The following is a 49,625-nucleotide window of genomic DNA, read 5'->3' on the forward strand; positions in this document are numbered from 1 at the left end:
TATTGTAGTCACTAATGTTAAAAAAAAAGCCATTGGCATCGTAGTTCATTAGCATCGTAGTTCATCGGCATCATAGTTAATGTGCAGGGGGTAACCGCCCCTGCACGGGAAAATGGGTCTAAATATTAGAAGGCGTTGGTTTTTCTAATTACCTTATCGCCATCAATCGTAACCTATCCACATTGTTTTCCGCAAGGCATGAGCAGCAAGCGATTTTATGCATTTATCTGTCGCCACTTATCGCCACCAAACCGCATTTTATGGTATTACGTGTATCACTGTGTGTATCACGGCGGATGAGTATGGCAGAGATCAACAAACTGAGTGATAAAAAACTCAAATCCCTTCAGGGTGTTTTACGTGATAAAGAAATGCTTATGGCTGACGGTAAAGGGTTATCAATCCGAGTTAGCAAAGCAGGTCATATTAGTTGGGTTTATGCCTATCGTCTCGGTGGGCGGGATAGCCGCTTGGATAGAGTGTCGCTAGGATCATATCCTGATGTTGGTTTAAAGCTAGCTAGAGAGAAAAGGGATGAATGCCGCACTTGGCTAGCGGAGGGTTGCAATCCGAAGACTAGAATTAAAGAGGAACTTGATGAGCGCCTATCTCCAGTGACCGTGAGGGATGCCCTTGAGTACTGGATCACCGAGTATGCTGATTACAACCGCAGTGACAGCAAAGCTAAGCGAAACCAATTTGAAAAACACATTTATCCATTCATCGGTGATATGGCACTAAAGGACATTGAAACCAGGCATTGGCTTAAGTGTTTCGACAGAACAAGAAAACAGTATCCAGTCGCCGCAGGAAATATAATGGTTGCTGCAAAGCAGGCCATGAAGTTTTGCGGCGTCCGGAGGTATGGTGAAACAACATCACTAGACATGCTTACCGTTGCCGACGTCGGAAAAAAGGCAAACAAAAAGGATCGAGTTCTGGATGATAAAGAAATCGGAACTTTATGGAAGATGATCCATGCTGGCAACGTCAATAACTATCATGCAAGGCTTCTTAAACTTCTTCTTGTATTTGGCTGCCGAACTCATGAGGTGAGATTGTCGAAGTGGAAAGAATGGGATTTTGACGAACTGATTTGGACAGTGCCAAAGGAAAATAGTAAAGGTAGCAATAAAATTGTAAGACCAATACCCCCTAGAATGGCGGATTTTTTGAAAGAGTTTAAGAGGGATTCGAAGGCAGAAGAATACATTCTAGGTGAACTCAAGAGCGGCGAGTCTGTTAGTCAAATGTGCAGGTTCATGTGGAGGCGATTGAAGCACGGAGAAAGCTGGACGCCACATGATTTGAGGCGCACGTTTTCCACCAAACTTAATGATCTCGGTATAGCGCCTCACGTAGTGGAGCAGCTTCTCGGGCATGTGATGGGGGGCGTAATGGCTGTATATAACCGGAGTCAGTATCTGCCAGAAAAACGCGCGGCGCTGGATGTGTGGATGGATAGGCTTGTTCTTCTTGGTGATAAGGCCGATAACGTTTCAATACTAAGCAGTTACGCTGCTTTATCTGCTTGAGGTTGATCATGTATCCAGTGGAGTAATTCTGATAACAGCCACCCGCATTTTTTACTGCCAACGCCCATTTTTCGCCTTGTTGGATATCGGCCTACCTGCGCAAGTTCGTAGGCCGTAGTTCTACTTATGGATGTGATCTTGCGTCGCTCTTTATCATCAACCATCCTATCGTATGGTTGACCATAATAATCAAGCATCTGCCGTGCAACTTCCGGAGTAATTCTGTATTTATCCAATTTTGCCTCTTATCTCTTTATCAATCCCATCACCGGTTCCACTTAAACTGACCATTCAGAACGCCGATGGCGAAAAGAAGCCAAGCCAGCTTGTAGCCAAGTGGCTTTATCTTCTCGTAATGGCGCAGGATGATAGGGCGGGTGATGGAGTCTTTGTTTGTGTTGGCCGGCAGAGCGGCGAGGGTGGTTTTAATTTCGTTGTTACAGTTTCTTGCAGCCGATTGGAGCGCGTTCTGTCTCTCTTCAGGAGTCACAGTTACCCCGCATTACTAACGATGTAGAGCGCTGCTGCTATCGAGTACCCAATGAGGAATATCCAGAACCAGGTACCGTCTGATATTTTTCTCTTCATGCTGCTTTACTCCCGCTGATGATATTAGGACTCAGCCACAGACACTCAAGTCGCTTAACCGAGCCTTTCCGTCCGGCTGCCGAGGATTGCTTTTCCTGCTTTTGCCAGCCGGTGAGAATGTCGTTGTACATATCAGTGTTGTAGCCGCTAAGCACGACCATCCCCTCAAGTTTATTGACGGTATCGAGTAGGTTTAAATGAGCGTTATTGTCCATTTCATGGCGGTAATATCGCGATGAGATAACGCGGGTGTCATGGACGTATGGCGGGTCAACAAAATGAAGCGTTGAAACTGTGTCATGGTCTAACATGCATTGGACAGCATCGCGATTCTCTACCAGGACACCTTCGAACCTCTGGCCAACTGCTGCTAAGTTTTCAGGCATCCTTGCCCACAAGTGCTGAGCGGTTGCAGAACTGCGTTTGGTATCCAGACGAAAACCAGTTGTTCCTTTTGTCGCGCCGGCAGAACCAAATCCCATTGTTGCCCTGATGACTAATTTCCGCGCCTTCTCGACCATCGTTTCCGCTTCCCCGTATGCATAGGTAAATTCATCACGAGAGTAGGGGGTCAGAATCAATGAGTCGATGAGGCATTCACGCAGTGTCATATCGCGCAGAACGAAAAAGAGATTAACCACGTCGCCATCTAAATCGTTATAGACCTCTGCATAGCTTCGTTCTTTTCTCAGCAATACAGATGCCGCGCCGCCGAAAGGTTCTACATAATGCGTGTGGTCGGGGAAGTGGCTGATAACCCAGGGTGCCAATCTGAATTTTCCACCGTGGTAACGGATTGCCGGGTGTTTGATTTCACTCATGCCGCCTCCATTATCTTTCTCACTTTTGCCTTCACTGACTTCACCGTTTTCACTGGCGTTGGCGGGACAGCTTGCTTCGGTACCGGTCTCTTTGATTTATCGCCGGTTCGTAGTCGCTGCTTTATTTTCATATCCCACAGGTAGGCTTCTTTGTGGTCACGGCCGTCATCCGGCGCCCGGGCAATAGTAAGAATTAGTTCGCTGATATCGTCCATTACGCGGCCTCCGCAATATTTGTAGGTTCGCGCCAGCACTTAACTGAATAATTACCGTTTGGTTTCTCAGTACAAACAGCGGCGAAACATGAGTTACTTACCATTCCTGACGGGCCCGTAAATTCACCGCTGGCCCGGCCTTTAACAAAGTGCGTTAATGCTCGATTGGCAAAATCAGAGCAGCCGATATCCGGCGCTGTGATGGTTATACGCATAGGGAATCTCCAGATAGTGAAATCCGTTTCTGTGAGTCGGTGGTGGGGTTAGCGCTCTATAAATTTCTTCTCGCCATTTACCCAACCTTCCTGATAATCCGCTTCAGGCGGGGTGGTCATTACGGCGAACTTTTCAACATCAGACCAATCCATATTATTTTCTGCCCAATCTTCTATATCCTCTTCGTGAGAGATTTCGACATCATTATTTGAAGCGTGGGTTTGAATTACATGAGTTGGTACGGCCCACTTGCTGCCGTCTGGCATGGTGATTTCTAAGTGTTGCATGGGTAACCTCTGAATTTAGGGCAATAAAAAACCCGCCGTAGCGAGCCATTGGGATGCGAGAATCTCTTACCGATACACTTCGCTGCACATGAGCACAGCGTCGGGCCTGCGCTCTTTAATCAGCGTGGATATTTGCTGGCATTCGGACTGAGTAGGGTAGATATCTTCGGTAACAGGTAGAGCATCACAGGCATCAAAGCCGCATGAGCTTATGAGAAGAACAAAGCCGATTAGCATTAGCCCTCCGTTGGCTTGGCTGCTGTGAATATTGACACTATAATCCCACCAAAATCATCTTTGGCCTTGCTGGCATCAGTTTCATCCTCATAACACCGTAAGTCACACACATCACCCCAAGCATCATAATGCGGAGTTTTTAGCAGGTAGAAACTTGGTTCCATCTTCTTCAACTCTGCAAGTTGCTCACGCAGTGATAGCAGTTCGGTGGCCAGAGTGATTGTTAAATCACTAGCTGAACTGTTGATAATCTCTTTCAAATCTTCTTTACTCAGCATCTGCATTCCCCTCAATCTCATCAAGCGCGGAGCGAACATCAGAACCACGAATGAACTCAAACGCATCGCAAGCCATTTCCCACATTAGCCGTTCTTGTGGGTGAGGTGATTCCCAATATTTGAACCCCTCACGATGCGAGTATCCGTGAGCTGCGTAGAATCGCCCAGCAAGCTCTGTTGCTTTATTAACTAGCTCTTCATCTGTCATTGTTGCCATCTGCATCCCCCTCCATGCCTATTCCGCTGGCAATTCTTGCTAAAGAATCCTTGGTTTCTGCAAGTGGTTTAGCCATCCAGTCGAATGATGTAAGAACGCCATTGGTGAGTACGCCGATATTAAAATCGTCGCTATCCTGAAGTTCAAAACCGTACTTTATTGCCTTATCTCGCTTATCAAACTCAATAAGGTCAGAGTGATAATTGATTCCTGAGCCACTATCATTGCACCAAGCCCTTTGCAAAATGACGATGTATTTAACTGGTACTGGCTCCCTCTCTACCGTGAAACCGGCCACACGAATTGCATGTGCAACATCGAAGCGGGAAAGCCATCTTCCTCCCTCTTTGGGTATCAGGACATGACGCTCACCTTCGTTAATCGGATGACCGGCACGAACTGAGTAACCTTTCGGCAGCACAACCGGCTTACTCAGCTTCTCGTTTGCCGCTAATAACGCCGCTTCTGCTTTCTCAATTCTCTCTATTAGAGTGATAATTGATGAAGCAGGGATATAGGCATATCGCATGGGCGAGATAGCCATCGTTTCTTCACAGTGCTCTCTCAGTTCTTTGAGGTTATTCATCAGCACACCCCATTGCGGAAGTGAGACTATCAATTTCGATGTCATGCATATTGTGATAGTCAGATAACGACAACCCGCGCCCACCAAAATCCTTTTTGAAGTCTTTTATAGATATTCCGAAAGACTCAAGTACAACTGACATGCTCGGGACAAACTTCAGTAAATCTGTCTGCGGCTCATCGATATCAAAGCAATGAACTAACTTTTCATCTTCTGCGATAGTGAAAATCAGATTGGTTTCCGCGTAGCGATATACTTTTTCGCCGTCTTTGTTAGTGCTAGTTTGTGCAATCATTGTGCGCTCCTCAGGCTGGCGGCGAATCGACGAGCCATTTCTGAAATTTGACTGTGTGATTCTTTCCCCTGCCAATTATCAGCAAACTCTTCAATACCCTGAGCCTTTATCTTATTAAACGCCGCCTTGGTGGCATTCATTTCAGCTTTGATTATTTCTACAGCCTTGGCGTGGGTAATGAGTCCGGTCATGTTTTCATCAAACCAACGTTGCAAGCCATTCACCTCCATTCTGTCTGGAATTTCCAACTGAGCCTCGTCAGTAGTACCCTCAAGCCATTCCCTTGCTTGACCTAACTTGCCTTGAGTAATGCAGAAAAGAGCCGCTTGTGCACCCATCATGGTGCGATGCAGCAACCACGCATTTGATAACTCACTGGCAGCCTTGTCGGTAAGCTCCGCATTCTCGAAAACTAGTCGAGATATCAGAGCCATTGCCGCATCGCGCTCAGCTTTTAACGTTTCATAATCAGTATTTTCAGACATAACTATTCCTCAGCAGATTGCTGTAATGGGGTGGGGGATTAGGCTGCCGAAAGCAGTCGTAGGCATTCTTGACGCCGCGCTAACAACTCTTCCTGAGTCGAGCAGAACGGGCTAGGGTTGACGGGCATAAACTCTTGCTTGAGCCGGTATATCGTTCCCTGAGCTGATATCCCTTTAATCTCCCAGCGCTCTTCCGTGAGCAAATGACGCATGTTTCTCACATACGTCAGGCCGATGTGTATCGATACCGCCTCAAATCCCTCGCCTAACCCTTTGTAGAATGAGTCTTTATAATTCAACGTACACCCGCCAGTTGCGCCACCAGACAAACGACCATGCCCCACGCTGCCAATTGACCGGTGGAATGAGGTTATATATGCATCTGGGTGGGAGCGGAGGCAGGCCAGTATTTGTTCTGGCTGCATGGTGGTTACCTAATTATCGGCTAGAAGCGCGGGTCTTCCGCAAAGAACTGCTCATCACCCTGGTAGTTTCCTGAGTGGGTCGGCGCCGCATGACCTTGCTTGCGCTCATCCCTGTCTTTCAGGGTGGTTAGCATTTTCGCTATTGTTTCTGCCGGGGCATTGGCTACATGTTCTTGTAGCGTTCTCTGGCTTTGTGCAAAGTACGGAATGCGAATATCAAAGCTGTAAGTCTCACGACCATCATCTTTTGTTTTGAGCGTTTTTTGCAGCACCAGACCTAACTTGCGGCCTACAAACTCAGGGGCCACATCAACGCCAGCTTCATTCTTAACCATGGTGAGCTGCTTAACGCCAGCGCAGCCCATCATCGCATTTATCATATTTACGCCATGCGTATTAGAACTTCCGTCTTTCTTGACGGTGTAAACATTAAGGTAATTTGCCTTGCGCCCATCATCAGTTTCAACAGAGAACTCAACTGATTTAGCACCACCAGAGCTGATCACATATTTAGCTTCTGAAATGGTGAAGACGTAGGCGCCAGACTCACTAATGAAGCCACTTAACCCTGCTGATAAACCCGAATCCTGGTCATAGACGAAAGTTACATTGCTCATGCTGCGTTTCCTTTAATTTGGTGAACATTATTGATGCCGTAGTAATCGCAAATATCCCGATCTACAGTCAGAAGATCATTTTCAATTTCTTCAGTTTCGAAGAGGCCCATGGGGGATTTAACGGTGTCATTGCCATTATTTTGGGTTGTGAAAAAGTATTTTTTGTCATGGACAGATGTTTTTAAAACAATGGTAAACATTCCCTCAACCGTTACTTTTTCATCCAGCATCTTGCCGATAGTTTTCATTTTGACGCGCCCAAGGTTGGTTTCCTCGGTATGGGCCATAAAGTAAATTCGTAAGTCATCTGGCGCGTCCTGCGCTGCTTTAATGATGTCCCACATGTGACGACCCATTTGTGCGAACTTATCAAATCCTTTTTCGTTTACTGAATCCATGAATTCGGTACACATCACATATTGGAAGTCATCAATGATGACTATTTTCTTCCCGTATTTTGTCGCCCTATTAATGACCTCCCTGATTAGTGACCAGTCATGCGTTGCAATAATGCTTCCTGTCTTCTTGGTGGCATCCCATGGCTGCCAGTTTGTTGATTTAAACGGTAGCCGCTTCCTTACGACCTGAATAAGCAAGCAATCATCGGGGTTGAGATTGCGCAAGCTGGTAGACTTCCCTGTACCAGATTCACCAAGGATTAATGTTGCGGTACCCACAAATCACCTCCATAAATGATTTACGCTTTTTGGCTGCTGATTCCCTTACTTGCTCAACCAATTCGCCTTTAATCCCCATCGCGTCCAGTGCCATGATTGCTAGTTGTTCAGCCGACACACGACCGCACTCCAATTCATTTTTAACAAAGGCCAGAGTGTCCATACTCTTTAATGATTCGCGCCTTGTGATAATCAGCTCTTTGAATTGTTCTTCCGTCATGCCGCATACTCCATGTCTTGCGAATCATCCCAGCCAAGCCAAACAATCTGGCACCACCGGTATGCTTCGTGAATTCCCTGCGCCGTATCTGGGAAAGACTTCGTGTAACGCTTTTTGAAGCCGTTATGCACTTGAGATGCGGTCACAGTGCCGTCACCATTCGGTTTTATTCTCATGGCTCACCTCGCTGATTTAATATCTCAATAAGCCGCTTAGCTGCGTTCTTAGCGTTGCGGAATATACGGTCGAGCAAAGTCTCAGAGCAGCCCACGCAAGGCCACCCTGCTATACAAAAGGTATGCATGGGATACTCCGGTTTAATGTTTAAAGGTTTGCTTCGTAAAATGCCTTAATAGCGGCTTCGAACTTTTTGAAATCAAATGACCCAGCATCACCAGCCGAATCGGATTCAATCCAAATTGTTCCGTCTGCATAGTTTGATATTGTGAAGTCGCCGATTTTCACTGCTTTGGACTTCCCGCTATCAACAGATGGGTTTGTATCTGTGTTGGTAAATAAAATGCCCATGCTCATTTCCTTGTATTTAGCCCACAGCAAAACACCGACAGTTGTCAGTTATTTACTCTGGGGATTGGTGGGGGTGGGGAGTTACTCGACTTCTGTTACGGTGTAGCCTTGATTTTCAAGCCAAGAAATAACCTCTGTTTCGTTGATTTCATCAAGTAAATTGGTAGCGCCATACTCTTTGACTATCGTTTCAATATCCACGGCATCAACTAAATCAGCCACAGCCTGTTGATTGATAGTGCGCTTGTGTTCGACGTTGGCTGCTCGCGCCGCTGCTTCATCAGCAATGCGCTTCTCTTCAGCTAGCCGGGCATCTTCTTTCTGCTGAGCTTCACGTTTAATGCGATCTGCTTCTTCCTGCGCTTTACGTTGTTCGGCTGCGATAGCTTCCTGCTTCTCGCGCTCGGCCTTGGCGATTGCATCTTTCTTGTCTTGCTCAGCCTTAAGAGCCAATGCAACACGGTCACGCTCTGCTTGTTCTGCCTGAAGCTTCAACTCAGCCTCACGGCGCGCTGATGCTTCACGCTCTTGTTGTGCCGCTAGGTCAGCATCCCGCTTAACCTTGGCGGCAGCCTCTGCTGCAATCCGGTCGTCACGCTCTTTTTGTAAGCGTTCATCTTCAGCCTTCTTATCGGCCTGAGCGCGGTCGAAAGCGTCATTCATCAGCAGGCCCATCTCATGGGCCACTTCAATTTCAGCCGCCAACTGTTCAGCTTTCGCCTTGGCTTCTGCTTCCTGCTTTAGCCGTTCCTGTTCGGCTTCCCACTCGATGCGTGGTTTAAGAAATGCGTCACGGATATCATCACATTCATCAACAAAACGTTTTAGTTCCTTTTCTGCCGGTTTTATTGGGTCTTTTAAGCTGCGCAGGTAATCACGCCCCGGCTCTTCTACAGCTTTCTTACTTGAGCCAATCATTCTGGCTATAGAGCCAATTCTGTCACGACCCTTTTTTGTTGTGACATCTGGCACTTCGCGTGTCATTTCACGGATGTACTCCAGATAGCTATCAAGGCCGCCAGCCACATATAGCTTTGGAGCTTGTTCAGGCTTAATGTCGATTACCACCAAGCCGGTGTTTTCGTCTGCCATGCTCATTTCCTTGTGTTTAGCCCACAGCAAAACACCGACAGTTGTCAGTTATTTACTATGGGGATTGGTGGGGGTGGGGAGGGTTAGTCCTGAAATTGGTTCTGAATGCTTTCGAGAAGATTGGTCACTGCATCGCGATAAAAATCAGCGTAAGGCTCATCTTCCCATTCCGTTTCGCTGCTTTGAGTTAATTCCGTTAACTCATTCCAAAGCTCAACAGCTAAGGCTTCTTGATTGATGTCATCCACATTAAGTATTCCGTCCCTGAATGAGGCCCTAATCAACTTCCCGCCGAGAATCTCAGTGGCTTTACTTATTGCCGGTTCTTTCCCATCCTCGAACTCAACAACAAAAGTCATCTTCCCCATATCTCACCCTCTCGCCTTAATCATTGCGTCTACTCCAGTTGCCTTAGCAATGGCAGCCTTTGCTCCATTAAAAACATCAGTATCGCGGTCATCTATTGCAACAACAGCTTTCAGTGCTTCAAGTAGTTCGGGCGCCGCGCTGAATAAAGTTGCATTGCCAATGGACTCAGCTTTTCCATCTGACCACTCTTTTACAAAAGCAACTACAATCCCTTCCTTGTCGGTGACGGTGTAAAATTTTGCTTCTGATATATCCCACCAATCTGCATAACCGTTAAAGCTGAATGGCCCCGCCGTGTGTTTTACTGTCATACATCACCTCATCTAGTGGTCTTGCCAAAGCTCACTAATAAGTAAGCAGTGGTAAGGTCACTCGTAACGGTCACATGGTTGTATCCTCTAGCGCCCCTGTTAACGTTCGCAGTCAGGTTCTGCTTTGCAAATAACCCCACACCCCGTCATAGCCTAAGCTGATAAGAAGTGAGGTAAGAGTTCTGTTGATAGATATCTTGCAGATGCCCTCACAGGAAGGGCATGGGTAAGGACACTAGCTTAATCGTCGACCCACTCAACACAGTTAAGTAACCGGATAGCTTCTTCATCAGTTGGTTCGCGCTTATCAGCGTTGCATTCAGTGCAGAACTTCGCCTGTACTGGCTGCCCCATGCACCCACACTCATGACCAGAGCAGCAAGAAATGAACTCTATTCCATCAATGCAGTATCTGTTTTTGCAGGTCTTACCCATCATTCATTCCTCATTTACCCGCCAATAAAAAAGGCCGCGTTATGCGACCCTGATAATTTGTGCTGGGATATTTAGCCACGCCCAGCCGTGTTTTCCCTGCTTTCCACAGTCAAAGGAAATTGATATGTTGGTTATTCCACAGTCAAAAAGGATGTTGTTTATGACACAGAAAGTTATTTCTGCAGGAAGAACTATTGAATCAGTTGCCTATGACATGGCTTTGGCGCTTGCATCGAGAGATGATGAGATACTCACAGCAGAACAAATGATACAGAGAATAGAATCTCTAATGCCGGCCTGTTTTGAAGCTGCAAAGAAGCAAGATAAGAAAGAATATCCAATGGTTGATATTGGGATGTTTAGGTAATTAATCGTGACCAATAGCCACTAAAGCAGATTTCAATGCTGCAATGGTGGCTCTCCTGTGATAGTCGGGGTCATCGGTTAACCCTTCATACTCCGTTTTAATTGCCAGCACCGCTGCTTTACCGGCATCCATTACTTGAAAGACTGAAATTCCTTTCTCTTCTTTAATCTCGCTCATACCTACCTCGCTGTTAAACCATAAAAACGTAACTCTTTCATTCTCTTACCCCTTAACTATGTGGTGGGCCTCTTGTTCTGGCTCAGTAATTACAACGCTCAGCGTCATTACTCGACCGTCTGTATATATCCATTTAATCGGCTTGCCATCATGAGCTACTTTGTCTGCGACGATGCCGATTGCTTGGTCGGTAACATCAAATTTTTCTGCTGTGAAAATTCGTACACCCTCAGCCATTCCTTTGGCTGGCTTGCTGCGTCCTGCATAAATCTTTCCAGTAAGTGGCGAGTAACCAAGAGTTATGGGGTTAGCCATTATTTGTACCTCTGAACTTTTTGAGATGTTTATCAATCAGGGTTAGCGCTTCATCGAAGTATGCTTTCTGCTCTTCGCTGTAGCCTTTGATATGTCTTTTCTCTGCATGGCAATATCCACCTGGCGACCATGCATTAATGGCATTAACCACCATTATTCTCTGCTTGCGCAGGCCTTCTTCTGAGTGCAAATTGTTGTTAATTGACGTCATTAATACCGCGTTAGGCTTAACTGCCATATCTCACCCCTTAATAACGTGATAGCAATCTTCACGAACGTTACGAAAGCCTGCTGCAAACTTAGCTACTTTAGGCAAGCAGATATTGTCAGCGCTTGGCTGCTCTGTGCTGCGTGCTGGGACGCTGATACAGGCCTTCGCCACTCGACTTACTGGTAGGGTGACTAACACTTGATTAGCTTCTCTCTGTGCTGCCCTGCGTTCTTTACGGCGATTCCGTGAGTTATCGGAAGCTGCATAGGTGTATACGACTGTCATGATTACCTCCGGTGATTGGCTTTGGTGAAGGTGGCGTGCGACTAACTTCACGCTCGATGCTTTTATCTGAACGGACACTTTTGCTATGAGTCTTTCAGCTTGCTAGAAACGACATCTTTCTCGCCTCTCCGTTTACTATCGGGTGTCACCCGAAATCACCTTCCCAAAGCCAACTAATCTTTGGTTCCCCGCATTTCGGCGGGAACAAACCCCATCAATGTTAAATAAGCAGCCTGTCTTCCTGACTGGCGCGGCGAGTAGTTCCGTCTGCCGCATCGATGTTTCGTTTCGATGGACTTAATTTATGCGCATTACGCAAATGCGTCAAGCGCATAATAACTAATAAATCACGCAAATCACGCAAATTAATGACTTTAAAGGATAATTATTTTTTTTAAAATTTATGCGTGAAGAGGGAATTGATGAGTTTTTGACACAAAAAAACCGACTCAAGGCCGGTTTATGATGGTGGCGTGTTTATTACCAGGTGGAAGATGACCAGAAAACCCTACCTAAAATAGTTAACTGTTGGTTTTTCTCTTCTCTCGTTAGAATCTCATCCTTAAATTCATCTCTATTCATCGATCGAATCACAACGCCGCCATCAGGCTGGTCAATGAGGTATTTGACTCTTAATAGATCCCCATGCCTTATTCCATAAGCCTTCCCATCTCTAATTCTGGTATCGTCAGTATTAATACCAACTACATCCCCATCTGATAATTTAGGCTCCATGCTATTTCCAGAAACCCTTACCAGTCTGGCTGCTGCTGCAGAAATCCCAAGCTTATGCAGGTAATATCTGCGGAACACCAAAGCGAACTCTTCTTTTTCTACTATTTCATAACAGCCATCACCAGCTGAAAAATCAATGTCTAGTAGCGGTATCTCCACGAATTCCTCCGAATCCTGATCGCTATCCTCCCAAACCACCGTTTTTAGTCTGGCAGGTTGAATTTCTGAGTTAACAGAAACATTTTTGAATGGTAAATCAGGATTGAATAGATCAGAAACTGGATGCTTTAGGAAATCGGCGATCTTTCTAATCATCTCGTCGCTATATCCCTGCAAGCCCCTTTCAAGACGAGAGATGTTGCCGACATCACTACCTATTTCGGTAGCCAATTCGGAAAGGTTCATACCTGCCTTCAGCCGCAAGTGTCGAATATTACGACCAACCGTAGGGTCGACTTTGGGTTTTTTATCGTTTTCCATAACCTAATTCTTTCACCAATTAGCGCGTCACGCAAAGCGCATTGCGCAAATCAAATTTGCGTAGTAATATGCGTATAGCGCAATTAAAAGGAGCGTAATATGCATACACCTCTTAGGAAAATGCGTGTAGAGAAAAAACTGACAATCGCAGAAGTAGCCCTGGCTGTTCAGTGCGATGTTGGAAATCTCAGTCGAATTGAGCGCGGTACCCAGGTTACTTCTCTGGAAATGGCTGAAAAATTATCTCGTTTTTACGACGGAATGATTACTGAGATGCAAATTCTTTACCCGCAAAGATACATGGAAGCTGCAACTAAAGCAGCTTAAGCACTACCGCTCTTTAACACCACTGACCTCACCCCGCCGCAATGCGGGTGAACACCAAAGTGACAGGCTCACAGCTTTGTCACGTAACAACATCTAAACCACAAGGGAAGTATTACGCATGGAACGTGCAAGTAACAGCAAACCAACACAGCGACAAATTGACCGAGCAGAAACAGATCTGCTGATTAACCTCAGCATGCTAACTCAGCGTGGTCTAGCGGGCATGGTTGGATGTCATGAATCGAAGATAAGCCGGATTGACTGGCGCTTTATGGCGGCGGTCTTTTGTGCTTTTGGGATGGCATCTGAGATAAGCCCGATAAGTAGAGCATTTCAGGACGCATTTGGAGCGCTCACAAAACAAAAATCCCAACAGAAGGGCAGGGATTTCGAACAAATCACAATAAATTTTTGAGGTTAAAAATGATTTTAACACTGAGTAAAGCCGCACTTCTAAGTGCCATGATTTTTCAGGCTCATAAAGATATTCGCTACTACTTAAATGGGATCTGCTTTGCGCCTGATGGAAAGTTATACGCCACTGATGGGCACCGTGCATTTATTGGTGAGCATGAAAATAAAGAACTTACCGAAACCATCATTGTGGCAATTAAAGGCCCTAAGGTGACTAAGTTTGAAAAGGCTGAGATTGACACTGATAGCGGCCTTGTAGCTTACCTTGACGAGAACGGAACACGCATAGGTGCTGGTATTTGTGAAGTGGTAGATGGTCGATTCCCTGACATTCAGCGGATTATTTCCAACTTCAAAAGCAAACCTACTGATGAGATAGGATTCAACGCTGGATATCTAGCTGATATTGAGAAAGCGGCAAAACTCTATAGCCCTAAATTCTGCGGCATAAAAATCAAACCAAATGGTAACACCGATGCTTCCATCGTAGAGCTTCATAGCGCCTTCGATAAAGGCACCGTCGTCATCATGCCAATGCGCATCTAATCATGAATATCCCAAATGAAAATGCCCCAACAGCGTCAACTGTTAGGGCATCGGTAATCAGGTATGCAAGCCAATTACAGAGGTAATTATACATGCGAAAGAAAACTAACGCAAAACAGCGAGATGTTACTCAGCAGCGTTCTGCAAAGCCAGACGAATTAGTCATGGTCTGCGTGGACAACCCAATATTCGGAAACAAGCTCGTTGAGAAGTTCAAGGAGCTTAAGGCTATGCAGGGGAAAGCCAATGAGTAACACCGCTGAAAATCTCATTCAATTTCCAGCGCAAGTTCAGCGCAGGGGTTCCCACATGGAGAATCAGAAGCAAGGCCATGTCGCTATATTCAGAAGCGCTCTATTTGCGGATTGGGCGCGTGATCCAATAAAACTTGCTACATGGGTTCAGTTAATTGGTAGGGCCAGTCATAAGGCTCGCATACAGCAATTTGCCGACAGAGAATGGCCTTTAGAGCGAGGTCAATTAGTTACTACAGCAAAGGTATTTTCATTGCTCTTGCTCGATAAAAAAGGGGAGCCATTACCGGTTAAAGAAGTTCAGCGGCTTTGGTTATTTTTTGAGAATGAGGGGATGATTTCTAAGAGGGGAACGCCATTCGGAACGGTGTTCACCATCATAAATTATGACAGTTATCAGTCTGGAAAATCTGTCCAAGGTTCCGTCCAACCATTTGTCCAACCCAAACCCGCGCCATTACTGGTCTCTGATGGTGTTGATGTCCAAGGTTCCGTCCAACCATTTGTCCAACATAACAAGAATGTTTTAAACAATTTAAAAGATATACCCCCTATAGTCCCCCAAGGGGATGAGATGGATGAGATTTTAAATCAGGCAAAACAGGCCTTGGAATACTACAACGAGATATCAAAAAGCACCTGTCGTGATGCCAAGCCATATCTCACCCTGCTAACAGCAACAACCAGTCGTTCAGCTTACACCCTGCAAGACCTGAATTTAGTCACTCGCTGGGCCTTAACGGTCTGGAAACGCCGCGGTAACTCATGCCCTAAACCAAAAAGTCTTTGTGCCGTAACCCGGTTCGATGGGTATTTGTCCGATGCTGAGAAATGGCTTCAAAGCAGCATTGATATTGACTGCCAAGCCGTTATTGATGCTTACAACGAGGTTACCGCAGGGAAACTTCCAGAGGCTGATTTGGATAGGGATCGGGAGATAGCCATTCGTGAACTGGCTCAGCACTTGGCAAAGAAAAATGTCGAGGGCTTCAGGGCTTATTTTGCTGGGTTTATCGAAGATGCCCGAGATTTCTATTTCGGCGGTTCTGACGGGATCGGATGGAAGGCAAGCTTTGAATACCTGATGAAACCAGAAACGCTACGGAAAGTGAGAAGGGGTGAGCTGTGATTAACATTGATATCGAAGCCAGTGTTATTGGTGGGCTGCTGATAAGCGGATACACGCCAGATGCAAACGAAGTATTGGCAACCGTAGATCCGGATGCTTTCACGGTTTCTCTGTACCGTGAGACGTTCAAAGAGATTAAGCGGCAAGCCTCCACTCGCGGTCTGATTGATAGCCTGATGATTGCCGAGGCCATGGGTGAGGGTAATTTCTCCAACATCATCATGACAACCAAGAGCTGCCCCAGCGCCGCCAACCTAAAAGGCTATGCGCAGGTAGTGAGCAAATACCACCTGATCCGCCAGTTTTCCAAACTGATGGAAACCAATTACGACAGCATCACTCAATCCAATAACTATGAGCAGGCGCTTGCAGGAATTGAAGCGTTCATGACCAAAGTTAACAGCATGGGCAGGCCTAGCACTGAAGTCATTCCAACCCACATCGATGAGCTTCTAGAGTCTTATGCTGATGTGCTGGAGCGGCGACTCAAGAACGGGGAATCATCCGACACACTGAAAACTGGCATTGACGAGCTGGACGAGATCACTGGCGGCCTAAACCCTGAAGATTTGATGATTGTCGCTGCCAGACCGGGAATGGGTAAGACAGAGCTGGCGCTAAAAATTGCCGAGGGGGTAGCTGATTCATACGTTACTCGTGGTGACATCGTAGAGCGTCGTGGCGTGCTGATCTTCTCAATGGAAATGAGTGCTCATCAGGTTATCGAAAGGTCAATTGCTGGTGCTTCCAACATGCCAGTGTCTAGCCTGAGAAAACCAAGCCGAATGGGTGACGAAGATTGGGCGCGGATCTCCCAAGGCATTGGGATGCTAAAAGGGCTTGATGTTTGGGTTGTTGATGCATCAAAGCTTAACGTTGAACAGATGCGCAGCATTGCTGAAAGGCATAAACAGCGGCACCCAGCGCTATCTCTCATTCTGGCTGATTACCTCGGCCTTATCTCAAAACCAAAAGCAGAGCGAAACGACTTAGCCATAGCGCACATTACCGGCTCACTTAAAGCAATGGCGAAGGATTTGAAAACCCCTGTTATCTGCCTGAGCCAATTATCGCGTGATGTGGAAAAACGACCGGCTGGCCAGCGCCGCCCAACTAATGCCGATCTGCGTGATTCAGGCAGCATTGAGCAAGACGCTGACACTATCGTGATGCTGTATCGCGAGGCTGTTTACAACGAAGACAGCCCAGCCGCACCTTATGGCGAAATCATCGTAACTAAAAACCGATTCGGCACCCTAGGAACTGTTTATCAACTCTTCAAAAATGGTCACTTCCTGCCAACAGATCAGGAGAGTGCTCACGACATTTGCAAGGGTAAAACATCAGCAGCGCCGCAGGGCCGGAAGTATGGGAGAGACATTTGATGGACATAACTAAATCGCAGTCTGACTTTGAAGCTTGGGTGGTTACTTGGTGGCCCCAAAGCAAAACGATGATTGCTGAAAAGTTTGATGATGGCGGTTACTGGAACATGCCATTGCAACAGTATTTTGAAGCATGGAAAGCGTCGCGAGAAAGCATCGAGGTGGAGTTGCCAGCAAAAATAACATTCAAAGATACCTATTGGGCCTCCCCAAATAAGATGCGTGAAGCCTTAGTTTTATCCCTCCGCACTACCGGTATTCTAATCAAGGGAGAGAGTGAATGAGTATTGAACCGGTAAAAACTTACGCCAATTGGGATATCCAATTGCATGTAACGTGCCCTAAGTGTCATGAGCGATTTGACATGATGGATGATGAAGACTTCCGCTGTGATGCTGGTTTCGAGCCACTAGAGCACGACACACATGCAACCCGCGACGTTGACGTTACATGCCCAGATTGTGAAAACGAATTCACTGTTGATTTCTGCTATTGAGGTAACCACATGAAAGAATTAGATAGTTTCACTGTAGAGAGACTGGAACAGTTAGGTGCTAGTGCAATGTTTTTTACAGGTGATGAAGTAGCAGCCCTAGCCCGAATCGCGTTAGCTGCAAAGAGGGCTGAGCCTGTTGCTTGGGAAGTTAAAGGGATTCTGTGCCACTCGAAAGAAGAGGCTGATTCTTATGTCGGTGAACCAGCTCCGCTGTATGACGCACCTCAGTTGAACTCTCCGGAGATACCGGAAGGTTGGATTAAGTGCAGTGACCAGACGCCTAAAGATTCCGGTCGATATTGGTGTTATGTCGAAGAACAGAACTGCTTGGGGAAAAGCCATTATCAATGGAATTGCTCATGGAACGGCGATATGTGGAGTGAGCGGGAATTAACCGGACGAGTCACACACTGGATGCCTCTACCCGCCGCACCGGAGAAGCCAGTATGAGAACCATAGCCGAGCTAGATATCAACCGGACGAACGGTGAAGAGCCGAACATTGAAATATGCCTGACATTCTCGATGGGGAAGTCAATCACCGTATCAATGACGCCTGAGCAGTTCGCAATGGCTCTGACCGGGCGAAGCAAGACACCGGTATTAGTCCGAACCAGAAACGTTGAAATTATACCTACCCCAAAAAAGGTGATAGGAAATGGATAAACAGAAATACTTACTTCTAAACGAAAGCATCAAACAAAACGCAATAGCAGCCATCAGAAATACACCGCTCGATTTCAAATCCCCCAAAGAAGTCATCATCCAGGAACCCAAGCGAAGCCTTCCACAAAATAACAAAATGTGGCCGCTGCTTACTGACATTGCGGAGCAGGTTTTCTGGCATGGCGTGAAGTACAGCAAAGAGGACTGGAAGGACTTAATCACTGACCTTGTAGCAGAAACCAAGAAGCAGGAACGCAGACAGGCACCGGGCATTACAGGTGGCTATGTTCGTTTTGGTCATCGAACAAGCCAGATGAGAAAGAGCGAGATGGTAGAGATTATCGAGGCCGCTTACTGGTTCGGCACTGAGCATAACGTGAAGTTTAGCGATGATGCCGAGCGAGAGGTGGAGTGGGCCAACCGGTTCGGTGACAAGGGGGAGGTGGCAGCATGATTACTCTGATATTAGTCGCAGCTTATTTCTGGATGGCTGGGATGGTGACTGAATACTCACACACGACAATGAAAAATGCAGGCAAACAAGTAAGCATGCTGTCAGTTTCTTTGCTCGGTATAGCGTGGCCCGCTGCACTGTTCTACTGGGGGATAGGAGCGCGAAGATGACGCGACGAAGTAGCACTCAGATAGCCATAGATAACCTGATATTCCGCAAGACCTCTCGAACCAAGCCTAAACCCCAAATCCCCGCCAGCGAAATACCCACATATGACGCCATCTATCCGTTACTAGCTAAGCGCTGGCTAAGACTCAGGAGTAGAAAGAATGCCTGATATTTACCAAAAGATTAACGGGGCCGACTACCGGCGAATATTTGTCGTTGGTGACATTCACGGCTGCCTGGACATGCTTAATGAGAAATTACTCTCAGTAGATTTCGATGAAAGCAAAGATTTGCTGATATCCGTAGGTGACCTGATTGACCGCGGTGAGCAGAGCGTCGAATGCCTCGACCTGATAACGCAGCCTTGGTTTCGTGCCGTTCGTGGCAACCATGAGCAGATGGCGATTGATGCACTGGCCAGCGAAGAATACTCCCACTGGCTGGTTAACGGCGGCATTTGGTACTTCCAGCTCGATACTGACGAAAAACTATTGGCCACCAGTCTGATTAAGCAGGCTGCAAATCTTCCGTTAATTATCGAAGTCAGCACCGACTCCGGCAAATATGTAATAGCCCACGCTGATTACCCATCAGACAGTTATCACTTCGGCAAGCCGGTGAGCGAACAACACGTCATATGGAATCGTGAGCGCGTGAGGTATGCGCTGGGTGGCGAAGGGGAAGAAATAGCAGGGGCCAAACAATTCATATTCGGGCACACACCGATGAGCAAAGCCAGCCAGTTTAAAAATCAACTCTACATCGACACCGGCGCAGTTTTTGGGGCAGGGCGTCAGCTGACGATGATTCAGATCCAGGGGGAATAGCCATGCCTGAACTCCCCCAATCAATATGTATCTTCTGCTTCCTGATGCTTAACAAGGGTGAAACCTACGCTCATCAGAAATGCATTGATAAAGCAGCGAAGGAGGAAGCTGATGATAAACAAGCTACCGAGCCATCGTAACTGCAAAGTATGCAAAGCGAGGTTCAAGCCAGAAAAGATTTATCAGTGGTGGTGCAATGAGGAACACAGAATTGAGTATGCAGTCCTTGTTATGAAAGATAAGCGAAGGCGAGACGAGGCTAGCGAACTAAAGCGAAAACGGGAGAAGGAGAGGGAGGAAAGGAAAGAGTTAAAAGTCAGGAAGATTAACGCCAAGCCAAAAACGTATTGGATTAAGCAAGCACAGCAAGCCGTCAACGCCTTTGTAAGAGCACGAGATTCAAACCTACCCTGCGTATCATGTGGCACCGATTCAGCAGCACAGTGGGACGCTGGGCACTACAGAACAACCGCAGCAGCACCTCAATTCAGATTCGACCCCCGACAAATCCACAAACAATGTTCAGTCTGCAATCAGCACAAGAGCGGGAATATCGTTCCGTACCGTGTCGAGCTGATCAAACGTATTGGCATTGAAACCGTTGAGGCTATCGAAAATAACCATGAACGCCGCAGTTACACCGTTGAAGAGTTAAAAGGCATTCGTGATTACTACCGGCTGGAATTGAAGCGGCTAAAAGAAACTCAGGAGGCAGCGTGAAACCAACCGCATGGCAGGAACTGGCAAAAGCACCAAGAAAGAGTTATCTGGGTAAATACAAAAAACTCACACCAATGCAGGAACGATGGATTAAAGCGATCCTTTGTGTATGGGCTGAAGAGTTTGGCGGTGGTGGTTACGGTGGTGGAGCTGATGGGGTCGGGATATGGAGATTTATATCTGGATGGAGCGTTGAAGATACGGATAGATTTACCAGAGTAATGGAGGATTTGAGAAAGCTTGGGTATCAGGGGGGTGAGCTGCTTACTAAAGCTCAGTCGATTTTATGGCCTAAACGAACTATCAGCGACATGTTACAACGCGCCAACGATGAGGATGAAGCTGATTTCGTCGAGAAGGCCATTCTTAAAGCTTTTAGAACTGACAATCCAATATATGTGATCGCCTGTAAGTACTATGTTGACAGGAACCCTGTGCAAGATCTCGCAAATTATATGCAATACCAAGTTTCACCCTGGTTGACTAACAAACAGTGTGCAGATCGAGTTAGATGGTGCATTAGTTTATTTGATGCGAAGGTGTATATGGTTCTGCAAGATGATTTAAGAGCTGAGTTAGAGCTAATAAAGTCTGCCGCATAAACTTATTTTCATTTTTACTTGAAAATAAGTAATGAAAGTGTATATTTCATGTAGGCTCGGGAGCAAAAAGCGAAAGAGCGGTGAGTTAGGGAATAAGCGGCGGCTCCTAACTCACAGATACCGCCGAGTTGGTCACTTCGACTTAGGTCTGGAACTCCAACCATACTGGCTGAGAGGTCAGTAAAATTAGAAGCCTCGGTTAATCGCCAGGGCTTTTTGAAGAGCATACGATACCACCGCTCGACAAGTAGGTATCCGGCCATGACAACGCGTAGTCCCCATAATGTCATGGCAGTGTTGGGGAGTGAGTCGAGCAACATTAAAGGCCCAGCCATAACCGGTTGGGCTTTTTTGTTAGCTATGGCTAGATAGGCCAATCGAAAAGCGGTATCGTCACCGCCTGCCATAGCGAACCATGACGAACAACTAGGCGAGGTTGTATATGGAAATAATGATTGTAGGCGGTCAGTACGACGGTGAATTGGTCACTGTGGGAAGCCATCCGATGCCATACATAAATATGCATCCTAAGCTTGAACCTTTAACAGCGCCGCTATCAAGAGATGTAAACCCCAAGGCGACATTCGACTTACTTACCTACAAGCTAGAGAAGGTTTGGTTATCGCCTCAAAAGTGGCAGTACGAATATCACTATCAAGGTCGCTAAGGCGGCCTTTTTGCATTCTACATTCGCATGGGTACTGGATTGGTTAATCCGATCGTTGTGAAACAGTACCCAGCCGAATGTGGTGAATGCTCATGCTAAAGAGCCGCAATACTGGAGATGAAGTGACCGTGCAGGCTGGCAAAACTCCAGCAGACGGCCTGCAAGGGAGAGTGTAGAACCACTCCCCGACACACGGAGTAGCGCAGTGAGAGTCTGACATATCCGAGATTAGCGCCGGACACCACATACCAACTTTTAAGGCTGCCAATTTGGTGGCCTTTTTTATTTAGCCCGCCGCCAGCGTCAATCACCCTCAAGCAAACTCTGTGTCTGAATGGATCACGGCGGCGGGCTATTCCCTACACAACAGCACCCGACCAATGCCGGGGATATATCCCCAACTGGGGGGTGGGTCATGAAGATGAACGATACCGGGCAATTACCTTACTGGTGGACAGCCTCACTTGCTTTGTTCTCCGCTCTTAGCTTGCAGGAATACATTTTTATAATCGGCGCGCTGATAAGTGCCTGGTTCACCATAAAGACGTATTACGCGAATCGAAGAGAGAAAGCGGCTCAGATTAAAGAGCAGCAGGACAGGACGCAGATATTAAAAGACTACTTGCAGGGAAAGCCGATTGGCAGTCATCCGGAAGCTATTCAAGTAGTCAATGAAGCCTTACAGCAAATGGAGTCCGAATAATGGCGACATTAAAGCGCGTTGCTACCGGTACCGCTTGTGCTGTATCAGCCATTATTGCAATCGTCGTATCTAACGGAACGGTGAGAACCAGCGAGAAGGGTTTGGAGCTTATTGGCAATGCCGAGTCATGCCGCCGTGACCCATACGTCTGTCCGGCCGGAGTGCTTACTGATGGCATTGGCAATACTCATGGCGTCAAGGCTGGAGTCATTAAGACCGATACTCAGATAGCCGCAGACTGGGAAAAGAACATCCTTGAGGCGGAATCCTGCGTGAACAAATACGGCAATGGCAACAAGCTGAACCAAGGTCAATTCGATGCGGTCACGTCTATCACCTTTAATGCCGGTTGCGCCCAGATGCAGAAATCCACGATGTACCGGATGCTGCGAGAGGGGAAGTTCACTGAAGCCTGCTATCAATTCCCTCGCTGGACGTACGGCGGCGGCAAGCAATTGCCCGGCTTAGTTATCCGGCGCGAGAAGGAGAAGGCGTTATGTCTGGGAAATTAACCGCCGCTCTCGTTGCGATAATCATCGCGTCGCTATTTGGACTGACTTATTACCACTACCGAGTGCAATCACTTAACCGTGATGTAGCCGAATTAAGCAAGGTAGCCAAGCAGCAACAAGCCACTCTCGACCAGATAGAAACCCAGCGCCAAGCCGTAGCCGCTATCGATATCAAATACACCAAGGAGTTGGCAGATGCCAAATCTGAAAATGATCGCCTTCGTGCTGATATCGCTTCTGGCACTAAGCGGTTGCAGCTCAACGCAACGTGTACAAAGCCAGTGTCCAAAACCACCACCGCCGCCAGCGTCCATGATGATGCCAGCGCCAGACTTACTGAGTCCGCTCAACGGGATTATATCGATCTCCGCGAGCGAATCGGAATTGCAACCAGCCAAATAAACGGCTTGCAGGCGTATATCACTAACGTGTGCCTGAAATAAGGATTGGCAATGGCTTGGTACCCAGCATGGCATATCACTTGGCAGAGATTCAGATACTGGCGTGAGCAGATAGGATTTGAGTCAGCTTATTCAAAACTAAAGAAAGAATTCCCCCGACAAGGAATAGATAGCTTCTCTAGATGGAGGTGATCGCCTGTTTCACAGGGCCATTCTTGCTGACGGGTAAGCCGTAAGTGGTGTAGCAACGCCGAGAGGAGTGGCACAGCCGCGAACAAAGAACATGAAGGCTCAGTTTAACGACTGGGCCTTTTTTATTGGCAGTAAATCACCGCGCTATCGCAAGCGCAAATCACTCAGAACCTTTCAGGATGACCCTTGAGGAACCGGCTGGCTGTCGGATGCCTTCTGAGGGCCGTATTCCTGTGCGAACAAGGTTCATCACTAAAAGGTATATCCGATATGAAAAGCATGATCGCAGTGGACCAAGAAGCAACGATGACTAGCTTGGAATTCCTAAAGAACATCATCAACCCGGCACGGCTTGAGTACGGGGAGCCTGAAGTAGAGAATCGCCACTTTCTTTCTCGTATTGAAGATGAAATTGACGATTTAGGGGTCGCGGAAAACTTTTACGTGACCACTGAACAGGGAGCTAGTCGTGCAGTGCGGGGTTACAAGCTCAACATGGAGCAGATGACTCTCATTGGAATGCGGGAATCTAAAGCGGTTCGCCGTTCCATATTAGCAAAGCTCAAGGTAATGCATGGCCCAGTCATCCCCCAAAGCTTACCAGAAGCACTTCGACTTGCTGCTGACTTGGCAGAGCATAATGCCAAATTGAAAAATGAGTTGGCTGTCGCTGCTCCAAAAGCTGATTTCGTTGATAACTACGTCAATGCATCCGGTTCATTTGGCTTCCGTGAGGCTTGCAAGTTACTGAAGGCGAAAGAGCCTGAGTTCAGGGCGTTCCTGATTGCTTCGAATGTTATGTACGTTCTTGGTGGGAAGATGACGCCTCGCGCCCCGCATATTGATGCAGGCCGATTCACTGTCAAAACCGGTGAGAACCTTAATAACGGACATGCATTTACCCAGGCTAAATTCACACCGAAGGGTGTTCAGTGGATAGCGGGACTGTGGGCCTCTTGGCAGTTGAATAATCAGGCGGCATGACCGGCTCAAAAATGAGCCCGTTGATAATAAAGACAAATCGAGGGCCACTTTCACAACGGCTTTTAATTACCAATTACAAAATGAAGCAGGTCCTTGGTATTGTGTAGGAGAACACTAACCGAGGATGTAAATGATGGAATGGATCGACATAGAGGTAGAAGAGCCAGCACTTTATCAACGCATTTGGCTTCAGAGTGATCAGGGCAACATCCTTTGTGATTATGCTGGAGATCGTAAAATTAGAAATGTCGAAGGTTTTGTTGAGATTAACTATAGAAATTTTGTAATCCAGCGCTGGAAGCCATACATACAAGAATAGTTAAGCCGCCTACGGGCGGTTTTTTATTGGATGCTATTTATAAAACTCTGCAAAAGGTACTAACAAGTGCCTTTGACAGAATCTTATATAGATTTTCAATCATGTTTGTCTCGCCATTACAGGGCGGGATACTTTACCAACCAGCGGAATATTCTGTTATGGCTAATTCAGATACACAAATGAAGCGGCCATATCCGCCATTATCATTCGTTAATGAGTTCAGACCTCACATTGAATTGGTTCCCGCCACTGAAGTGCTTGAATGGGTCAACAGTCAAATACTCAGTGACGATGGCGAATTATATAACCCTGACCACAGCCACTTAATTGACGCTGACATAAAAATCATGTGGGCATCATCTGCGTTTGAAAAACAGGGCCGCACCGTCCTTGGTCAAGCCGAACAGGTAGCAATGAGAGCCGGTGGCTGGCAAAAGGCCCGGATGGAACAGCAGATGTACGAATGGTTCGGTGATGTGCCGACATTCATCATCACCCTGGCTGCTGATTACTGCGCTCAATGCCCAGACCTTGATTTCTGCGCACTGATAGAACATGAGCTTTACCATATCGCACAAGCAACTGATGAATTTGGCGCACCCAAGTTCAACAAAGAAGGTCAGCCGGTATTGAAACTGCGCGGCCATGATGTTGAAGAATTTGTTGGCGTGGTTCGACGGTACGGCGCAAGCGTTGAAGTCCAAGAGATGATTGACGCAGCAAACAATAAACCCGATGTAGGCAATCTCAATATCGCAAGAGCGTGTGGGACGTGCCTGCTGAAACTGGCCTAATCAGTTACATTACGTTAGTCATGGAGGATGCCAATGGCTGCACTAAAACCAGAGGTTAAAGCCTTCATAGTTCAAGCCTTGGCCTGCTATGACACGCCATCGCAAGTGGTCGCGCAGGTGAAACAAGAATTTAGCCTCACGTTAACGCTTCAGCAGGTGTCGTCATACGACCCGACAAAGGCCATCGCGAAGAATCTCGGACAGAAATGGATAGACCTATTCAACTCAACTCGCTCCCGCTTTCAAACCGAAATATCCGACATTCCAATCGCCAATCGTGCTTATCGACTTCGGGCGCTTGATCGCATGGCGACGAAGGCCGAAAGCATGAAGAACTTTGCTATGACCGCTCAGCTCATGGAGCAGGCCGCGAAAGAGGTTGGCGACGCTTATAGCAATAAGCAGAAAGTTGAGCACTCAGGTGGGCTGTCTATTAGCTCAGTAGCATCAGTAATGGATGAGATAGGAGATAATGACCTGTAAGGAGTGGCTGTGTTAACTGATAAACAGAAAAAGCTGCTAAAGAACAGGTTCTGGCGTCTTAATCATCTTTACAAAATCAAAGACAAAAACGGGAAGTGTGTCACTTTCAAAATGACTCCAGAGCAATTGGAGTATTTCGACGGCATGCACGACCGAAACGTGATTCTAAAGGCAAGGCAATTAGGTTTCACAACAGAAGTTTGCATTATCCAGCTCGACCTGGCTCTTTTCCATAAAAAGGAGTGTGCACTTATCGCTCACTCTCTTCCCGATGCGGAGCGCTTGTTTCGAAATAAAACACAGTACGCCTACCGACTTTTACCGGATGATATTAAGCGAGCAAATCCTTTAACCAAGGAAACGACGAGCGAATATGTATTTGATAAGGGTGGCAGCGTAACGGTATCCACCTCGTTTCGTGGCGGCACGCTATACAGCTTGCACGTTTCGGAGTTTGGCAAGATATGCGCGAAGTACCCAGAGAAGGCCAAAGAGATAGTAACTGGTGCCTTCGAGGCTGTGCCGTTGGGTGGAAAGATAACCCTTGAGAGCACAGCTGAGGGCCGCGCTGGTTATTTCTATGATTACTGCCAAGATGCAGAGAAGGCGCAACTCAAAGGAAAGGAGCTTTCAAGTCTCGACTGGAAGTTCTTTTTTTTCTCATGGTGGAAGAATCCGCAGTACGCAATTGACCCGGTTGAGGCTTTACCGCAGCGCCTGGTTGATTACTTTGCAGAGATGGAAGCCAAACATGGCGTTCAGCTGAACGAGCGCCAGAAAGCCTGGTACTACGCCAAAGAAAAGACGCTCGGCGATGACATGAAGCGGGAATATCCAACTATTCCGGCCGAAGCATTCCAACAGTCTGTCGAGGGCGCGTATTACGCCAAACAGTTCCGCTGGCTCTATACCAATAAGCGGATCTGCAAATTACCTGATAACTCACACCTGCCGGTTCACACATTCTGGGATATCGGCGTGGGTGACTCAACGGCCATCTGGTTCGTGCGTGAGGTCGGCGAGGAATTCCACATCATCGACTACTACGAAAACTCCGGTGAAGGTCTGCGGCACTATATGAAGGTGCTGAAAGACCGTGGCTATACGTATGGCGACCATTGGGGGCCGCACGACATAGAAAACCGTGAATTCGGCTCTGATGCTAAGTCTCGCAAAGAACTGGCGCGGGAAGGCTATGAAATCGATGGGCAAGTTTACTCCATGACATTCAAAGTGGTGCCGAAAACTGGCGTTGATACCGGTATCGAGTCAGTGCGTGAAATTCTGCCTAAGTGTGTCTTTGATGATGAGAAGTGCGCTGAAGGCATTACTCACCTCGAAGGCTACCGGAAAGAATGGGACGACAAGCGCGGTTGCTGGAAAGATAAGCCACTTCACGACCACACATCTCACGGCTCTGATGGGTTCCGCTACTTTGCTGTAGCGAAGAACAACCACAAACAGATCGGCGCTGTATTCTTCTAAGGAGCACTCAGTGAGTGAAAATAATAACGAGGTTCAATTCCTTGTGAATGCCCTCGCTGATGTGGCGCGGGTAGGTCGGCAAAGGGCTCTATATGCCGGTCAATTTAATGGAAATACTAAGCGAACAAAGCTTTGGGATGAATTCGGCTATCCGGACGCAGTAAATTTCGAGATTCTTTACAGGACATATCGAAGAAATTCAGCCGCCTATGCGGGTGTGCATAAAACTCTGGATTCGTGTTGGGTAGATAAGCCAGTGATTATCGAAGGGCCGTTCGCTGACAAGTCGAAGAAAGAAACTGAGTGGGAGAAGCTGGTAACCAAGCTACTCAAAAAACACTGGGAGAAAATAAAGGACGCCGATCGCCGGAACATGGTTGGTCACTACTCTGCAATCATCTTGCAAATTAAAGATAATCGGCCTTGGTCTGAGCCGGTTGATACAAAACTGGTTAAAGCCTTGGGTGAATCAGCGTTAGTTAAGCTTATCCCCGCATGGGAATCGCAGATTAAGCCCAACAATTATGATGTAGACACTATGTCTCCAACATATGGTCAGCCAGTTGACTACACGTTCAATGAGCAGCCCGTTGGCGACGATGGCACTTACGGCAATGTCCGCAGCGTTATGGTTCATCCGAGCCGAGTCATCATTCTTGCTGAAGGGTCAGAGGACGACAATATGCTCTCTGGCATCCCTCTCAATGAAGCAGGGTTTAATGACCTGTTGGACATAGAGAAAACTAAGGGTGGTAGCGCAGAGGGATTCCTGAAGAACGCTAGCCGTCAATTGGGTGTTGAATTTACTAAAGACACTGACATGGAAAGCCTTAAAAAAGCGGCTATTACGGCGGGGTATAAAGACCTTGGTGATGCTCTTGATGACAAAATTACACGATTGAATAGAGGATCGGACTCTGCTTTGGTAATGCAAGCCGGACAAGCATCGGTACTTTCTGTTGTAGCAGCTGACCCAACGCCATCGTGGACTGTTTCTGCAAACAGTTATGCCTCGACGATTCGCTGCCCATTCAATATCTTGTTTGGAAAGCAGACCGGAAATTTAGCCTCCACGGAAGATAATAAAGCCTGGGCGGCGGCTTGCAACGAGCGGAGAAATAGCTGGATGTCATCGGTGATAACCTCCGTTGTTCAGCGCTGGAGCGATATTGGCATTATTTCTCAACCTAAGACTGATGAAATTACTGTCGATTGGTCTGATTTACTTGCACCTGGCGACAGTGAGAAGCTAGATAACATGGGCAAGCTTGCAGAAATCGCGTACAAGACCCAGCAGGCATATGGAACCCCAGCAGTTGAGGCTAATGAAATACGTGCAGCCGGTGAGCTTGAGCCAATCAAAGAGCCAACCGAACCAGACCCTAACGCACCGCCAACCGGTAAGGATCCGCTGAATGGAGATGACGACAGCGACCCGAATCGGGACGCCAATAATACCCCGTAACAAAGCTGACCCTACGCAGTCATACCGCCAAGTTAACAAGATGTACCGTGATATCGAAGAACGCTACTTGGGCATTAAAACAGCACTGAAGCAGCTATTCGATGAGCGACTTACTGGCATCGTGAGGGAAGGTAATGCGCAGCGCGGGGTAATGGCCTGCAATAACGAATATGATGATCTTCCCAGCCTCTACCAAGTAAACGCAGGCACATTCATCTATGACATGAACGCACAGCAGCTTGCCGCACTTTTGGAGCGTGTACAGACAATCCTTGATGATTATCTTCTTGAAGGTAATGGTCAGAATATCTGGTCGCTTCAGTATATTTCAGATGAGTACCAGCGAGGCACGTTAAACGCATTCACCAATTTATCAGTGCAGTCGCAGGTTTACGCACAACAAACTACGTTGTCCGCGCTGCTATCGACCCCTGCTTACCAGAATCAGATCGCCGCTGCTTTCATATCGACTTACAGCGACTGGAAGGGCGTCTCTGACGCTGCAAGGGCTGATCTAGCCAATATCATATCTGACTCAATCGGTCGTGGCGTAAATCCACGCGAGACTGCGGGGATCATCAGTAAGCGACTTAATGTCTCGATGAGTAGTGCCAAGCGGATAGCCCAGACTGAACAGGTGGGCGCATTGCGTCAGGCTCAATGGGCGGAAACAGAGTGGGCTAAAGAGCGATTAGCTCTGAACACAGCACTTCTGCATCTATCAGCGCTGAAGGCAACCACAAGAACATCTCATGCTTTCTGGCATGGCAAGACGCGCACTGTTGAAGAGGTGCGAGAATGGTATAGCCGCGATGGCAACCGTTATCACTGCTACTGCAGCCAGATTCCGGTGATTCTGGATATTGATGGCATGATCGTTAATTCTGGAATCGTTGAAAGGCTGAGTAAAGAGCGCAAGGAGTGGCAACAGTCCGCTTAAGAGGTAGCCCAATGCAATTTGATTTTCTACCTGTTTTCGCAGTTGGTTTTTCCTTGGGGCAACTATTTTGCCTTATTTGGATGTACCTGTTGATCCTGAGAAAATAATGAACCCGAGGTCGCTAAGGCGGCCTTTTTAAATGCCTGAAATCCACTAATGAGGACACAGTATGTCACGCATCTGCGTAAACGTGCTGTCGGTCATCAACTCCGCTTCAAACATCACTTCTGAAACCATTGATGGCGTTGAGCACATCGTTGTGAAGGACGTCTGTCCGGTCATCGACGATATCGTGCTCAATGGCGGACTGTACCCGGCAGACGAGATTTCCAAAGGCTTCAAAAGCCTTGAAGGTAAGCCCATGCCGTATGGGCATCCGAAGATTGAGGGCCAGTACGTCAGCGCAAGTAACGTGCGGGCCGTGAACGAATATCACATTGGGGCATTCGCCCGTAACGTTCGTAAAGACGGCGATCGCGTACTGATGGATATGTGCGTCAACCGCCGTTATGCCGAAGCGACGGATAAGGGCAAAGAGGTCGTTAATAGACTGGATGATATGAAGGGGGGGAAAGAGGTTGAGCCGATCGGCGTTTCAACTGGCCTCGGGCTAAATCGAGCGGAAGGGAAAGGAGTCTCCAAGGGTAAAAAGTATAACTGGGTTGCCCGTAACCAAGATTACGACCACTGCGCCATCCTGTTGCACGAGACGCCAGCCGGAACGACGCAAGAAGGCGTAGGGATCTTCGTTAATGCCCAGGGCGACCAACTTCGAATAGAAACCGTGAACCTCGCAGATGCGTCCAATTGCACGGAAGAGGGGTTACTGAATAAAGCCAAGTTCTTTTTCACCAATGCTTCTAATTACTCCTTTGATGACATCCAGCGAGCACTCAGCCAAAAGCTGCGTGAGGGTAAGTCTGATGACTTTTACTCATGGCCTGATTCCGTATGGCCGGACAAGTTCATCTACAACGATAAAGGCAAAACATATCAACAGAAGTACCTCATCGACGATGACGGCACAGCTGAATTCGTCGGCGAACCTGTAGAAGTCGTGCGCAAACCCACTGAGTACGAAATTAAAACCAACGGAGCTGAAAACCCGATGAAAGACATGATTGTTAACGCACTGAAAGCAAAAGGTAAGCCGACCGAAGGCAAGACCGAAGCTGAATTGCTTGATGCATACAACCAAATGAATGCAGAAGAAGCAAAGATCAAAATTGAGACGCCGGAAGAGAAGGCCGTTCGCGAAAAGAAAGAGGCTGATGATAAGGCCGCCAAAGATAAAGCCACCAACAGTGAAGAGATGCCGTTATGGGCTAAAGCACTCGCCGATCGCGTTGATTCAGTGGTGAATAGCCTGAGCGTTAACTCCGACAAGGAGAAGACTGAAAAGCGATCAGCAGTTAAAGCCAAGTTTGGCCTTGAAGATATCGCAGTAAACGCTTTAGACGGCGCTGCTCTCGATGGGCTATTCGCCCAATGCACAACCTCAACCGGTCTGAATGGCTCTTTCCGCCAGGCCAATTCCTCTCAATCAGTCAGCGAAATGCCGGAGTAAATAATGGCTAAAGATGGAAAGCACGTAATCCACGCGGGGGGCATCTTCGCAAACCCACAGTTGCACCGAGAAGGTGCGGCGGCGGCGGTGACTCAACCGGGCACGGTTGGTTTCTTCGATAACACCACGAAGAAATTCACGGCCTCCGTTGATGGCAATGAAGATGCAATTCTGTATGTCGCCAACTACGATTACCTGCGTTGCAAAACAGTGGACGAAACCATTGCTGCTGGTGATTGGGTTGTCGCGATGCACCCAACACCAGGCGTTTTCTTCAACGTTCCGGCAGCAACCGGCACATACACCAAAGGCCAGCCTCTCTCTATCGTCAATGGTCGAGTTAAGGCGAAAGCAACCGGCGAATCTACTCGTGCTTATGTAGAAGAAGACCGTTCATACACCATTGCGACGGCAGGACAGCTCCTGCGCGTTGTCATTAAGTAAGGAGCACCGAATGTTTGTATTTTCCACTAAGAAAGCCACTGAGACTGGCAATCTTGAAGTTAACTCATCTCAGTTCAGGAAGTTGACTTCAGCACGTAATGCCAGTGCCCAGGCCGCAGCTGACTTTATTGCTCGCACAAAATGGCGTGGCGATGCCGAAGATGCTCCTGAGCTGACAGCGGTGAACGCCGTTGATGATATTCGCCGACTTTACAAAGCATACGATCAGACTGTTTTGTCTGAGTTTGAGCCAAACACGGAATTCACTTTGTTGAATGACCTGATGCCGTTATCGCGATCAGTTCGTCTGGAAGAGTCAGTGTATGAGTATGCTCGCACTGGCGGCCGTGGTTGGGCACACACGTCGATGTCTGGACAGATTGGTGCTGCGCTAGATGCGAAGTCCTACACCTTTGATGGCACGATGGTTCCTATCCATGACAGCGGTTTTAAGTTCAACTGGCGTGATCCGGTATTCAACAAAGGCTCGGCCCTGGCTTCTTTGTCTGATGCTCAGGCTGGCTCTATCAAAGATGTTCGTCGCCAGTATGTGGATTACATCTGGGAAGGCTTCCGCGACGCGGCGGGCAACTACATCAATTTCGATGGTAAAACTTGGAAAGGCTTACGTCACGATGAACGTGTCGCTCAAGTTACGCTGACCGTTAACTTTGCGACCAGCTCGGATGTTAAAGCCATGCGGGGCGGTGCAATTGCCTTGCGTGATGTACTGAAGCTGCAAAACCTCCAGTACGGACAGCAGACCTGGTATGTATCGAGCGAAATTATCTCTAACTGGGAGCAGTATTTTGATGTGAATTCGACCCGTACAGTGCTGGAAGAAATTATGAAGTTGTCTGGTATCTCAGCCATCAAAGAAGATGTTGAGCTGACTGGCAACGAAATCGTGATTGTTCCTCTGCAAGCCGGTGTCATCGCTCCCATCGTTGGGCAGGCATTCGGTACAGTTGCCGATCCTCGCCAGTTCTACAACTCTGACTACGTGTGGCGCTCATGGGGTGCTGCTGGCCTGATGGTTAAGCAGGACATTAACGGTCACTTCTCTGTCATCCACGCATCCAGCTAAGGAAAAATTATGGCACTTGTAAAAGTTTTAGTAGCAAACCTTTTCGCCGGTGCCAACTTCCAGAAATTGGAGGTTGGGCAGTCTTACGAAGTTGATGATGCGATTGCCGGGAAGTGGATTGAAAGTGGCAAGGCTGAGAAGTCCACGGAGAAGAAAGGCGAGAAGCTGGTATTTGAAGTGGCTACGCCGTCCGTGCCAGTTAGCAATGGAAGCGCGCTGCAAGTCCAGCTTGATGAGGCATTGGGCCGAATCGATGAACTCACCACGGCATCCGAAGACGCAGAAGCAGCACACGCTGAGGCTATCGCTCAGGTAACTAAGCGAGCAGAAGACGCAGAAGCAGCACTGGCGGCCGTAACCAAAAAGGATAAGTAAGTATGGCGCAGATAACAGCCGCGCAGGTTAAACAGCAGTTGTCTGCGCTTGGTTACACCATTCCTGATTTCATGATTGACGCCTACCTTTGCAAACTGGAAAGCATAAGTCAGTGCCTGGAGGCGGCCGGCTATGACGAATGCGATTTAATGCTGATTCAGATGTATGCCGTCACCCTCATGGTGGTTACTGCCTTCAATCAGCGCATAAAGTCTCAGTCAGCGCCTTCAGGGGCGGGGCGGTCATTTGATTATAGCGGTGACATTAAGACGATGCGGAACAGCTTGGTGGCGCTTGATACGGCCGGTTGCACTGGTTCGCTACCGATTGATGTGGGCGTATCGGTTGGCTTTTTTGATGTGGTGGGAGATTGAAATGGTTAGTCGCAGCATGACCATATACTCAAAACTTGAAATTAAGATTACCTATGACTTAGGAAAGGGTAATCAGGTGTATACGGAAACACTAATGCCAGAAGTAAACAGATTTCGATTCTCTGAGTGGCTTTCTTTCAACAACCAATCTCCACCAGAGTTTATCGTGCTTGATGATGGTGACTTCATCCGATCTCTTTACGTCAAGCGAGTGACCATTCGCCGATTCAAGAAGTGCGCAGATGGTGATTGCCCAGACCAGTACGAGGACTATCTATCATGAGCAGCGCCGCAAACTGGAGTTATACGGCTAAAGCCACTGTTTGGCCCATGACCGGGGCGGATAAGTGGAACAAGCCTACCTATGGTGCGCCGGTTGTTATTGATTGTGACTATGGTAGCCGCAGTAAGCGTAAGTCTAACGTGATAGGCAATGAAATCGCGGTCAAGCTGTACTTCTGGACTGAATATGCCGACGCGAAAGAGGGCGACATGATAGCCATCGGTGCTTATGCAGATTTAGCCCCTATCGCTGATGCTGACTCAATTATTGCCGTTGGCAGAGATGCTGACACTTTCGAACGCTTGATCGACGATTACGAATTAGCTACTGGGGTGTGATATGGCAAAGGTCAAGGTTACTGGTATTCGCGAGTCACAGCGACAGCTTGCTGCATTAGTCGGTGATATTAAGGGACGCAAAGCAGCGAGAGCAATCCAGTCAGCAATGATAATAGGCGGCTCCCTGTCCGCACTTTATACACCGATTGACACCTCAACGCTCATCAATAGCCAATTTCGAGAATTAATTGTGAAAGGCACTCGGTTAACTGGACGAGTGGGTTACTCGGCAAATTATGCCATGTATGTGCATGATCCTACTGTAAAGCAAGTTTTCCGTCGCTCTACTGCAAAAAAGGAATTCTTGAAAGATGGATTTCGTGAGTCCAAAGAGCAAATTGATGCCGCAGTCAAAAAGGAAATGTCCCTATGACGATATTTGAAAAGGTATCTGATTGGCTGGAGTCGGCCGGGTTGACTGATGGTTATAAGGTGCAGCTTGCTCACTGGGAAGAGCAGAAAGCTGACACTGGCGCAATGAAATACATCGTTGTGCAGCCTGATGGAGGTACTGCTCGGTATCGGTGCCTAGGCGCTTACGACTATGTGCTGGTTAACATTATCAGCGCTAAGAATGATCCGGCACCGGCAATAGATAAAGCGCAAGAGATCATGGAATTCGTCACTAATAACGCCGATGACGATACTCTTAACTTTATTGCCAACGCTGGCGGATTCCCTACACCAATTCCTACTGAAGAGGGGCGAACTATTATCCGGCTTCGCTTCGAAATCATATCCTGATTTTCCCCTGGCGGCCTCTGGGCCGTTTTTTATTTCAATTCCATAAGAGGCTATACAATGGAAGGATGTAACGATTACGGCTTACTGGTCGGTAAAAACGTCGTTCTCGAAGTTGCGCTAGGGTGTGCTGACACCGTACCGACCGAAATCGACTGGCAGGCTTTGGCGGCAGGTACGTCTAAGACTGCTGACTTATCGCCGAACACGGTAACCTCTGACGCGGACGATAAAGGCGCATGGGTCGAAAGCGCGGTGACCAACGCTGATATCACCATTTCTTTTGAGGGAGAGGTCAGGAAGAAAGACTCTCTCGACCAGTTCGGCTTTGGTAAATTCTTTAAATATTTTGTCGATGAAGTGAATGCTAAGCGCCAGCCTACTTTGTGGGTGCGTGTTGTCATTGGGCCGATTGAATTTGTTGGTTATATGGTTACCACCGCCCTGAGTACCGATGGTGGCACTAACGATATCGTAACGTTCTCAACTGAGTTCAAAGTTTACGATGGTAATACTGTAGCAGTTACGCTTATTGACACTGTTCCGGTTACTGGCGTGACGTTAACCCCAACTACAAGCACTGGTGCAGCAGGTGGTTCTAGCACCTTTACTGTCACAGTATTGCCTTCTGGCGCGACTAACAAAGCATTCAATGTGGCAACAACTGATGCAACCAAGGCAACGGCAGCGGCAGTAGGTAATGTCGTCACAGTGACCCGCGTTGCTACCGGTTCCGCTCAAATCGTCATCTCTACCGAAGACGGCAACTTTGTCGCAACCCATACGGCTACTGTTACCGCGTAGTTATTCCAAAGGGTGGCGAGTGTCGCCCTTGATAATGACTATGGAGAACCCCATGAATCCAATGGTAGAAATAGGAGAAATGTTAATCTCCGACCAGCATGCCGATTACTTTTTCCGTCCATCATTCACGGCTATGAGCAGAATAGGTGAACCTGCTGACATTGTTTCCACATACGCCACACTAAATGGTGCGGAAGCAAGCCAAATGGTAGCCTTGATGAAACTGGCTATTGAACACGTTCAACGAATATCGCTGCTCCAAAAGCTGACTTACAGCAATATCACAGGAAAGGATTCTGGAAATGATTCTTGGCTATTTTCATCTATTCGGCGCATGGCATCAAGAGGGTTACTCTCAAGGGCAATGAGTGTCATTCAAGCTTGCTGTGATAGCGATGTTGCCCCCTTAGTTGGCGAATGGCGCCCAGGGAAAAAAGGCGTGACGTATCGCCGTGGCGGCATGTCAACCGGTGAGATTATTCTGATAGCTCACACGCTGATTGAGCATGGAGTGATGGGTAAGGCCAAAATCAGAAAGCCACAGCGTGCTGAAACCAATAGTTACGTTAACGAGTTCCGGGCCATTGAATACATAAATTCGGCAAGAATTCATTTTGGGATAAGTCGGGCAGAGGCTGAGCAGTTAACAATGACTGAGTTTCAGTTGATGCTTAACGCTAAATACCCAGATCAGAAAGGCTTTACACGAGAAGAATACGACACTGTTCGCGATGATTACTTTAAGCGGCGAGAGGCAAGAATAGCCGCCGAAAAAACCAAGAAAGCAGCATAACCTAGCCCTGTCACTCGACGGGGTTTTTATTGCCCGGAGAATAGAATGGCTAGCGACAATCAGGTCGGTAATATCGTTTATCAGGTTGAGATGGAAGTCGGCAAGCTGATCACTTCCCAACAGCAGGTTAATAGCCGACTTGACCAGATGGAGGGGAAGTTTAATTCAACAACAAAATCTGTAGACCGGGCTGAAAAATCTTTTCTTTCATTAAGTCGTGTTGCTACCGCACTGTCAGCGGCTATTTCTGTCCAGCAAATAGCCGCCTATGGTAATGCGTGGGTTACTGTCAGCAACAAGCTGGTAAACGCAGTAAGGGCTAATGAAGATTTATTCACCGTAACCAATCGTGTATTTGATATTTCTCAGGATACACGCGCCGGTCTTGAGGCGACCGCCACACTATACGGGCGACTGGAAAGGGCCACGAGAAGTGCGGGAACCAGTACGGCAGACCTAGCAAAATTAACAACTACGATTAACAAAGGGCTGGTAGTTTCTGGTGCAACAGCCGAAGAAGCCAGCTCGACCATGATCCAGCTTTCGCAAGCATTAGCCTCTGGCGTGCTGCGCGGGGAAGAGTTTAACTCCATTTCAGAGAACGGCAGCCGGTTGGCCGTGGCTTTGGCTGATTCTCTCGGCGTTACCGTTGGACAGCTTCGAGCCATGGCGGCTGAAGGTAAATTAACAACGGATGTTGTTGTTAATGGGTTGCTGAAACAAAGCGATGCAATCGCCAAGGAGTTCGGAAATACCGTTCTCACTATGGGTCAGGCATTTACAGTTGCTTCTAATAACATTACTAAATTTGTTGGTGAATCATCTTCAGTCAATACAACATTAAATGTATTTAATTCATCAGTTATTTCACTCAGTGAAAACCTTGATTCTATCGCTACTGTTATTGGTGTTGTTGCAGCAATAATCGGTTCTCGCTACGTTGCCGCACTCACATTAGCATCAGCAGCCCAGGTTCAAAAAGCATCTTCAGCGCGTCAAGCTGCTTTGGCTGACAATCTTGCAGCACAGGCCGCAGCTAATCAGTCAGCAGCTAACCTTATTGCGGCTCAGTCAGCGAAAGTCAGGGCAATTGAGGAGATAACACTCGCGCAGATGCAAAAGGCGAGTGCATTCAATGCTGTAAACTCGACAGCAGCAGAAGTAAGGTTATCGGCCGCTCGCCTTGAGGCGGCAACTGCTACTGGTAACTATAATCGGGCGCTTGCTGCTAATGTCTTGGCTCAAAAACAAGCGGCAGCAGCAGCTTCTGCGGCATCTATATCTGGTGGCTTGTTGCGTGGTGCTTTGTCGTTAGTCGGTGGTCCTGTCGGAGCGGCTACATTAGCGGCCGGGGCAATATTCTATTTCTACCAAAAAGCACAGGAAGCCAAGAAAGAGGCTAATGAACTTGCTGACGGAGTATCTGCTTTAGTCGGAAAAATGAAAGAGATGAGTAACGTTCAGCTTGGTGCTGAAATAGCAAAACTCAATTCATCAATGCCAATATTAAATAAATCATTGGCAGAGGCCCAAGAAGCCTATGACAACGCTGCTTATAGCGTCAGTAATTACACTAAAGTAATAAAAGATTACGGGTTAAATACGACAACGGGGCGACAAGCGGCAGAGGCGTTAACTAGTGCTCAAGACAGGCTTGCTATTGCAGCTAATGAACTTTCAATTGCACAAAATAGAGTAGATAAAACACAAAGCGCTGTAAATATTGGGCATGCAACATTAAACGGAACCTTGCTTCAAGGCATTGATCTCTTAAAGAGAGATGGACAGGAAGCGGGTGTTGTCGCTGGAATGATGAATAAGTTAGGCCAAGCAATCAATATCGCAAGCGGGGCCAAAGAGAGGTTTAACTCAACTAGCTTATCTATTCAACGAGACCCAAAAGCTCAGAAGGTTTTAGATGACCTGTATCAGCAAAATGAATTGCTTGCAGAGACAGACCTGCGTAAGCGCGCCCAACTCAAAACAGAGCAAGAACTTCGAGCCATTAATGCTGATGATAATACTATCAGAATTGGCCGCGAACAGGCTGGAGTTGCCTATGATAAACAAGCTGCACAGGCTGCGCTGAAAAAGGAAACGGCTGCTGCCACAAAGGAAGAAACAGCCGCCGAAGCAGCAGAGAAACGCCGGGTTAAGTCATTGCAGGATTTAAGCAATGAAATGGCCGTTGCTGAATTAAAGACAAAAGGACTCAATCGTGAAGCCGCGCAACTTGCTGCTGTTCAGGACTTAGGTTCAGGCGCGTCTCAGCAGCAGATCCAGCAGGCCACACAACAAGCCGGTCAGATATTTGATATTCAACAACGCATGGCCGATAAAAAGGCTGCGATCGATGCTGATAGTGTTGCCAAGGCCGAGCAGCAACGTAAGTTGGATTTATCACAGTTAGACCGACAGCTCGCGGCAGGTGATATATCTTTCGAACAGTCACAGCAACGCAGAATGCAAATCGCCGCCGATTATTCAAAATCGATAGCAGAAGCATCAGCGAATAAAGCCGTAACGCCACAGCAAGAAATGGCAGCACAAGTTGATCCGGTTCAGGCACTGGCAAATGAAAATGCTCGTAAATTGGCCCTCATTCAGCAATTCACCCAGCAAAAGGTGATAACTGAACAGCAAGGATTGGCATTAATGAATGCTGCTAATACTCAATATGAGCAGGCAAGGGTAGCCGCTCAGTGGGAGATATTCCGCAATCAAAGCGTGGGTAATGAATCTCTCGCGGCAGCATTTGATTCGCTGGCCGGCAATGCTTCAAATGCGTTCACTGGCATCATTACCCAAAGCATGACGGCAGAGGAGGCGATGCGTTCTCTTGCCAGCAATGCCCTTAATAGCCTGATTAATGGTTTTGTTCAGATGGGCGTTGAGTGGGTTAAGTCTGCAATTACTGGCTCTACAGCTCAAGTCGCAGCCACAGCCACGACAACCGCAGCAGCCGTAGCGGGAACCGCGACAACCACGGCAGCGAGTGTATCTTCAGCGGCAGCAACAACCACAGCATGGACTCCCGCTGCTATCGTTGCTTCCATAGGATCGTTTGGTGGGGCCGCCGCTATCGGTATCGGTGCCGTTGTAGCAGCAATGGCGTTGAGTGGAAGTTTATCCGGTAAACGTAAGAATGGAGGACCTGTTAGCGCTGGCAGCATGTATCAAGTCGGTGAGGGAGGTATGCCTGAGATTTACCAGGCGGGTACCGGTAAGCAGTACATGATCCCCGGTGATAATGGCAAGGTAATCAGCAATAAGGATATGCAGGGTAGCGGTTCTGCTCCTAACGTTTCCATTCAGTTTATCGACCAATCAACAGGTAGAAAATCATTCGATGCCCAGTCATCAATGAGCGGGAACAATCTCACCGTTACCGCGTTCATTTCTGACCTTGAAGAAGGCGGCCCAATGTCCCAATCAATCACCAGAAACACCACGGCGTCAAGGAGGGCTAACGGATGATTGTAGAATATCCTGACTGGCTTCCTCTGGCGCAAAAATCTGGTAAGAACATAACTAAAGATACAGGGTTTAGGACAGACCAGCCCACGGTTGGCGCGCCAATCTTCCAGAAATTGACCGATGATTTAAAAGCGTCGTTTTCGGTTACGTTTATCTGCACTGCTGCTCAGCATAGGGCTTTTTACCAGTGGCTAAGAAGCCCTAATTACCTTGATAACTGTAATTGCTGGTTTCGGATAAAAGTTTCCACCGGCACTGGTGAGTCAGGGGTTGAAGAGCAAGTATTGCACTTCACTAGCTACCCACAGTTTAACCAGAGCGGAAGTATTTTTACGTGGACCGGGAATGTAGTGGCCAAGCAGATAATCAGTGCTGATGATGACCTTGACGACATAATTATCGAGCTTCCAGCCCCATGGGGGAGCTGGCTGGATGTCATCGTTACAGAAACATTACCCCGGAGCGAATAATGCCAGGACTAAGAGAGTACCTTTCTCATCGACCTAACCGGGTGATGTATATAACGCTTAAGTTTACACATCCGGTATTCGAACAGGTTCGCCTCGTTGCTGATCAGGTGTTTCAAAAAACGCTCGGTGGGGAAGTCTATTCCCCCTGCCGGATGGAAGTATCTGAAAGCGAACAAAGTGACATTCCCATCATCCAGTGTGCAGTAAAGCTGAGTCGTGTGGCTCAAGACATAAAGCAGGGTCTTAAGGGTTGGACGGGGCCGCAACGGATGATCCCTATTACGGCTGTATATCAAAAATGGGATTCTATCGACATGACAGTGGCAGTTAGTACCTGGTCACTGTTTGTTAAAGATATATCCATGGATGAAAATGATGTAACGGCGACCATCGCGCTTAAAAATCCGATGGTTAACAATGTCGGCAAGCTTTACAACACAACTGATTTCCCTGGGCTAATTAACATCTAATCACTCGACCTTTCTTATCGGCTAACGAGAGTAACGTGAATAAATCAGACTTTATTAAACGGATGATTGGCGTTCCGTGGGTTAACCGTGCCTACACGTTTGAGGAATGTGATTGCTGGGGTTTGGTCGTTCTTTATTACAAGCACGTTATGAATATAGATATCCCTATTATTGATGACTATCTAAATAATTCTGAATTTGGTCAGTGCTTCTCAATTGTCATTAAGCGATGGGGGCTTGCAAACTCAGCGGTAGATAGTGGGATGGTTGTTGCCTATTACGGTAACCAGCCGGTTCACGTCGGCATTCTTATCGGTAATAGGGTGCTTCATAGTCGCGGCGAGTTCAGTGCTACACGATTTGATAGGTTGACGGTCTTTGAGCGGGTTTATACTAAATTGGAGTTTTATCAATATGCCGAAAGTTAAAATTACGGCAATACCTGGCGTGCCTAACAAAAATATATCTGCGAATTCTGGTGATAGCATTCAGTCAGTGATTGATAAAGTAAACCTATTCCATGATGCCTCCGTTTTATTGAACGGCGTGATTATCGATGATAATTTTGATATTTCATATCAGCTTGATGAGCACGACGTATTAACCATCATAGACCAACCAAAAGGAGGGCTTTTTAAAACGCTACTAAACCCTCTGGAACACTTTAACCCGATAAAGTTTACCAAGAAAATACTTGGGTTTTTAATTAAAACCCCATCGGCTTCATTTGCTGCTGATGTTAATTCAAAAACCTCAACGAATAACAGCATTAAGGCCCAAACTAATACAGCAAGGAACGGCGAAGCGAGACCGGATAGTTTTGGATTAATCAGATCATTCCCTGACCTTATTCAAACTGGGCTTACTGAATACATTAGTAATGACCAGTATGTGACGCAATGGATGAATTTCGGTCTGGGTAAATACACAGTTTCATCTATCAGGTACTCAGAATCCAATATTGGCTCAATGCCGGGTTCGTCTTACCAAATTTACCAACCAGGTGAAACAATCCCACAAATCATAGAGCCAATACTCTTTGATGATGTTGATGGACAGGAGATACCAGGGGCCAATGAGTCTTCAGACTTCCCAGCCGAGACGGCAACAACCAATACAATCGTTTCAGGGAGTATTGCAGGAAATGAAGCTGTAGTTAAGATCGTCAAGAATAGCGATTTTGATTACTTCTATGACTTAGATAAGCCGCATGCTGTAACCGTGATTTTGAACGTAACTTATCCCACGGCATCAGGAAGCACAACCAGAAACGTGACATTAAGCGCCAACCTTACCGGGGCGCAGACAACTAATAATGGGGCTGTCATATCTCCAATTTACTACTATGTTTTCACATTTTCTGGGTTGGGTGGTTCTGATTATGATCAGTTACCTGCGACAACAGTGGTTAATACAACACTTTTCACAATAAATGATAATGAAGCGCTGATTGTTGGGCCGATGTATTCGCCAATAGCCTCATCACAGCTTTGGGTTAACTTAAAAGCTGACCTTGGTAATGATTCCTCAGCCAACGTAAATATAAATTGGGTTAAGGTCGATGATGATAATGTGCAAATCCCTGGCACTGAAGGTGCCATGCAATCAACACTATCAAATTCAACAGGCAAGAGCGATAGCATATACAAGACGGTTAAAATCACTCCTGCTGCCGGTGTTGGTCGGTACGCAATTAAGTTTCAGAGACCAGATAACAGCTCAGATTCAAATAGATTAATAGTTGAATCAATCCAAGGGATAAACATCAGAAATAACGTTGTCTATCCAGAAGATACCATCATAACAATCAAAATACGGGGTACAAAAAACGCCACCCAATCCAGGCAGCTAAAATTCAATGCGATGATCTATCGTCACGTTATCTCTTATAACCGAACCACAAAAACTATTAATTATGTAGAGTCTGCGAGTCGCAGCTTTGCTGACATAGTTCTTCATAACTGGATAGTCGTAGGCAGTCAGGACCCATCATCAATTGATATTGATGGGCTGTATGAGATATCTGATTCTCTATCAGATCCAAGGTTGGGTTATTTTGACTTCACTTTTGATGATGAGGATGCATCGCTTGGTGAGCGCATAAAAATAATTTGCGATGCAGCTACGGTGACGGCCTATGGAAATAGCGGAGTTCTCTCGTTTACCCGGGATGAGAAAAAGATTTACCCGGCGACAGTGTTCACCACATCGAACATGAAGCCAGATAACTATTCGCTTAGTTATGATATATCCCTACCAGGGACTTATGACGGTGTTGTTGTTAAGTATCGGAACCCGACAACGAATAAACAAGATTTTGTCCGTATGAAGATAGTGAATGGTGTTGTCACGGAAGGAACCCCAGTTAAAGGGAAGCAGATTGATATATTGTATGTCAGGAATAGGTTTCAGGCTTTAGACAGGGCCAATAAGGAGGCGAGGCGGTTAATCTACTCAAGGATGTCGATGACAGCAACTGTGATGTCTGACGGCGAGTGGGTAAATCTTGGGGATATGGTTCAGGTTCCTGATATGTACGATGAGCTTCACCAGCAAGGTTATATCGTACAGCGCGAAGGTAATGATTTTGACACCAATGAAAGAATAGAATTTTCTTCAAGTCCATTATTCGTCGTAATAACAAATAGCATGGGATACCCAACAGGAAAGTATCTTGCGTATAAAAGAGAGGATACCGACTTTGGGTTTACCGCTGAAATTCCAGAAATAAGTTTGAATATATGGGATGGACATGAAACACAATCAGCTTCGAGATTTTTTATTGCTGCTGAGTCTGAAATTGAATTAACAAAATGGACGATAACAGATAAAACTCCAAATACAGACGGAACGACATCTTTAACGCTAGCAGAGTATAGCGACAAGATACATGACTATGTAATCTCATAATTAACATCATTAACCAATAAGACCCAGCCAATGTGCTGGGTTTTTTTATGGAAAAAATATGACTACTACACCTACGCAAAATCCTGTGCCGAGCGAAGCTGCTGTTGATTTAAAGTTTAACGCCGGAAAGATAGACGAATTCGTTACCTCATTTTTACTTAAATACACAGATCGACTTGGACGAGATCATCTAACTATTGAGGGGATGAGGGACATAATTGAAAGGGCCATTAAAGCATTTGGCTTTATTACTATGGATTCGTTTGAGGACGGGGCTACGCTAGATAATTCCAGCCAAGTACTGCGTTGGAAAAGTAATGGTGAATATTATCGCTGGGATGGGTCATTTCCTAAGGTTGTTCCTGTTGGTTCAACGCCTGCAACAACTGGCGGCATTAGTACTGGTGCCTGGGTTGGTGTTGGTGACGCTGCACTTAGAACTCAACTGATGAGCACATCAAGCGGCTTGGGTGATGCTCTTGTTGGTGTGAAATCAACACTCACTTCTTCGGTTGGGCGCACACAGCATGATAAGAACGAGGAAACATTAAGTGTAAAAGATTTTGGGGCGATAGGTGATGGGGTAGCGATTGATACGGCGGCATTTGTCCTTGCATGTACATCAGGCCGAACGGTGCTAGTACCTCCAGGGACATATCTTATTGCGCCTGGGGTCAATCTGAGTGGGCACATGTTGATAGATGGAAATATTGTCATCAATTCAACCTGTACCATTGCTAGTGATGTCACGCTTAGAAGTGGAAGCATTACGGTAAACACCGGTTTTACCGCCACATTCTCGGGAACATTTAAAGCGCCAGTACATAGAATTTTTTATGGTGCTGGGATCGTTCTTGGCATAAAAGAAGTTTATCCGGAGTGGTGGGGTGCCAGCTCTACTGTAGGAAGTTCTGATGCATTAATGAATGCTTATAAATGCGCTACTTCAACTATAGTTCCGGCTGTTATCAACTTAATGGATGTGTACTTAATAGAGAAGACAGTTACATTTGGATTAAGCACTTATACTCCGGTGACATTTAAAACAGGTGGTTTTAATATTACTGGTTCAAGATTTAACTGCAGCAGTTCATTCTCCGGTTCTGTAGCCGTCTACTTCTCTTGTGATGCAGTTAACAATATTCTGTCATTCTCTATTAGTGGGGCTGGGCTAACCGTCACCAATAACGCAACAAATTCTGTTAACTATGGCGTGCAAATCGGCACTAGCAATGTAAATATCAATGGACTGGCAAAAAACCGCATTGAGAACTTAGTGACTGAAGGGTTTACAAATGCAGGAATCTATTTGGTTAACGCTCGGCTATTGTCATTTGTTGGATGCGCAACATGGAAAGGTAGCGCAACTGTAGCCAACGGCTTGGGAATTAGAATAGTGGGCACGTCGGCCACTTTATTCTGTGGTGATATTGATTTTACGAGCTGTCAATTTGTGCCAGAAGGTACAGGTTCAGCTGTGTTTATTGAATCAACTGTTAACTTGGGTGCTGTCGCTGGAATAACATTCGATAAAACAGCGTATTACAAAACACCATCTGGGACACAACTTAGCATTTACTGCTCTAATGGTGGTGCGGTTAGCGATATATGGGTTGCACCAGGGTGCCAATTTGATGGATTTGCGAACAAGTTTGTTAAGATATGGGCCACGGGTACTGGGTCATATATTGATAATATCCATTTTGTTAACACCTATTTCAGAGGGGCTAATGCGGCAAACTCATTTGAGGTTCTGGCTGATAATAGCGCTCAGGTTAGGGGGATAATTATTGATAGCCCTTGGGCTGGTAATGCTACTTCTGTTTTTAGTTTTACAGGAGTAAAGGGATTCAACATATCGAATGCGGTTTTCCATGATTTGTCAGGTGGAGCTTCGATTAGTGCAATTAACATTTCTGCGTGTAATGCATTCAGTGTAACAGGAGCTAAAGCAACCAGGTCTGGTGCATCATCATTTGCACGCTTGGTAAACATTGCTGGGGCTTGTGATAACTACGTAGTTACTGGAAACATTGGTAGCGGGATAACAACTTCGGCATCAGTTTCTGACACTGGAACAGGAGCTACAAAATATGTAGCGAATAACATTTAAATACTTCACGCTAAGCATCCCGTCGCTGCCAGTTTTATACATTTACTGACCAGCGTTAGGGATGCTTATTGTGTCATCTAGTTATATATTCATTCCAATTAGAATTGGAAATATATAAATGGATTAAATCCGTGCTCTACTACGGATATGCAAGATAGGAAGTACACAACCAAGCTGTATGCTCCTATAATGATAGGGTGCTTGAATAATGTATTTCTTAATTTATAAAACACTCTATCTTTCAATAAGCAAATGGAAAGAGCAAGTATCAGTATAAATATTACCTTCGGATCTGCTAAGCCCAGATTAGACTCTGTCCATACCTTAACATTATCGCCAATATTGAACATGGCCATCAAAAATGTTTTGGTTTCTGTCATGTCAACACTGCGGAATGGCACCCAAAGCAATGTTGTTAAAACTAATACAGGAATGCTTCCTAGCTTTAACTTATCGAGCTTCATTATTCCCATTCGCTCAAGAATCATCAATAGTCCGTGGCCTATACCCCATACAAGATATGTATATGCGGCTCCATGCCATAAACCACAAACAAAGAATACAATAAATAAATTGCGATACGTCTTGAACGTAGTGCTTCTATTACCCCCTAGTGGTATGTATATATAATCACGCAACCATCGCGATAGGGTCATATGCCATCGCTTCCAGAACTCAGTTATAGTGTGTGCGACATATGGTCGATTAAAGTTGCGAGGAAATCTAAATCCGATCATTCGGGCCATGCCGATTGCCATATCTGTATACCCTGAAAAATCAAAGTATATTTGGAAAGAGTAACATATCGAACTAAGCCATGCTGAATAGGTTGTGACGATAGAGCCAGGACTGTGCGCGGCATCAACAACGACACCTAGTGGGTCTGCTATTAGTGTTTTTTTCGCGAGACCGATAGAGAAAATCACCATACCCCAAAAAACATCACTTTTAATTAATCTTCGATGTTTTATTCCAAGCTGCTGTTTTATCTCAGAGTATCTTACCAATGGCCCTGCAATTAAATGAGGGAATAAAGCAATGTAAATAGCAAATTTTTTCAAATCTTTTTCTGGAGTTATTTTTTTATGGTAAACATCAGTTATATATGAAATGAAATGGAATACATAGAATGAAATGCCCAATGGCAGCACTAGGTGAAGGTCTTTTATTTGCGTGGTATAGTTCAAACCAAGCAAATCATTTATAATACTTGCCAAAAAAGAAAGATATTTATAAAAAACAAGAGGGGCAATGTTTGCTATTATTGTAAATATCAGCACATGTTTTGCTGACGAGTTGCCTCCATTCCTGTAAATGGCTCCTATTCTCAATGCAGCCAACCAGTTGAGCAAAAGAAGAATTCCCGCAACAGCGACCAAAGAGCCAACGCCAAGCAGATAGAAGAATACACTTGCGATTAAAATGAACCAATTGCGTAGTGCTATTGGCAGTAAAAAATAAAGGGCAAGAAACAATGGAAAGAAAATAAATAAGAATGCCGGTGATGAGAAAACCATTTTTTAAATTTCCTTCCTATATTGGCTCTTAAAATACAACCAATGCATACGCTGTATGTCCAAAATTTGGACAATAAGATATTTGCATTTTCCGTCTATTAACTTTGGAATATCCGACAACGGAAGACTTCTATCTAACTTAGTAAATTTGCTAAAGAAATCTGTCAATCCAACCACCAACATTCCGTCGCTAAAGCTATTCCCAAACATACATGTTTCAGGTAACAGCCCCTTATCCAGCACAGAATCAGTATCAAACTCAAGACCTGTTTTGGAAGCGTCAAATTGATTGATTTTATGGATAGGCTGCCATGTTTGCTTGACGTTTGGTTCCATCACATATTCATTGGCAATGAGTCGAGATGAAAATCGTGAATCAGAACCCAGGAACGGAGCATATTCAACTTCTAACTTATGATCCCAAAGTAATTTGGAACCCTCTTTTTCTGCAATTTGGTTCACTATGTCACGAGATACATAGTAAGCGGATATATTAGTCCAATGGAAATCTTGCGTATAAAACGTCCTGTATTCGTCCGGAACCGACTTAATCAGCTTCTCAACGTCGATAATGTTCAGTCTGGAGTCATCTTTCATTGCACTATAAAAATGCATGAAATTACTATCTTGTGGAATGCGGGGGGCAAAAAATGGGAGTCTATCTTTAATAAAATATTCTTTTTGCATAGGAGTAACAAAGTATGTTGTAACCCCCTGCTTTTTAAGGTCTTCTGAGAATTTCGCCATTCCGTTTATTATGGAATTTCTGCTTTCTGGCGAATCCATTTCCCTTTCGATAGATGGTAATTCATTATCAATGAGAGTTCTTCCATAAATATAGTTATCAGCACCATAATAGACTCTTGTTGATGAGCCAAAAAGCCTATAGTCCAATTCATTTTTGGATCTGATAAATAAATCTCTAAACCCCATGTTATCGTTGAACCACTTGTCAAATTTGCCATAGTTTTTATCAACGGCATACCAGGGGCCATCCCATTGCTCAGGGAATTTTGACAAGACACGCATCTCTCCAACAGGCTCCACTTTGGATAAATACCGGTCGCTAAATGATTTTATTGACGGGAAGGTATTAATTAGAGGGCCAAACAATGCGGGTGATTGAAGTATCACTAAGATAATGGGCAGAAGACTTACCGAAAACATAATCCACACAAAAATCATGTGAGGTCTTGATCTGTGGTTAGAATCAGGCAACGCTCCATGCTTATTTTTGATCATTTACCGTATCGTTCCTTGTTATAAAATAACATAATTATACTTGGTCTGAATTACTGCGGTAATTCTGGACAAAAACCAAACCAGAAATAAAACGATTTACTGGAAATTCAGGTGGATGTCATGAGTCACAAGCATGTGATGCTCATATATTAATCAATATAGTGAGTCAATTTAAGTTCATGGCTGACGTGCGATGGCGGGCAGATGCTTCTGGTGAACACAGTTATTCCTTTAGAACATGATATTCATATCCACTAGAGGCTAGCACTATTTATTATTCAAATTAACGTTTCTTCGCTCATCGAAACAAAATCTTACAGGCATCATAAACTGAATAAGCTACAACATAAATACTGGTGATTTATCAGGGAATATCTGCCAGGCAAAATGGAATGATGGTAGGCACGGATGCTTATTGACGTGTCATGAAAATGCTTATGTATCACGATGTGTATCACGTAAAAACAATAAGGCGATATGAATAATAACATTCGCCTTATTTTACAATGCATTGACTTATTCGCCTTAGAAAGCGTTGGTGTCTTTAAACAGGCCTACTTTTAAGTCGGTGGCGGTATAAATCACTTTGCCATCTACCAGCACTTCACCATCAGCTACACCCATAATCAATTTACGCATAATAATGCGTTTAAAATTAATACGGTATGTCACTTTCTTAGCATC

At 46.2% G+C, this 49,625-nt stretch carries 73 protein-coding genes and 1 pseudogene; 44 read left to right on the plus strand and 30 right to left on the minus strand.

From position 1 onward, the window contains the following. Positions 1-302 precede the first annotated feature (302 nt). Complete coding sequence (locus ACNSO8_RS24550) at positions 303-1,535, plus strand: tyrosine-type recombinase/integrase (protein ID WP_418396178.1); 1,233 nt, start codon at positions 303-305, stop codon at positions 1,533-1,535. Here ACNSO8_RS24550 and ACNSO8_RS24555 read toward each other — a convergent pair. From ACNSO8_RS24555 to ACNSO8_RS24655, 21 genes are all read right to left on the minus strand, one after another. Beyond that, positions 1,514-1,732 carry a helix-turn-helix transcriptional regulator gene (locus ACNSO8_RS24555; RefSeq protein ID WP_418396235.1) on the minus strand — a complete coding sequence of 73 codons (219 nt, stop codon included), beginning with the start codon at positions 1,730-1,732 and terminating at the stop codon, positions 1,514-1,516. The genes ACNSO8_RS24550 and ACNSO8_RS24555 overlap by 22 nt on opposite strands. A gap of 68 nt (positions 1,733-1,800) precedes the next feature. Beyond that, positions 1,801-2,025, minus strand: coding sequence for a hypothetical protein (locus tag ACNSO8_RS24560; RefSeq protein ID WP_050077622.1), 225 nt, complete (start codon positions 2,023-2,025; stop codon positions 1,801-1,803). Between the two features lie 94 nt (positions 2,026-2,119). Then, positions 2,120-2,944: a DNA adenine methylase gene (locus ACNSO8_RS24565; RefSeq protein WP_418396179.1), complete on the minus strand. Its 825-nt coding sequence runs from the start codon at positions 2,942-2,944 to the stop codon at positions 2,120-2,122. Next, positions 2,941-3,159 carry a hypothetical protein gene (locus ACNSO8_RS24570; RefSeq protein WP_418396180.1) on the minus strand — a complete coding sequence of 73 codons (219 nt, stop codon included), beginning with the start codon at positions 3,157-3,159 and terminating at the stop codon, positions 2,941-2,943. The genes ACNSO8_RS24565 and ACNSO8_RS24570 overlap by 4 nt, the downstream gene beginning before the upstream one ends. Further along, a complete protein-coding gene (locus tag ACNSO8_RS24575) occupies positions 3,159-3,374 on the minus strand; it encodes a hypothetical protein (RefSeq protein WP_418396181.1) in 216 nt (71 codons plus the stop codon). Before ACNSO8_RS24575 ends, ACNSO8_RS24570 begins: the two co-directional genes overlap by 1 nt. A gap of 48 nt (positions 3,375-3,422) precedes the next feature. Beyond that, positions 3,423-3,662: a hypothetical protein gene (locus tag ACNSO8_RS24580; RefSeq protein WP_418396182.1), complete on the minus strand. Its 240-nt coding sequence runs from the start codon at positions 3,660-3,662 to the stop codon at positions 3,423-3,425. 236 nt (positions 3,663-3,898) lie between these two features. Then, positions 3,899-4,177 (minus strand): hypothetical protein, encoded by a 279-nt coding sequence (locus ACNSO8_RS24585; RefSeq protein ID WP_418396183.1) that lies wholly within the window; start codon positions 4,175-4,177, stop codon positions 3,899-3,901. Further along, positions 4,167-4,400 (minus strand): hypothetical protein, encoded by a 234-nt coding sequence (locus ACNSO8_RS24590; RefSeq protein ID WP_418396184.1) that lies wholly within the window; start codon positions 4,398-4,400, stop codon positions 4,167-4,169. Before ACNSO8_RS24590 ends, ACNSO8_RS24585 begins: the two co-directional genes overlap by 11 nt. Continuing rightward, entirely contained in the window at positions 4,375-4,980 is a 606-nt protein-coding gene (locus tag ACNSO8_RS24595; protein WP_418396185.1) for a hypothetical protein, read from the minus strand. Before ACNSO8_RS24595 ends, ACNSO8_RS24590 begins: the two co-directional genes overlap by 26 nt. After that, positions 4,973-5,275 carry a hypothetical protein gene (locus ACNSO8_RS24600; RefSeq protein ID WP_418396186.1) on the minus strand — a complete coding sequence of 101 codons (303 nt, stop codon included), beginning with the start codon at positions 5,273-5,275 and terminating at the stop codon, positions 4,973-4,975. Before ACNSO8_RS24600 ends, ACNSO8_RS24595 begins: the two co-directional genes overlap by 8 nt. Beyond that, entirely contained in the window at positions 5,272-5,760 is a 489-nt protein-coding gene (locus ACNSO8_RS24605) for a hypothetical protein (RefSeq protein ID WP_418396187.1), read from the minus strand. Before ACNSO8_RS24605 ends, ACNSO8_RS24600 begins: the two co-directional genes overlap by 4 nt. Before the next feature lie 38 nt (positions 5,761-5,798). After that, positions 5,799-6,185 (minus strand): hypothetical protein, encoded by a 387-nt coding sequence (locus ACNSO8_RS24610; protein WP_418396188.1) that lies wholly within the window; start codon positions 6,183-6,185, stop codon positions 5,799-5,801. A gap of 20 nt (positions 6,186-6,205) precedes the next feature. Beyond that, positions 6,206-6,802, minus strand: coding sequence for a DUF669 domain-containing protein (locus tag ACNSO8_RS24615; protein WP_418396189.1), 597 nt, complete (start codon positions 6,800-6,802; stop codon positions 6,206-6,208). After that, on the minus strand, positions 6,799-7,479 hold the full coding sequence (locus ACNSO8_RS24620) for an AAA family ATPase (protein ID WP_050103395.1): 681 nt from the start codon (positions 7,477-7,479) through the stop codon (positions 6,799-6,801). The genes ACNSO8_RS24615 and ACNSO8_RS24620 overlap by 4 nt, the downstream gene beginning before the upstream one ends. Next, positions 7,451-7,699 (minus strand): hypothetical protein, encoded by a 249-nt coding sequence (locus tag ACNSO8_RS24625; protein ID WP_418396190.1) that lies wholly within the window; start codon positions 7,697-7,699, stop codon positions 7,451-7,453. Before ACNSO8_RS24625 ends, ACNSO8_RS24620 begins: the two co-directional genes overlap by 29 nt. Then, the gene (locus ACNSO8_RS24630; RefSeq protein ID WP_077174407.1) at positions 7,696-7,875 is read right to left on the minus strand and encodes a DUF5444 family protein; all 180 of its coding nucleotides are present in this window, start codon (positions 7,873-7,875) and stop codon (positions 7,696-7,698) included. Before ACNSO8_RS24630 ends, ACNSO8_RS24625 begins: the two co-directional genes overlap by 4 nt. After that, a complete protein-coding gene (locus tag ACNSO8_RS24635) occupies positions 7,872-8,003 on the minus strand; it encodes a protease FtsH-inhibitory lysogeny factor CIII (RefSeq protein WP_099466429.1) in 132 nt (43 codons plus the stop codon). Before ACNSO8_RS24635 ends, ACNSO8_RS24630 begins: the two co-directional genes overlap by 4 nt. A 20-nt stretch (positions 8,004-8,023) precedes the next feature. Then, positions 8,024-8,227: a hypothetical protein gene (locus tag ACNSO8_RS24640; protein WP_418396191.1), complete on the minus strand. Its 204-nt coding sequence runs from the start codon at positions 8,225-8,227 to the stop codon at positions 8,024-8,026. An 81-nt stretch (positions 8,228-8,308) separates the two neighbouring features. Next, complete coding sequence (locus ACNSO8_RS24645) at positions 8,309-9,319, minus strand: hypothetical protein (RefSeq protein WP_418396192.1); 1,011 nt, start codon at positions 9,317-9,319, stop codon at positions 8,309-8,311. 83 nt (positions 9,320-9,402) lie between these two features. Beyond that, positions 9,403-9,687, minus strand: coding sequence for a hypothetical protein (locus ACNSO8_RS24650; RefSeq protein WP_049611665.1), 285 nt, complete (start codon positions 9,685-9,687; stop codon positions 9,403-9,405). A 3-nt stretch (positions 9,688-9,690) separates the two neighbouring features. After that, entirely contained in the window at positions 9,691-9,999 is a 309-nt protein-coding gene (locus ACNSO8_RS24655; protein ID WP_418396193.1) for a hypothetical protein, read from the minus strand. Positions 10,000-10,558: 559 nt separating this feature from the next. Here ACNSO8_RS24655 and ACNSO8_RS24660 point away from each other — a divergent pair. Then, entirely contained in the window at positions 10,559-10,801 is a 243-nt protein-coding gene (locus tag ACNSO8_RS24660; protein WP_418396194.1) for a hypothetical protein, read from the plus strand. On the opposite strand, the gene ACNSO8_RS24665 is transcribed toward ACNSO8_RS24660, so the two are convergent. The 5 genes from ACNSO8_RS24665 to ACNSO8_RS24685 all read right to left on the minus strand — a co-directional run bounded on the left by ACNSO8_RS24665 (position 10,802) and on the right by ACNSO8_RS24685 (position 13,004). Next, positions 10,802-10,978, minus strand: a complete 177-nt coding sequence (locus ACNSO8_RS24665) for a hypothetical protein (RefSeq protein ID WP_411928318.1) — start codon at positions 10,976-10,978, stop codon at positions 10,802-10,804. It abuts the gene before it with no gap. A 45-nt stretch (positions 10,979-11,023) separates the two neighbouring features. Next, on the minus strand, positions 11,024-11,293 hold the full coding sequence (locus ACNSO8_RS24670) for a DUF7446 family protein (RefSeq protein WP_418396195.1): 270 nt from the start codon (positions 11,291-11,293) through the stop codon (positions 11,024-11,026). Continuing rightward, positions 11,286-11,531: a hypothetical protein gene (locus tag ACNSO8_RS24675; protein WP_418396196.1), complete on the minus strand. Its 246-nt coding sequence runs from the start codon at positions 11,529-11,531 to the stop codon at positions 11,286-11,288. The genes ACNSO8_RS24670 and ACNSO8_RS24675 overlap by 8 nt, the downstream gene beginning before the upstream one ends. 3 nt (positions 11,532-11,534) lie before the next feature. Continuing rightward, positions 11,535-11,789, minus strand: coding sequence for a hypothetical protein (locus ACNSO8_RS24680; RefSeq protein ID WP_418396197.1), 255 nt, complete (start codon positions 11,787-11,789; stop codon positions 11,535-11,537). 480 nt (positions 11,790-12,269) lie between these two features. Then, positions 12,270-13,004: an XRE family transcriptional regulator gene (locus tag ACNSO8_RS24685; protein ID WP_050130532.1), complete on the minus strand. Its 735-nt coding sequence runs from the start codon at positions 13,002-13,004 to the stop codon at positions 12,270-12,272. Between the two features lie 99 nt (positions 13,005-13,103). On the opposite strand from ACNSO8_RS24685, the gene ACNSO8_RS24690 reads away from it, so the two are divergent. From ACNSO8_RS24690 to ACNSO8_RS24760, 15 genes are all read left to right on the plus strand, one after another. After that, the gene (locus ACNSO8_RS24690) at positions 13,104-13,331 is read left to right on the plus strand and encodes a helix-turn-helix domain-containing protein (RefSeq protein ID WP_418396198.1); all 228 of its coding nucleotides are present in this window, start codon (positions 13,104-13,106) and stop codon (positions 13,329-13,331) included. A gap of 118 nt (positions 13,332-13,449) precedes the next feature. After that, entirely contained in the window at positions 13,450-13,746 is a 297-nt protein-coding gene (locus ACNSO8_RS24695) for a CII family transcriptional regulator (protein WP_227719851.1), read from the plus strand. A gap of 8 nt (positions 13,747-13,754) precedes the next feature. Beyond that, the gene (locus ACNSO8_RS24700; RefSeq protein WP_049525811.1) at positions 13,755-14,291 is read left to right on the plus strand and encodes a hypothetical protein; all 537 of its coding nucleotides are present in this window, start codon (positions 13,755-13,757) and stop codon (positions 14,289-14,291) included. 92 nt (positions 14,292-14,383) lie between these two features. Continuing rightward, entirely contained in the window at positions 14,384-14,545 is a 162-nt protein-coding gene (locus tag ACNSO8_RS24705; protein WP_418396199.1) for a hypothetical protein, read from the plus strand. Further along, entirely contained in the window at positions 14,538-15,674 is a 1,137-nt protein-coding gene (locus tag ACNSO8_RS24710; RefSeq protein ID WP_418396200.1) for a hypothetical protein, read from the plus strand. The genes ACNSO8_RS24705 and ACNSO8_RS24710 overlap by 8 nt, the downstream gene beginning before the upstream one ends. Continuing rightward, the gene (locus ACNSO8_RS24715) at positions 15,674-17,059 is read left to right on the plus strand and encodes a replicative DNA helicase (protein ID WP_418396236.1); all 1,386 of its coding nucleotides are present in this window, start codon (positions 15,674-15,676) and stop codon (positions 17,057-17,059) included. The genes ACNSO8_RS24710 and ACNSO8_RS24715 overlap by 1 nt, the downstream gene beginning before the upstream one ends. Then, positions 17,059-17,343: a hypothetical protein gene (locus ACNSO8_RS24720; RefSeq protein ID WP_418396201.1), complete on the plus strand. Its 285-nt coding sequence runs from the start codon at positions 17,059-17,061 to the stop codon at positions 17,341-17,343. The genes ACNSO8_RS24715 and ACNSO8_RS24720 overlap by 1 nt, the downstream gene beginning before the upstream one ends. Next, complete coding sequence (locus ACNSO8_RS24725; protein WP_418396202.1) at positions 17,340-17,555, plus strand: hypothetical protein; 216 nt, start codon at positions 17,340-17,342, stop codon at positions 17,553-17,555. Before ACNSO8_RS24720 ends, ACNSO8_RS24725 begins: the two co-directional genes overlap by 4 nt. Positions 17,556-17,564: 9 nt before the next feature. Continuing rightward, a complete protein-coding gene (locus ACNSO8_RS24730) occupies positions 17,565-18,005 on the plus strand; it encodes a DUF551 domain-containing protein (protein WP_418396203.1) in 441 nt (146 codons plus the stop codon). Next, on the plus strand, positions 18,002-18,220 hold the full coding sequence (locus ACNSO8_RS24735; protein ID WP_418396204.1) for a hypothetical protein: 219 nt from the start codon (positions 18,002-18,004) through the stop codon (positions 18,218-18,220). Before ACNSO8_RS24730 ends, ACNSO8_RS24735 begins: the two co-directional genes overlap by 4 nt. Then, positions 18,213-18,674: a recombination protein NinB gene (locus tag ACNSO8_RS24740; protein ID WP_418396205.1), complete on the plus strand. Its 462-nt coding sequence runs from the start codon at positions 18,213-18,215 to the stop codon at positions 18,672-18,674. Before ACNSO8_RS24735 ends, ACNSO8_RS24740 begins: the two co-directional genes overlap by 8 nt. Further along, on the plus strand, positions 18,671-18,844 hold the full coding sequence (locus ACNSO8_RS24745; RefSeq protein ID WP_418396206.1) for a hypothetical protein: 174 nt from the start codon (positions 18,671-18,673) through the stop codon (positions 18,842-18,844). Before ACNSO8_RS24740 ends, ACNSO8_RS24745 begins: the two co-directional genes overlap by 4 nt. Before the next feature lie 168 nt (positions 18,845-19,012). Continuing rightward, on the plus strand, positions 19,013-19,669 hold the full coding sequence (locus ACNSO8_RS24750; protein WP_418396237.1) for a metallophosphoesterase: 657 nt from the start codon (positions 19,013-19,015) through the stop codon (positions 19,667-19,669). 111 nt (positions 19,670-19,780) lie between these two features. Continuing rightward, positions 19,781-20,389: a recombination protein NinG gene (locus ACNSO8_RS24755; RefSeq protein ID WP_418396207.1), complete on the plus strand. Its 609-nt coding sequence runs from the start codon at positions 19,781-19,783 to the stop codon at positions 20,387-20,389. Continuing rightward, positions 20,386-20,991 carry a hypothetical protein gene (locus ACNSO8_RS24760; protein WP_338383094.1) on the plus strand — a complete coding sequence of 202 codons (606 nt, stop codon included), beginning with the start codon at positions 20,386-20,388 and terminating at the stop codon, positions 20,989-20,991. Before ACNSO8_RS24755 ends, ACNSO8_RS24760 begins: the two co-directional genes overlap by 4 nt. 14 nt (positions 20,992-21,005) lie before the next feature. Here the strand turns inward: ACNSO8_RS24760 and ACNSO8_RS24765 are convergent, their stop codons facing one another. Further along, positions 21,006-21,398: a hypothetical protein gene (locus ACNSO8_RS24765; protein ID WP_418396208.1), complete on the minus strand. Its 393-nt coding sequence runs from the start codon at positions 21,396-21,398 to the stop codon at positions 21,006-21,008. Between the two features lie 35 nt (positions 21,399-21,433). Between ACNSO8_RS24765 and ACNSO8_RS24770 the strand changes: the two genes are divergently transcribed. The 27 genes from ACNSO8_RS24770 to ACNSO8_RS24900 all read left to right on the plus strand — a co-directional run bounded on the left by ACNSO8_RS24770 (position 21,434) and on the right by ACNSO8_RS24900 (position 46,182). Beyond that, positions 21,434-21,658, plus strand: a complete 225-nt coding sequence (locus ACNSO8_RS24770) for a hypothetical protein (protein WP_418396209.1) — start codon at positions 21,434-21,436, stop codon at positions 21,656-21,658. A 421-nt stretch (positions 21,659-22,079) separates the two neighbouring features. Continuing rightward, on the plus strand, positions 22,080-22,361 hold the full coding sequence (locus tag ACNSO8_RS24775; RefSeq protein WP_048620322.1) for a hypothetical protein: 282 nt from the start codon (positions 22,080-22,082) through the stop codon (positions 22,359-22,361). Continuing rightward, the gene (locus ACNSO8_RS24780) at positions 22,361-22,873 is read left to right on the plus strand and encodes a lysozyme (RefSeq protein WP_418396210.1); all 513 of its coding nucleotides are present in this window, start codon (positions 22,361-22,363) and stop codon (positions 22,871-22,873) included. Before ACNSO8_RS24775 ends, ACNSO8_RS24780 begins: the two co-directional genes overlap by 1 nt. After that, positions 22,858-23,316: a lysis protein gene (locus tag ACNSO8_RS24785; RefSeq protein ID WP_418396211.1), complete on the plus strand. Its 459-nt coding sequence runs from the start codon at positions 22,858-22,860 to the stop codon at positions 23,314-23,316. The genes ACNSO8_RS24780 and ACNSO8_RS24785 overlap by 16 nt, the downstream gene beginning before the upstream one ends. Positions 23,317-23,736: 420 nt before the next feature. Then, complete coding sequence (locus ACNSO8_RS24790) at positions 23,737-24,450, plus strand: phage antirepressor KilAC domain-containing protein (RefSeq protein ID WP_418396212.1); 714 nt, start codon at positions 23,737-23,739, stop codon at positions 24,448-24,450. A 130-nt stretch (positions 24,451-24,580) separates the two neighbouring features. Next, on the plus strand, positions 24,581-24,769 hold the full coding sequence (locus tag ACNSO8_RS24795) for a hypothetical protein (protein ID WP_418396213.1): 189 nt from the start codon (positions 24,581-24,583) through the stop codon (positions 24,767-24,769). Between the two features lie 158 nt (positions 24,770-24,927). Further along, positions 24,928-25,563, plus strand: coding sequence for a putative metallopeptidase (locus tag ACNSO8_RS24800; protein WP_418396214.1), 636 nt, complete (start codon positions 24,928-24,930; stop codon positions 25,561-25,563). Positions 25,564-25,596: 33 nt separating this feature from the next. Further along, positions 25,597-26,046 carry a DUF2280 domain-containing protein gene (locus tag ACNSO8_RS24805; RefSeq protein ID WP_418396215.1) on the plus strand — a complete coding sequence of 150 codons (450 nt, stop codon included), beginning with the start codon at positions 25,597-25,599 and terminating at the stop codon, positions 26,044-26,046. A gap of 9 nt (positions 26,047-26,055) precedes the next feature. Continuing rightward, positions 26,056-27,531: a terminase gene (locus ACNSO8_RS24810; RefSeq protein ID WP_418396216.1), complete on the plus strand. Its 1,476-nt coding sequence runs from the start codon at positions 26,056-26,058 to the stop codon at positions 27,529-27,531. A gap of 10 nt (positions 27,532-27,541) precedes the next feature. Next, a complete protein-coding gene (locus ACNSO8_RS24815) occupies positions 27,542-28,996 on the plus strand; it encodes an anti-CBASS protein Acb1 family protein (RefSeq protein WP_418396217.1) in 1,455 nt (484 codons plus the stop codon). Then, positions 28,953-29,936, plus strand: a complete 984-nt coding sequence (locus ACNSO8_RS24820) for a phage minor head protein (protein ID WP_418396238.1) — start codon at positions 28,953-28,955, stop codon at positions 29,934-29,936. Before ACNSO8_RS24815 ends, ACNSO8_RS24820 begins: the two co-directional genes overlap by 44 nt. A 169-nt stretch (positions 29,937-30,105) precedes the next feature. Beyond that, positions 30,106-31,503, plus strand: coding sequence for a DUF2213 domain-containing protein (locus ACNSO8_RS24825; protein ID WP_418396218.1), 1,398 nt, complete (start codon positions 30,106-30,108; stop codon positions 31,501-31,503). Between the two features lie 3 nt (positions 31,504-31,506). Beyond that, positions 31,507-31,947 carry a hypothetical protein gene (locus tag ACNSO8_RS24830; protein WP_418396219.1) on the plus strand — a complete coding sequence of 147 codons (441 nt, stop codon included), beginning with the start codon at positions 31,507-31,509 and terminating at the stop codon, positions 31,945-31,947. 10 nt (positions 31,948-31,957) lie between these two features. Beyond that, a complete protein-coding gene (locus ACNSO8_RS24835) occupies positions 31,958-33,034 on the plus strand; it encodes a major capsid protein (RefSeq protein WP_050088915.1) in 1,077 nt (358 codons plus the stop codon). A 9-nt stretch (positions 33,035-33,043) separates the two neighbouring features. Then, positions 33,044-33,409, plus strand: coding sequence for a hypothetical protein (locus ACNSO8_RS24840; protein WP_418396220.1), 366 nt, complete (start codon positions 33,044-33,046; stop codon positions 33,407-33,409). Positions 33,410-33,411: 2 nt separating this feature from the next. Continuing rightward, positions 33,412-33,783: a DUF7370 family protein gene (locus ACNSO8_RS24845; protein ID WP_418396221.1), complete on the plus strand. Its 372-nt coding sequence runs from the start codon at positions 33,412-33,414 to the stop codon at positions 33,781-33,783. 279 nt (positions 33,784-34,062) lie between these two features. Then, on the plus strand, positions 34,063-34,404 hold the full coding sequence (locus ACNSO8_RS24850) for a hypothetical protein (RefSeq protein WP_418396222.1): 342 nt from the start codon (positions 34,063-34,065) through the stop codon (positions 34,402-34,404). 1 nt (position 34,405) lies between these two features. Further along, the gene (locus tag ACNSO8_RS24855) at positions 34,406-34,777 is read left to right on the plus strand and encodes an HK97 gp10 family phage protein (protein ID WP_418396223.1); all 372 of its coding nucleotides are present in this window, start codon (positions 34,406-34,408) and stop codon (positions 34,775-34,777) included. Continuing rightward, positions 34,774-35,148: a hypothetical protein gene (locus ACNSO8_RS24860; protein WP_418396224.1), complete on the plus strand. Its 375-nt coding sequence runs from the start codon at positions 34,774-34,776 to the stop codon at positions 35,146-35,148. The genes ACNSO8_RS24855 and ACNSO8_RS24860 overlap by 4 nt, the downstream gene beginning before the upstream one ends. Positions 35,149-35,205: 57 nt before the next feature. After that, positions 35,206-35,949 (plus strand): Ig-like domain-containing protein, encoded by a 744-nt coding sequence (locus ACNSO8_RS24865; RefSeq protein WP_418396225.1) that lies wholly within the window; start codon positions 35,206-35,208, stop codon positions 35,947-35,949. Between the two features lie 52 nt (positions 35,950-36,001). Further along, positions 36,002-36,742, plus strand: coding sequence for a DUF6246 family protein (locus ACNSO8_RS24870; RefSeq protein WP_418396226.1), 741 nt, complete (start codon positions 36,002-36,004; stop codon positions 36,740-36,742). 45 nt (positions 36,743-36,787) lie between these two features. After that, positions 36,788-40,219 (plus strand): tape measure protein, encoded by a 3,432-nt coding sequence (locus ACNSO8_RS24875; RefSeq protein WP_418396227.1) that lies wholly within the window; start codon positions 36,788-36,790, stop codon positions 40,217-40,219. Then, a complete protein-coding gene (locus tag ACNSO8_RS24880; protein ID WP_418396228.1) occupies positions 40,216-40,689 on the plus strand; it encodes a hypothetical protein in 474 nt (157 codons plus the stop codon). The genes ACNSO8_RS24875 and ACNSO8_RS24880 overlap by 4 nt, the downstream gene beginning before the upstream one ends. Next, positions 40,689-41,159 (plus strand): DUF1833 family protein, encoded by a 471-nt coding sequence (locus ACNSO8_RS24885; protein WP_418396229.1) that lies wholly within the window; start codon positions 40,689-40,691, stop codon positions 41,157-41,159. The genes ACNSO8_RS24880 and ACNSO8_RS24885 overlap by 1 nt, the downstream gene beginning before the upstream one ends. 35 nt (positions 41,160-41,194) lie before the next feature. Continuing rightward, positions 41,195-41,587, plus strand: a complete 393-nt coding sequence (locus ACNSO8_RS24890; RefSeq protein ID WP_418396230.1) for an NlpC/P60 family protein — start codon at positions 41,195-41,197, stop codon at positions 41,585-41,587. Continuing rightward, on the plus strand, positions 41,574-44,069 hold the full coding sequence (locus tag ACNSO8_RS24895) for a host specificity factor TipJ family phage tail protein (RefSeq protein ID WP_418396231.1): 2,496 nt from the start codon (positions 41,574-41,576) through the stop codon (positions 44,067-44,069). The genes ACNSO8_RS24890 and ACNSO8_RS24895 overlap by 14 nt, the downstream gene beginning before the upstream one ends. A 58-nt stretch (positions 44,070-44,127) precedes the next feature. Then, positions 44,128-46,182 carry a glycosyl hydrolase family 28-related protein gene (locus ACNSO8_RS24900; protein ID WP_418396232.1) on the plus strand — a complete coding sequence of 685 codons (2,055 nt, stop codon included), beginning with the start codon at positions 44,128-44,130 and terminating at the stop codon, positions 46,180-46,182. A 98-nt stretch (positions 46,183-46,280) separates the two neighbouring features. On the opposite strand, the gene ACNSO8_RS24905 is transcribed toward ACNSO8_RS24900, so the two are convergent. The 3 genes and pseudogenes from ACNSO8_RS24905 to ACNSO8_RS24915 form a co-directional block, all read right to left on the minus strand. Further along, positions 46,281-47,699 (minus strand): MBOAT family O-acyltransferase, encoded by a 1,419-nt coding sequence (locus tag ACNSO8_RS24905; protein ID WP_418396233.1) that lies wholly within the window; start codon positions 47,697-47,699, stop codon positions 46,281-46,283. 3 nt (positions 47,700-47,702) lie between these two features. Further along, positions 47,703-48,941, minus strand: a complete 1,239-nt coding sequence (locus tag ACNSO8_RS24910; protein ID WP_418396234.1) for an alginate O-acetyltransferase AlgX-related protein — start codon at positions 48,939-48,941, stop codon at positions 47,703-47,705. A gap of 525 nt (positions 48,942-49,466) precedes the next feature. Then, positions 49,467-49,625: pseudogene (locus tag ACNSO8_RS24915) on the minus strand (3-hydroxyacyl-[acyl-carrier-protein] dehydratase FabA); the annotation flags it as partial.

Source organism: Yersinia sp. LJYL362 (assembly GCF_048323875.1).

What these genes read in the sequence shown, in the direction of transcription:
- ACNSO8_RS24840 (WP_418396220.1), top strand. Translation starts at nt 33,044, where the DNA reads ATGGCACTTGTAAAAGTTTTAGTAGCAAACCTTTTCGCCGGTGCCAAC.
- ACNSO8_RS24605 (WP_418396187.1), bottom strand. Translation starts at nt 5,760, where the DNA reads ATGTCTGAAAATACTGATTATGAAACGTTAAAAGCTGAGCGCGATGCG.
- ACNSO8_RS24900 (WP_418396232.1), top strand. Translation starts at nt 44,128, where the DNA reads ATGACTACTACACCTACGCAAAATCCTGTGCCGAGCGAAGCTGCTGTT.
- ACNSO8_RS24660 (WP_418396194.1), top strand. Translation starts at nt 10,559, where the DNA reads ATGTTGGTTATTCCACAGTCAAAAAGGATGTTGTTTATGACACAGAAA.
- ACNSO8_RS24680 (WP_418396197.1), bottom strand. Translation starts at nt 11,789, where the DNA reads ATGACAGTCGTATACACCTATGCAGCTTCCGATAACTCACGGAATCGC.
- ACNSO8_RS24565 (WP_418396179.1), bottom strand. Translation starts at nt 2,944, where the DNA reads ATGAGTGAAATCAAACACCCGGCAATCCGTTACCACGGTGGAAAATTC.
- ACNSO8_RS24765 (WP_418396208.1), bottom strand. Translation starts at nt 21,398, where the DNA reads ATGGCAGGCGGTGACGATACCGCTTTTCGATTGGCCTATCTAGCCATA.
- ACNSO8_RS24630 (WP_077174407.1), bottom strand. Translation starts at nt 7,875, where the DNA reads ATGAGAATAAAACCGAATGGTGACGGCACTGTGACCGCATCTCAAGTG.
- ACNSO8_RS24625 (WP_418396190.1), bottom strand. Translation starts at nt 7,699, where the DNA reads ATGACGGAAGAACAATTCAAAGAGCTGATTATCACAAGGCGCGAATCA.
- ACNSO8_RS24730 (WP_418396203.1), top strand. Translation starts at nt 17,565, where the DNA reads ATGAAAGAATTAGATAGTTTCACTGTAGAGAGACTGGAACAGTTAGGT.
- ACNSO8_RS24885 (WP_418396229.1), top strand. Translation starts at nt 40,689, where the DNA reads ATGCCAGGACTAAGAGAGTACCTTTCTCATCGACCTAACCGGGTGATG.
- ACNSO8_RS24595 (WP_418396185.1), bottom strand. Translation starts at nt 4,980, where the DNA reads ATGAATAACCTCAAAGAACTGAGAGAGCACTGTGAAGAAACGATGGCT.
- ACNSO8_RS24850 (WP_418396222.1), top strand. Translation starts at nt 34,063, where the DNA reads ATGAGCAGCGCCGCAAACTGGAGTTATACGGCTAAAGCCACTGTTTGG.
- ACNSO8_RS24795 (WP_418396213.1), top strand. Translation starts at nt 24,581, where the DNA reads ATGATGGAATGGATCGACATAGAGGTAGAAGAGCCAGCACTTTATCAA.
- ACNSO8_RS24675 (WP_418396196.1), bottom strand. Translation starts at nt 11,531, where the DNA reads ATGGCAGTTAAGCCTAACGCGGTATTAATGACGTCAATTAACAACAAT.
- ACNSO8_RS24805 (WP_418396215.1), top strand. Translation starts at nt 25,597, where the DNA reads ATGGCTGCACTAAAACCAGAGGTTAAAGCCTTCATAGTTCAAGCCTTG.
- ACNSO8_RS24555 (WP_418396235.1), bottom strand. Translation starts at nt 1,732, where the DNA reads ATGCTTGATTATTATGGTCAACCATACGATAGGATGGTTGATGATAAA.
- ACNSO8_RS24725 (WP_418396202.1), top strand. Translation starts at nt 17,340, where the DNA reads ATGAGTATTGAACCGGTAAAAACTTACGCCAATTGGGATATCCAATTG.
- ACNSO8_RS24800 (WP_418396214.1), top strand. Translation starts at nt 24,928, where the DNA reads ATGGCTAATTCAGATACACAAATGAAGCGGCCATATCCGCCATTATCA.
- ACNSO8_RS24690 (WP_418396198.1), top strand. Translation starts at nt 13,104, where the DNA reads ATGCATACACCTCTTAGGAAAATGCGTGTAGAGAAAAAACTGACAATC.
- ACNSO8_RS24655 (WP_418396193.1), bottom strand. Translation starts at nt 9,999, where the DNA reads ATGACAGTAAAACACACGGCGGGGCCATTCAGCTTTAACGGTTATGCA.
- ACNSO8_RS24570 (WP_418396180.1), bottom strand. Translation starts at nt 3,159, where the DNA reads ATGGACGATATCAGCGAACTAATTCTTACTATTGCCCGGGCGCCGGAT.
- ACNSO8_RS24635 (WP_099466429.1), bottom strand. Translation starts at nt 8,003, where the DNA reads ATGCATACCTTTTGTATAGCAGGGTGGCCTTGCGTGGGCTGCTCTGAG.
- ACNSO8_RS24770 (WP_418396209.1), top strand. Translation starts at nt 21,434, where the DNA reads ATGGAAATAATGATTGTAGGCGGTCAGTACGACGGTGAATTGGTCACT.
- ACNSO8_RS24785 (WP_418396211.1), top strand. Translation starts at nt 22,858, where the DNA reads ATGTCTGGGAAATTAACCGCCGCTCTCGTTGCGATAATCATCGCGTCG.
- ACNSO8_RS24665 (WP_411928318.1), bottom strand. Translation starts at nt 10,978, where the DNA reads ATGAGCGAGATTAAAGAAGAGAAAGGAATTTCAGTCTTTCAAGTAATG.
- ACNSO8_RS24790 (WP_418396212.1), top strand. Translation starts at nt 23,737, where the DNA reads ATGAAAAGCATGATCGCAGTGGACCAAGAAGCAACGATGACTAGCTTG.
- ACNSO8_RS24645 (WP_418396192.1), bottom strand. Translation starts at nt 9,319, where the DNA reads ATGGCAGACGAAAACACCGGCTTGGTGGTAATCGACATTAAGCCTGAA.
- ACNSO8_RS24585 (WP_418396183.1), bottom strand. Translation starts at nt 4,177, where the DNA reads ATGCTGAGTAAAGAAGATTTGAAAGAGATTATCAACAGTTCAGCTAGT.
- ACNSO8_RS24835 (WP_050088915.1), top strand. Translation starts at nt 31,958, where the DNA reads ATGTTTGTATTTTCCACTAAGAAAGCCACTGAGACTGGCAATCTTGAA.
- ACNSO8_RS24830 (WP_418396219.1), top strand. Translation starts at nt 31,507, where the DNA reads ATGGCTAAAGATGGAAAGCACGTAATCCACGCGGGGGGCATCTTCGCA.
- ACNSO8_RS24615 (WP_418396189.1), bottom strand. Translation starts at nt 6,802, where the DNA reads ATGAGCAATGTAACTTTCGTCTATGACCAGGATTCGGGTTTATCAGCA.
- ACNSO8_RS24880 (WP_418396228.1), top strand. Translation starts at nt 40,216, where the DNA reads ATGATTGTAGAATATCCTGACTGGCTTCCTCTGGCGCAAAAATCTGGT.
- ACNSO8_RS24860 (WP_418396224.1), top strand. Translation starts at nt 34,774, where the DNA reads ATGACGATATTTGAAAAGGTATCTGATTGGCTGGAGTCGGCCGGGTTG.
- ACNSO8_RS24780 (WP_418396210.1), top strand. Translation starts at nt 22,361, where the DNA reads ATGGCGACATTAAAGCGCGTTGCTACCGGTACCGCTTGTGCTGTATCA.
- ACNSO8_RS24865 (WP_418396225.1), top strand. Translation starts at nt 35,206, where the DNA reads ATGGAAGGATGTAACGATTACGGCTTACTGGTCGGTAAAAACGTCGTT.
- ACNSO8_RS24550 (WP_418396178.1), top strand. Translation starts at nt 303, where the DNA reads ATGGCAGAGATCAACAAACTGAGTGATAAAAAACTCAAATCCCTTCAG.
- ACNSO8_RS24610 (WP_418396188.1), bottom strand. Translation starts at nt 6,185, where the DNA reads ATGCAGCCAGAACAAATACTGGCCTGCCTCCGCTCCCACCCAGATGCA.
- ACNSO8_RS24710 (WP_418396200.1), top strand. Translation starts at nt 14,538, where the DNA reads ATGAGTAACACCGCTGAAAATCTCATTCAATTTCCAGCGCAAGTTCAG.
- ACNSO8_RS24895 (WP_418396231.1), top strand. Translation starts at nt 41,574, where the DNA reads ATGCCGAAAGTTAAAATTACGGCAATACCTGGCGTGCCTAACAAAAAT.
- ACNSO8_RS24875 (WP_418396227.1), top strand. Translation starts at nt 36,788, where the DNA reads ATGGCTAGCGACAATCAGGTCGGTAATATCGTTTATCAGGTTGAGATG.
- ACNSO8_RS24755 (WP_418396207.1), top strand. Translation starts at nt 19,781, where the DNA reads ATGATAAACAAGCTACCGAGCCATCGTAACTGCAAAGTATGCAAAGCG.
- ACNSO8_RS24590 (WP_418396184.1), bottom strand. Translation starts at nt 4,400, where the DNA reads ATGCAGATGGCAACAATGACAGATGAAGAGCTAGTTAATAAAGCAACA.
- ACNSO8_RS24845 (WP_418396221.1), top strand. Translation starts at nt 33,412, where the DNA reads ATGGCGCAGATAACAGCCGCGCAGGTTAAACAGCAGTTGTCTGCGCTT.
- ACNSO8_RS24740 (WP_418396205.1), top strand. Translation starts at nt 18,213, where the DNA reads ATGGATAAACAGAAATACTTACTTCTAAACGAAAGCATCAAACAAAAC.
- ACNSO8_RS24820 (WP_418396238.1), top strand. Translation starts at nt 28,953, where the DNA reads ATGACGACAGCGACCCGAATCGGGACGCCAATAATACCCCGTAACAAA.
- ACNSO8_RS24580 (WP_418396182.1), bottom strand. Translation starts at nt 3,662, where the DNA reads ATGCAACACTTAGAAATCACCATGCCAGACGGCAGCAAGTGGGCCGTA.
- ACNSO8_RS24640 (WP_418396191.1), bottom strand. Translation starts at nt 8,227, where the DNA reads ATGGGCATTTTATTTACCAACACAGATACAAACCCATCTGTTGATAGC.
- ACNSO8_RS24650 (WP_049611665.1), bottom strand. Translation starts at nt 9,687, where the DNA reads ATGGGGAAGATGACTTTTGTTGTTGAGTTCGAGGATGGGAAAGAACCG.
- ACNSO8_RS24870 (WP_418396226.1), top strand. Translation starts at nt 36,002, where the DNA reads ATGAATCCAATGGTAGAAATAGGAGAAATGTTAATCTCCGACCAGCAT.
- ACNSO8_RS24910 (WP_418396234.1), bottom strand. Translation starts at nt 48,941, where the DNA reads ATGATCAAAAATAAGCATGGAGCGTTGCCTGATTCTAACCACAGATCA.
- ACNSO8_RS24720 (WP_418396201.1), top strand. Translation starts at nt 17,059, where the DNA reads ATGGACATAACTAAATCGCAGTCTGACTTTGAAGCTTGGGTGGTTACT.
- ACNSO8_RS24855 (WP_418396223.1), top strand. Translation starts at nt 34,406, where the DNA reads ATGGCAAAGGTCAAGGTTACTGGTATTCGCGAGTCACAGCGACAGCTT.
- ACNSO8_RS24695 (WP_227719851.1), top strand. Translation starts at nt 13,450, where the DNA reads ATGGAACGTGCAAGTAACAGCAAACCAACACAGCGACAAATTGACCGA.
- ACNSO8_RS24670 (WP_418396195.1), bottom strand. Translation starts at nt 11,293, where the DNA reads ATGGCTAACCCCATAACTCTTGGTTACTCGCCACTTACTGGAAAGATT.
- ACNSO8_RS24775 (WP_048620322.1), top strand. Translation starts at nt 22,080, where the DNA reads ATGAACGATACCGGGCAATTACCTTACTGGTGGACAGCCTCACTTGCT.
- ACNSO8_RS24700 (WP_049525811.1), top strand. Translation starts at nt 13,755, where the DNA reads ATGATTTTAACACTGAGTAAAGCCGCACTTCTAAGTGCCATGATTTTT.
- ACNSO8_RS24705 (WP_418396199.1), top strand. Translation starts at nt 14,384, where the DNA reads ATGCGAAAGAAAACTAACGCAAAACAGCGAGATGTTACTCAGCAGCGT.
- ACNSO8_RS24735 (WP_418396204.1), top strand. Translation starts at nt 18,002, where the DNA reads ATGAGAACCATAGCCGAGCTAGATATCAACCGGACGAACGGTGAAGAG.
- ACNSO8_RS24685 (WP_050130532.1), bottom strand. Translation starts at nt 13,004, where the DNA reads ATGGAAAACGATAAAAAACCCAAAGTCGACCCTACGGTTGGTCGTAAT.
- ACNSO8_RS24825 (WP_418396218.1), top strand. Translation starts at nt 30,106, where the DNA reads ATGTCACGCATCTGCGTAAACGTGCTGTCGGTCATCAACTCCGCTTCA.
- ACNSO8_RS24745 (WP_418396206.1), top strand. Translation starts at nt 18,671, where the DNA reads ATGATTACTCTGATATTAGTCGCAGCTTATTTCTGGATGGCTGGGATG.
- ACNSO8_RS24905 (WP_418396233.1), bottom strand. Translation starts at nt 47,699, where the DNA reads ATGGTTTTCTCATCACCGGCATTCTTATTTATTTTCTTTCCATTGTTT.
- ACNSO8_RS24600 (WP_418396186.1), bottom strand. Translation starts at nt 5,275, where the DNA reads ATGATTGCACAAACTAGCACTAACAAAGACGGCGAAAAAGTATATCGC.
- ACNSO8_RS24575 (WP_418396181.1), bottom strand. Translation starts at nt 3,374, where the DNA reads ATGCGTATAACCATCACAGCGCCGGATATCGGCTGCTCTGATTTTGCC.